The sequence below is a fragment of the Paenibacillus xylanexedens genome, from assembly GCF_017874615.1.
GTDB lineage: Bacteria > Bacillota > Bacilli > Paenibacillales > Paenibacillaceae > Paenibacillus > Paenibacillus xylanexedens.
In genome coordinates this window covers 230,686-288,356 of record NZ_JAGIKV010000001.1, presented here as the reverse complement: position 1 = coordinate 288,356, position 57,671 = coordinate 230,686, and the positions used below count along the sequence as shown (strand labels likewise).

General features: G+C 47.3%; 39 protein-coding genes (2 of these 39 only partly in view). 27 read left to right on the top strand and 12 right to left on the bottom strand.

What is annotated here, in order from left to right; translation table 11 throughout:
• Positions 1-69 carry the end of an RNA 2'-phosphotransferase gene (locus J2Z28_RS01285; protein ID WP_244988030.1) on the top strand. The gene continues 471 nt to the left of window position 1, outside the view, so the window shows 69 of its 540 coding nt (coding positions 472-540); its start codon lies beyond the left edge, outside the window; its stop codon occupies positions 67-69.
• A gap of 196 nt (positions 70-265) precedes the next feature.
• Here the strand turns inward: J2Z28_RS01285 and J2Z28_RS01280 are convergent, their stop codons facing one another.
• A complete protein-coding gene (locus J2Z28_RS01280) occupies positions 266-1,123 on the bottom strand; it encodes an SDR family oxidoreductase (protein WP_211080864.1) in 858 nt (285 codons plus the stop codon).
• A gap of 111 nt (positions 1,124-1,234) precedes the next feature.
• Positions 1,235-1,660: an Rrf2 family transcriptional regulator gene (locus J2Z28_RS01275; protein ID WP_047843833.1), complete on the bottom strand. Its 426-nt coding sequence runs from the start codon at positions 1,658-1,660 to the stop codon at positions 1,235-1,237.
• Positions 1,661-2,083: 423 nt separating this feature from the next.
• On the opposite strand from J2Z28_RS01275, the gene J2Z28_RS01270 reads away from it, so the two are divergent.
• The 16 genes from J2Z28_RS01270 (at position 2,084) to J2Z28_RS01195 (ending at position 36,368) form a co-directional block, all read left to right on the top strand.
• Entirely contained in the window at positions 2,084-2,560 is a 477-nt protein-coding gene (locus J2Z28_RS01270) for a DUF6790 family protein (protein ID WP_026080959.1), read from the top strand.
• A 63-nt stretch (positions 2,561-2,623) separates the two neighbouring features.
• Positions 2,624-19,417, top strand: coding sequence for a non-ribosomal peptide synthetase/type I polyketide synthase (locus J2Z28_RS01265; RefSeq protein ID WP_244988054.1), 16,794 nt, complete (start codon positions 2,624-2,626; stop codon positions 19,415-19,417).
• A complete protein-coding gene (locus J2Z28_RS01260; RefSeq protein WP_211080862.1) occupies positions 19,407-23,603 on the top strand; it encodes a beta-ketoacyl synthase N-terminal-like domain-containing protein in 4,197 nt (1,398 codons plus the stop codon). The genes J2Z28_RS01265 and J2Z28_RS01260 overlap by 11 nt, the downstream gene beginning before the upstream one ends.
• A complete protein-coding gene (locus J2Z28_RS01255; RefSeq protein WP_036668520.1) occupies positions 23,600-23,857 on the top strand; it encodes an acyl carrier protein in 258 nt (85 codons plus the stop codon). The genes J2Z28_RS01260 and J2Z28_RS01255 overlap by 4 nt, the downstream gene beginning before the upstream one ends.
• Positions 23,854-25,005, top strand: coding sequence for an acyl-CoA dehydrogenase family protein (locus tag J2Z28_RS01250; protein WP_211080861.1), 1,152 nt, complete (start codon positions 23,854-23,856; stop codon positions 25,003-25,005). The genes J2Z28_RS01255 and J2Z28_RS01250 overlap by 4 nt, the downstream gene beginning before the upstream one ends.
• On the top strand, positions 25,002-25,982 hold the full coding sequence (locus tag J2Z28_RS01245; protein ID WP_280530793.1) for an ACP S-malonyltransferase: 981 nt from the start codon (positions 25,002-25,004) through the stop codon (positions 25,980-25,982). Before J2Z28_RS01250 ends, J2Z28_RS01245 begins: the two co-directional genes overlap by 4 nt.
• Positions 25,979-27,298, top strand: a complete 1,320-nt coding sequence (locus tag J2Z28_RS01240) for an aspartate aminotransferase family protein (protein ID WP_211080859.1) — start codon at positions 25,979-25,981, stop codon at positions 27,296-27,298. The genes J2Z28_RS01245 and J2Z28_RS01240 overlap by 4 nt, the downstream gene beginning before the upstream one ends.
• A gap of 28 nt (positions 27,299-27,326) precedes the next feature.
• Positions 27,327-28,178, top strand: a complete 852-nt coding sequence (locus J2Z28_RS01235) for a 3-hydroxyacyl-CoA dehydrogenase family protein (protein WP_211080858.1) — start codon at positions 27,327-27,329, stop codon at positions 28,176-28,178.
• Positions 28,179-28,198: 20 nt separating this feature from the next.
• Positions 28,199-29,248 carry an HAD-IIIC family phosphatase gene (locus J2Z28_RS01230; RefSeq protein ID WP_211080857.1) on the top strand — a complete coding sequence of 350 codons (1,050 nt, stop codon included), beginning with the start codon at positions 28,199-28,201 and terminating at the stop codon, positions 29,246-29,248.
• A 15-nt stretch (positions 29,249-29,263) separates the two neighbouring features.
• Positions 29,264-29,527 (top strand): acyl carrier protein, encoded by a 264-nt coding sequence (locus J2Z28_RS01225; RefSeq protein WP_017687156.1) that lies wholly within the window; start codon positions 29,264-29,266, stop codon positions 29,525-29,527.
• Complete coding sequence (locus J2Z28_RS01220; protein WP_179086485.1) at positions 29,524-30,408, top strand: hypothetical protein; 885 nt, start codon at positions 29,524-29,526, stop codon at positions 30,406-30,408. The genes J2Z28_RS01225 and J2Z28_RS01220 overlap by 4 nt, the downstream gene beginning before the upstream one ends.
• Positions 30,409-30,433: 25 nt before the next feature.
• Complete coding sequence (locus J2Z28_RS01215) at positions 30,434-31,174, top strand: thioesterase II family protein (protein ID WP_211080856.1); 741 nt, start codon at positions 30,434-30,436, stop codon at positions 31,172-31,174.
• A gap of 35 nt (positions 31,175-31,209) precedes the next feature.
• The gene (locus J2Z28_RS01210; RefSeq protein WP_211080855.1) at positions 31,210-33,543 is read left to right on the top strand and encodes an ABC transporter permease; all 2,334 of its coding nucleotides are present in this window, start codon (positions 31,210-31,212) and stop codon (positions 33,541-33,543) included.
• A 12-nt stretch (positions 33,544-33,555) separates the two neighbouring features.
• The gene (locus J2Z28_RS01205) at positions 33,556-34,323 is read left to right on the top strand and encodes an ABC transporter ATP-binding protein (protein WP_047843824.1); all 768 of its coding nucleotides are present in this window, start codon (positions 33,556-33,558) and stop codon (positions 34,321-34,323) included.
• Between the two features lie 60 nt (positions 34,324-34,383).
• On the top strand, positions 34,384-35,019 hold the full coding sequence (locus J2Z28_RS01200; protein ID WP_076214243.1) for a TetR/AcrR family transcriptional regulator: 636 nt from the start codon (positions 34,384-34,386) through the stop codon (positions 35,017-35,019).
• 20 nt (positions 35,020-35,039) lie between these two features.
• Complete coding sequence (locus tag J2Z28_RS01195) at positions 35,040-36,368, top strand: MFS transporter (protein WP_036615192.1); 1,329 nt, start codon at positions 35,040-35,042, stop codon at positions 36,366-36,368.
• A 161-nt stretch (positions 36,369-36,529) separates the two neighbouring features.
• On the opposite strand, the gene J2Z28_RS01190 is transcribed toward J2Z28_RS01195, so the two are convergent.
• The 3 genes from J2Z28_RS01190 to J2Z28_RS01180 all read right to left on the bottom strand — a co-directional run bounded on the left by J2Z28_RS01190 (position 36,530) and on the right by J2Z28_RS01180 (position 39,633).
• On the bottom strand, positions 36,530-37,354 hold the full coding sequence (locus J2Z28_RS01190) for a carbohydrate ABC transporter permease (RefSeq protein ID WP_017687163.1): 825 nt from the start codon (positions 37,352-37,354) through the stop codon (positions 36,530-36,532).
• A 1-nt stretch (position 37,355) separates the two neighbouring features.
• Positions 37,356-38,228, bottom strand: a complete 873-nt coding sequence (locus J2Z28_RS01185; protein WP_017687164.1) for a carbohydrate ABC transporter permease — start codon at positions 38,226-38,228, stop codon at positions 37,356-37,358.
• Between the two features lie 100 nt (positions 38,229-38,328).
• Positions 38,329-39,633 (bottom strand): ABC transporter substrate-binding protein, encoded by a 1,305-nt coding sequence (locus J2Z28_RS01180; RefSeq protein WP_244988029.1) that lies wholly within the window; start codon positions 39,631-39,633, stop codon positions 38,329-38,331.
• A 177-nt stretch (positions 39,634-39,810) separates the two neighbouring features.
• Here J2Z28_RS01180 and J2Z28_RS01175 point away from each other — a divergent pair, with 177 nt between their 5' ends.
• Positions 39,811-41,688 carry a cache domain-containing sensor histidine kinase gene (locus J2Z28_RS01175; protein ID WP_211080854.1) on the top strand — a complete coding sequence of 626 codons (1,878 nt, stop codon included), beginning with the start codon at positions 39,811-39,813 and terminating at the stop codon, positions 41,686-41,688.
• A 4-nt stretch (positions 41,689-41,692) separates the two neighbouring features.
• Positions 41,693-42,502, top strand: a complete 810-nt coding sequence (locus J2Z28_RS01170) for a response regulator transcription factor (RefSeq protein WP_211080853.1) — start codon at positions 41,693-41,695, stop codon at positions 42,500-42,502.
• On the opposite strand, the gene J2Z28_RS01165 is transcribed toward J2Z28_RS01170, so the two are convergent.
• From J2Z28_RS01165 to nirB, 4 genes are all read right to left on the bottom strand, one after another.
• The gene (locus J2Z28_RS01165) at positions 42,503-43,132 is read right to left on the bottom strand and encodes a YfbR-like 5'-deoxynucleotidase (RefSeq protein ID WP_074095934.1); all 630 of its coding nucleotides are present in this window, start codon (positions 43,130-43,132) and stop codon (positions 42,503-42,505) included.
• 284 nt (positions 43,133-43,416) lie between these two features.
• Entirely contained in the window at positions 43,417-44,199 is a 783-nt protein-coding gene (locus tag J2Z28_RS01160) for a formate/nitrite transporter family protein (protein ID WP_076318837.1), read from the bottom strand.
• A 49-nt stretch (positions 44,200-44,248) separates the two neighbouring features.
• Positions 44,249-44,575 (bottom strand): nitrite reductase small subunit NirD, encoded by a 327-nt coding sequence (gene nirD, locus J2Z28_RS01155; protein ID WP_211080852.1) that lies wholly within the window; start codon positions 44,573-44,575, stop codon positions 44,249-44,251.
• A gap of 37 nt (positions 44,576-44,612) precedes the next feature.
• Positions 44,613-47,060 (bottom strand): nitrite reductase large subunit NirB, encoded by a 2,448-nt coding sequence (nirB, locus tag J2Z28_RS01150; RefSeq protein ID WP_211080851.1) that lies wholly within the window; start codon positions 47,058-47,060, stop codon positions 44,613-44,615.
• Between the two features lie 386 nt (positions 47,061-47,446).
• Here nirB and J2Z28_RS01145 point away from each other — a divergent pair, with 386 nt between their 5' ends.
• Positions 47,447-48,550 (top strand): acyltransferase family protein, encoded by a 1,104-nt coding sequence (locus J2Z28_RS01145; RefSeq protein WP_211080850.1) that lies wholly within the window; start codon positions 47,447-47,449, stop codon positions 48,548-48,550.
• Here J2Z28_RS01145 and J2Z28_RS01140 read toward each other — a convergent pair.
• A complete protein-coding gene (locus tag J2Z28_RS01140; RefSeq protein ID WP_211080849.1) occupies positions 48,522-49,421 on the bottom strand; it encodes a LysR family transcriptional regulator in 900 nt (299 codons plus the stop codon). The genes J2Z28_RS01145 and J2Z28_RS01140 overlap by 29 nt on opposite strands.
• A 191-nt stretch (positions 49,422-49,612) precedes the next feature.
• Between J2Z28_RS01140 and mdcA the strand changes: the two genes are divergently transcribed.
• The 7 genes from mdcA to J2Z28_RS01105 all read left to right on the top strand — a co-directional run bounded on the left by mdcA (position 49,613) and on the right by J2Z28_RS01105 (position 56,743).
• Complete coding sequence (mdcA, locus tag J2Z28_RS01135; protein WP_211080848.1) at positions 49,613-51,280, top strand: malonate decarboxylase subunit alpha; 1,668 nt, start codon at positions 49,613-49,615, stop codon at positions 51,278-51,280.
• Between the two features lie 47 nt (positions 51,281-51,327).
• Positions 51,328-52,224, top strand: coding sequence for a triphosphoribosyl-dephospho-CoA synthase (locus J2Z28_RS01130; protein ID WP_211080847.1), 897 nt, complete (start codon positions 51,328-51,330; stop codon positions 52,222-52,224).
• 28 nt (positions 52,225-52,252) lie between these two features.
• Entirely contained in the window at positions 52,253-52,552 is a 300-nt protein-coding gene (locus J2Z28_RS01125; RefSeq protein ID WP_211080846.1) for a malonate decarboxylase subunit delta, read from the top strand.
• Positions 52,542-54,266, top strand: a complete 1,725-nt coding sequence (locus tag J2Z28_RS01120) for a biotin-independent malonate decarboxylase subunit beta (protein WP_244988028.1) — start codon at positions 52,542-52,544, stop codon at positions 54,264-54,266. Before J2Z28_RS01125 ends, J2Z28_RS01120 begins: the two co-directional genes overlap by 11 nt.
• Complete coding sequence (locus J2Z28_RS01115; protein WP_211080845.1) at positions 54,254-54,925, top strand: malonate decarboxylase holo-ACP synthase; 672 nt, start codon at positions 54,254-54,256, stop codon at positions 54,923-54,925. Before J2Z28_RS01120 ends, J2Z28_RS01115 begins: the two co-directional genes overlap by 13 nt.
• 15 nt (positions 54,926-54,940) lie before the next feature.
• Positions 54,941-55,873, top strand: a complete 933-nt coding sequence (locus J2Z28_RS01110) for an ACP S-malonyltransferase (RefSeq protein WP_211080844.1) — start codon at positions 54,941-54,943, stop codon at positions 55,871-55,873.
• Positions 55,874-56,035: 162 nt separating this feature from the next.
• Positions 56,036-56,743, top strand: a complete 708-nt coding sequence (locus tag J2Z28_RS01105) for a metal-dependent hydrolase (RefSeq protein WP_211080843.1) — start codon at positions 56,036-56,038, stop codon at positions 56,741-56,743.
• 233 nt (positions 56,744-56,976) lie between these two features.
• On the opposite strand, the gene J2Z28_RS01100 is transcribed toward J2Z28_RS01105, so the two are convergent.
• Positions 56,977-57,300: a hypothetical protein gene (locus J2Z28_RS01100; protein ID WP_211080842.1), complete on the bottom strand. Its 324-nt coding sequence runs from the start codon at positions 57,298-57,300 to the stop codon at positions 56,977-56,979.
• Positions 57,301-57,481: 181 nt separating this feature from the next.
• Positions 57,482-57,671 carry the final stretch of a M42 family metallopeptidase gene (locus J2Z28_RS01095; protein ID WP_211080841.1) on the bottom strand. The gene runs 884 nt beyond the window's last position, so 190 of the gene's 1,074 nt are visible here — the last part of the coding sequence; the start codon falls outside the window, past its right edge; it ends in the stop codon at positions 57,482-57,484.

The window sequence follows — 57,671 nt, the reverse complement described above, 5'->3', positions numbered from 1 at the left end:
TTTTATCATGGAAACGAAAATATCTGGCTGGCCGATCATATTCCCGCACGTTATATTCTTGAGCAGTGAGCAGTGACTGGTGAGCAATGAGTGATGAACTGTTGTGGAAAACATAAATACCTATCTCGAATTGCAGCAGTCGCAATGAATGGATTGAATGTGCAGTCTTCCGTTCAAGTTGTATACCGTTGTATTGATCGTTAGCTACACCAAAAAAGGGACGCATCCAACATTTGTTGGTGTGTCCCTTTCTCATATCCAAAACTTACTTGCCTACAATTGCTTTAATACCTTCGCTAAGTGGCTGAGCCGGACGGCCAAGCAATTTCTCTAATGTATCACTCTCTACAGCCAATGCGCCTTCACGGATGGCACTTTGCATATCAACAAGCATCGATACGACAAAGTCCGGTAGACCTGCACCTTTCATGATGTCAGCGTAAGCGGCATCGTCCACGTTTTGCACGTTGATTTCCTGCCCAAGCACTTCACCAACAATGGCAGCCAGTTCAGCTTGCGTGCGTAGTTTGCCGGACAATTCATACACGGTATTCTCATGTCCTTCACCTGCAAGTACAGCTGCAGCAGCATGGGCGTAGTCACTGCGGGTAGCCCAGCCTACTTGGCTGTTGTTGGTGGCATGAACCCAAGGTGCACCTTGCGTAGCGGCTTGCACACTGCCTGCTTCATTTTCCAGGTACCAGTTGTTGCGCAGGAAGGAATACGGTATGCCGGATTCACGAATAGCTTTTTCTGTAGCGCGGTGAACTTCCGCCAGGGAAAGGGTGTTTTTCTCTGCATTCACAACGCTTGTATAAGCGATGAAACCCACGCCTGCGTTCTTGGCAGTGTCAATGGCAGCCTGATGTTGGCGAATACGCGTTTCATTGTCACCATCAGTCGAGATCAGCAACAGACGGTCTACACCAGCGAAAGCTTTCTCCAACGTCTCCGGTTGATCGAAATTACCGTGTCGCACGTCAACGCCTTGAGTGCGGAGTGCTTCCGCTTTCTCTGGATTACGTACACTTACTGCCACATCCTTGGCAGAATTGTTTTTTAACAATGCCTCTACAACCAGTGAACCCAATTGACCTGTTGCGCCAGTAACCAAAATTTTCATTTTCTTTTCCTCCTATAATATGTGTTGTTGGTTGCATATGGATGTAATCAAAGGTGTTATAACAGGTGTGATTACAACGAAAGGGTTAAAAAAAGCTCATAATGAGCTTTGTTATTCAGATACATGAATCTGATCCATCATCTGCTGTATGGTTACACGATTCAAGCGCTGTTCCATGGCTGTCTGAGCCTCAATGAGTTCGGCACGCAAGGTGTGTTCAATCATGTTGCCGACCGGACATTTCGGATTCGGATGTTTGTGAAAGTTAAACAATTCCCCATCCTCCACGACCTCAAGCGCTCGATATACATCAAGAAGGGTAATGTTGGCCGGATCTTTCAACAAGGAAGCACCGCCCACACCGGGTCTGACGTCAATCAGTCCAGCCTGTTTCAACTTGGACATAATCCGCCGAATAATCACGGGATTTGTATTCACACTCTGCGCGATCACATCTCCGGTGCATTCATTGGGCATAACAGCGATCAGGGACAGGGTATGAACCGCAATGGAAAAGCGACTGCTGATTTGTCTCATGGGATAATCACCACCGTTGTAACTATAATAGTTACAAAGCGATCGGATGTCAATTCCTTTATATTATATTTTAATGGATAGTTGCTGTTGTTCTGGAATCGTAGATGATCAAACAGATGATAATTGAACTATCAGCTATGTCAAATAAATGAGTTGTGGTTCTTTTGAAGCGTTAAAAAAGAAGTAGGTTTCAAACCTTTTAATGTAATAATAGGGCTAAATTCCTATTATTTTCAAGTTAAATGGAACTATATGGTTTTCTTGTTTGCGTACAGAAGAAGAAAAATGACAAAAGCTTCGACAAACTAGAAAATTATGTATTAATTGACAAATGTAAAAGCGATTATATAATGTGTTTAACTACAAGATTGTACATTTAGTTACAAATGATTCCAAATAACAAACGGCGGGAGTGGGACAGGCATGTGGTTTTTGGTTCTATGGTTGTTAGGTCTAATTTCAGGGGGAGTACACCTATATGTGTTAGGTTTTCCCGGGGAAATGAGCGAGATTAGCAGGGTGTTGCTGCTTCATCAGTTTGTGGTTACGTTTGGATTGGTTGGAGTGATTGGTTATGTTGTCAACATTGCCAGAGCGGATCAGACAGCCAAAATGTTAGGATGGCCTGGTGGACCATTTCAGGTTAAATACGGTTTTTCCCAGGTAGGGCTTGGAGTTATGGGGATTATGGCCATCTGGTTCCAGGGGAACTTTTGGGTTGGTGTATTGGTAACGATGTACATATACGGATTAAGTGGTCTTTGGTCACATACTTATGTCATGATTAAAAATCGCAAGGCAGATGGAGACAGTATCGGGAATCTCATTATGGATGTGGTGTATCAAACGTTTATCACGGTTCTCTCCGTATTGGCTGGTGGAATCTGGGTAATGCACTAAGCTGTAACTGATTTTTTGCCTTACACAGCTTGAATCTCAATTAAACGATGAGGTGTGGTCGTGATGGTACAAAAAACCGTTGAACTTTCCGAAACACAAAAGGGAATCTATTTTGATTGTCAGGTGAATGATCCCACTTCGTATAACATCTCAGCTTCAATGCAATTTGATCATCTTCAAATGGAGATATTTCGCCAATCCATCGAATTGCTTATGTATGAGCAAGTGGTGCTGCGTACTCGGATTGAGATTCAAAATGATGTACCCGTGTTATCCGTTCATGAAGATATGGATTATTCACTTGCCTTGTGGGACCTAAGTAGCGAGAATCAGGAGAATCCAAAGGAACAACAGTTAGAAGCACTGGTGGATGAATGCATCGGGACACCTTTTGAGCTGGAGAAAGGTCCTCTGTTCCGTATAATGATTGTTCAGATGGATAAAAGCCGATATATTCTGACCTTATGTATTCATCATTTAATATGTGATGGCATGTCGCTTGAACTGATGAAAAACAAACTTATTCAGTCATATACGTGTCTTCTTGAAGATCAGCCTGTGGATGTCAAGCTGGATGAAGGATTCATCTCTTATGTTGAGGCAGAGAACAAGAAACTGCACGAAAACAAGTACTCCAAAGAGCGGGAATATTGGTTAAACAAAATGAAGGGAGCGGAACCTCTTTCTCTAAAGCACGACTTTCCAGCAGGTTCTGTACAAGAAGGAATTGGTCATGAACTGCGATTTGATATTTCGGAATCGTTAATGGCTGATATTACACAGATGTCCAAAGATAATGAAGTAACCGTTTTTATGTTCTTTATGGGTGCCTTTGGCATTCTTATGAGTAAATATGTCGGTACAGACGATATCACCTTTGCCTCCCCATATTCTCATCGTCCCGGTATGGACTTGGAAGAAACGATTGGATGTTTTGTCCATATGTTGCCTATGCGATTCCATATTGACCTCGAATCAACTCTAAAACCTCTGCTGCAACAAGTAGCCACAACCTGGATGGATACGTACAGGAACATCGGATATCCCAATAACCTCATTGTCAGAGACAGCATGTTACAGGCTCAACCCGGATCACCATCGTTGTTTGATATCTCCTTTGTTTATGATTCCTATGAGGAAGATATGCTCGGAACTCGTATTCTGGATCAGGATAAGGTTACGTTCCCAGGAGATTTGATGGTGGTGTTGAGTCGTTTACCGCAAGGTGCTCAGTTGAAGCTGCAATATAAACCGAGCTTGTTCCGTGAAGATTCAATGGAGCGAATGGGCCAACGATTTCTATATTTGCTGAATCAACTAGTAACCAATTCTGAGCAAAAAATCAGGGAGTTCAGCCTCCTGATGCAGGATGAGAAAGAAAACCTACTGTACCGATTCAATCAAACTTCTTATTTTCCCTACACTCCACAACATATTATGGATATATTTCACGATAAAGTAGCACGTTTCCCGGAGCGGGTAGCTCTAATGGAAGGGAAGCAGCAGCAGACCTATGCGCAGGTCAACGCAAAAGCGAATCAATTGGCTAGGCAGATCGTTGCGAGTAAAAAAAGTGATAACGCAGCAGTTGGCGTGCAGATGCCACGTTCCTCGGATATGGTCATTGCCCTATTGGCTGTATTAAAAGCCGGATGTGCTTTTGTACCTGTAGACCCTTCCTATCCTTTGTCCAGAAAGGCCTATATTATATCGGATGCAGACATATCCGTAGTGCTGGCTATGCAGCCCGAAAAAGATGACGAGACTCTGGATGTCCAGTACATCTACGTTGAGGGCGATCAGGCCTATACGGGGGATGTCTCAAACCTCGAAGAGGCGCTGAATCCGCATAGCCTTGCCTATATCATGTACACGTCCGGATCAACAGGCAAGCCAAAAGGAGTCATGGTTGAAAATCATAGCGTAGTCAATACACTGCTTGATCTGGAGCGTCGTTTTCCAATGCAGGCGCAGGATGTTTACTTGCTGAAAACGGCATATACCTTTGATGTTTCGGCCACGGAACTTTTCGGCTGGTTCATGGGTGAAGGCGCACTAAGTATTCTTGAGTCTGGAGCAGAAAAAGACCCTGCTCGTATTGTGTCTACGGTGGCATCACATAAGGTTACGCACATCAACTTTGTTCCAACGCTATTCCGTCTTTTTCTGGAAACGATGGAGCTTCGCTCCGATCTGTCAGCATTGGACACGCTGAGATGGATGTTTGTTGGCGGAGAGGCAGTCACGCCAGACATCATTGAGAAATTTAACAGGTTAGGCATTAAAGCAAGTCTTGAAAATGTTTATGGTCCAACCGAATGCACCATATGGGTTTCTCATTATCGATTAAGCCATTACGAAGGCTTGGGCAATGTACCGATTGGCTACCCGCTCAATGAGTCCAGATGGTATGTCGTCGGAAATCATGATGAGCTTCAGCCGTTAGGTATTCCAGGGGAGCTTTGTCTTAGTGGTGTTGGGCTTGCACGTGGATATCTGAATCTGGAACAGATGACCCGAGAGAAGTTTGTCCCTAATCCTTTCTTTCAAGAAGGACAGGACGCAGAGCATTTCAGGTACATGTACCGCACAGGGGATCTGGTACGTTCACTCCCAAGCGGTACGATCGAATATCTGGGACGCATTGATTTCCAGGTTAAAATTCAGGGTGCCAGACTGGAGACAGGCGAAATTGAGAATACCCTGTCATCCTATCCGGGTGTCATCCAGACCGTGGTAGTCATGAAATCATTTGAAGGTAGGTCCGGCTTGCTGTATGCCTACTATCTGTCAGAGCAGGAGCTGCCTTCTGTCGAATTGAGAGAGCACCTGTCTCGTTTGTTACCGGCATATATGATACCATCCGTTTTTGTACATAAATCCGAATTTCCATTGAATAGCAGTGGGAAGATTGACCGGAAGGCACTCATGGCAGATATCACGCATGCTCACGCTTCCAGTACGTTCTATACCGCTCCGTCTTCTGAGCTTGAGAGGATTATAGCCGAAGTGTGGGCCGAAGTGCTCGGTGTTGAGAGAGTAGGGCGCGATGACCATTTCTTTGAATTGGGCGGAAATTCATTTTCTGTCATTCAGGCTCACAATAAACTAAAACATTATACCGATGTGGAGTTCCCTGTGCCTCGTTTTTTCGAATGCCCGACATTGCGTCAATTTGCAGCGCTGGGACCGAAAGATGAGGGAGTTCGGATACCGACTGAAAGGGAACAATTGTTTCAACGAAAAGACGGCATTATGCGTGAGGACATTGCAATTGTGGGCATGGCGGTGAATGTGCCGGGCGCGGAGGATATAAGGGAGTTCTGGAGTAACCTTGTTGAACGGCGGGAAAGCATTCACTTTTATAGTGATGATGAATTGAGGGAGCTTGGTGTGGAAGAAGCGATGCTGCGTTCATCTCGTTATGTCAAGGCAAAAGGACGTGCCAACGGCATCGATGAGTTTGACGCAGGGTTCTTTGACTATACTCCCGGTGAAGCCAAAATGATGTCTCCCCAATTCAGACTTTTGTATCAGGGAATATGGGAAGCGCTGGAGGATGCAGGCTGCAGACCGGATGAAGCGGGTAAGGTGGGTGTGTTCCTTGGCGGGTCCGATGACTTCGAATGGTACCGTCAAGTGCTTTTTAACGATGCTAACTATAGCAGTAAATACGAAGCATTTACCCTCAGCACCAATCATTTTCTCGCTACCCGAATGGCTTATAAGCTGAACTTAAAAGGGCCAGCCTATACCGCTCTGACGGGATGTTCTACTTCATTGGTTACACCTCATCTGGCATGTCAATCTTTGATCGTTGGAGAATGTGATGTGGCCGTGGCTGGTGGAATTACCGTGGAGTTGCCCAATGAAGGGGGTTACATATTTGAGGATGGCATGATGTTCTCCACAGATGGACACTGTCGTCCATTTGATGCGGCAGCCAGTGGAACCGTCTTCTCCAATGGTATGGGAATTGTGGTGCTGAAGCGGGTAACCGATGCTCTGCGGGATGGAGATCATATCTACGGGGTCATCAAAGGCTCAGCAATTAACAATGACGGACAAGAGAAACTCAGTTTTCTTGCTCCTAGCGTAAGCGGACAGGCTGAAGTCATTCAGGATGCTTATAAGGTAGCCGGAGTAGACCCGGAAACGGTGAGTTATATCGAAGCACATGGTACGGGAACGTTGCTTGGTGATCCAATTGAAGTAAACTCGTTAACTCGGGCCTTTGCTTCCGACCAAAAGCAATTTTGTTATCTGGGTTCGGTCAAAGGCAATGTGGGACATATGGATACTGCCGCAGGTGTGGTTGGTTTAATCAAGGTAGCGCTCAGTCTTGGACAAGGTTATATCCCTGGAACAGCGAATTATGAGCAGCCTAATCCCAAAATTGATTTTTTGAATACGCCTTTTAAAGTTAATGCACAAGGGGTGGACTGGAAACAGGGCAATGTTGGAGTCATGCGCGCAGGAATCAATTCATTTGGTGTGGGGGGCACGAATGCTCACATGGTATTGGAGGAGGCTCCCGAGATGGAGAAGTGCAGTCCGGATGATGACGTAAATATATTGCTTTTTTCCGCCAAAACGGAGTACTCGCTGAACCGCACCGCTGAACGGATTATGGAACATCTGACTCAGCAGCCGAATCAATCTGTATCGAACGCAGCGTGGACCTTGCAGTCAGGTAGATCTGTTTTTGCGTATCGTAAGGCACTCATTCTGGATAAGACATGGAAGGATAATCCGGACAAGCTGATACAGCAGCTGGGGAAAGCACGGGTATACCATTCGGCTCAAGGCACTCGTCCCGTATACTTTATGTTCCCCGGACAGGGCAGTCAGTATCAGGGAATGGGTGCAGAACTATACAGATCTACAGAACAAGCAGGCCTAGCTCCAATCTTCAGAAGTTATATTCAGGAAATATTGGACCTTCTGCCTGCGGAAGAACGAGAAGATATGCTGTCCGTTGTATACGGGGATCAGCAGCCTGAGCGAATAAACCAGACAGAGTACAGCCAATTCGCACTGTTCATGACAAGTTATGCGCTGGCCAAGTCGCTGCTGGATCTGGGCATCAAGCCAGATGGCATGATCGGGCACAGCATTGGTGAGTTGGCTGCCGCAGCTGTAGCGGGTGTATTCGAACTTGGAGATGCTGTCAAGTTAGTTCGACTTCGCGGACGTCTGATGCAACAACAACAACCCGGGGTTATGCTTGCCATTATGGCGGATGCACAGCAGGTGAAGTCACAACTGGAGGAAGACATGTGGCTTTCCCTGGTGAATACTACAGGTTCCAGCGTGGTTGGTGGGACAGCTGAAGCCATTTCAAGGATGGAAGCCAAGGCTGAAGGACTGGGCTGGAAGTGCATTCGTGTGAAGACTTCCCATGCATTCCATACGCCAATGATGAGTCAGGCCGCCGAGGAATTTAGACGTTATTTAGCAGAGCATTCACTTCATACGCCACAGATCCCATTACTGTCCAATACCAGTGGAACATGGGCGCTTGGCGATGAAATCACACAACCTGACTATTGGTCCCGTCATATTTTACAGCCGGTGTTGTTTGAATCAAACCTGGCTGAAGTGTTAAAGGATGAGCGGGCTGTATTAATTGAAGTAGGTGCAGGACGAACGCTAAGCTCCTTTGCCAGACAGCACAGTCTATCAAGAGATTCCCAGACGGTACTGAATATGCTACGTCACGTAAGGGAGACGGAGCAGGACAGTATCTATGTGAACCGCAGACTTGCGGAGTTATGGTGCGAAGGCATTGAACCGGACTGGAAGGTGCTCAAAGGGCTGGCGGTACGGCGCAAATGCTCTCTGCCTACTTATGTTTTCAACAAACAATCCTATCCTGTCAGTGTTTCTCTATCTGGTTCATCAGCAGTGGAAGGAATGGGTACCGGGGATGCTAGGCAGCATGCAGATCAGGGTAAGGGAAGTGGCTCTACTCTAGTAAAAGGGACAGTTTATACTGGTGGTTCAGACCAACTGAAACAGATTGTCCTGAACGCATATCGAACGATTTTTGGCATCGATGATCTAGATGAAGAGGTTAATTTCTTTGCGGTCGGAGGAGATTCTCTCAAAGCAGTCAGCTTGTCTGCATGGATCCGGTCTCATTTAGGAATTCAGCCTGAGGTAGCAGATGTTTTCAATCATTCAACGCCTATTCAACTGGCGGAGCATCTCTATGTCATGGCGAAACCAAAAGTAGACCAACAGACAATTCAATCTGCACCCACTATGGATGCGTATCCAATCTCTTCTGCACAGATGCGTATGTTCACACAAGCGATGCTTGATCCAGGCAATACGGCCTACAACCTGCCGTCTGCAACCATTATTGAAGGTGAATTGGACCCTATAAGAGTTGAGGTTGCTTTGCAGAAGTTGATGCAGCATCATGAGGCGCTCAGAACATGGTTTGAGATACGGGGCGTTAAGATCGTTCAGATTATCCAACCTTCAGTTCGCTTAAGTATGGTCTACGCAGAGCAGCATGTGGCAGATGATCAAGAGTTGCCTGCGATGATCGAGACATTAATTCGTCCTTTTGATCTGGGGAGTGCTCCGCTTATGCGGGTTGAACTGATTAAGATAGGCGAGCGCAAGCATCTGTTATTCTTTGATATTCACCATATTATCGCGGATGGTACATCTGTCGAAATCATCACTCGTGACTTCAATGATTTATATTTTGGCAAAGAGCATGCAGTCCGATTGCAGTACAAAGATTACGCGGTATGGCAGCAGCAGCGTCTCGCTTCAAATGAATACAATTCACATCAAACATACTGGCTGGACCATCTTGGTCCTTCTTTACCTGTGCTGGAGCTCCCACTTGACCATGAGCGTCCATCACAGCGATCCATGCAAGGGGGACGTCTCCATTTCACGTTGAGTCGTTCGTTAACACAACACTTGCACGAGCTGGCTTCCTCATCGGAAGCATCCATGTATATGGTAATGCTAAGTGTGTGGAATCTTCTTCTTGCACACCGCTCAGGTCAGCAGGACATTGTGGTAGGAACGCCTGTTGCAGGAAGGATGCAAGAGGAGTGGAAAGAGACGGTAGGCATGTTTGTCAATATGATTGCGATGCGGAATTTTCCAACGTTTGATCGTACGTACACTGATTTTTTAAGCGAACTCAAACAACATACACTGGATGCTTTTGCGTATCAGGAGTATCCGTTTAATGAGCTTGTGGCACAACTGGGCGTGACACGTGAGTTGAACCGAAATCCGGTATTTGATGTTTGTTTTGATTATCAGAACATGGATTTGCATGGACTTGAACTTCATGGTTTGCAATTCAGTTCTTTTCCGGTGGAGACGGGTACGTCTACTTATGATCTGTTAATGACCTGTCAAGAAAACAGGGAGAAACAGGTGATTGAAGGATATATCGAATACTCGATGGATCTGTTCCGCCGGGACACAGTTGAAGGTATGATGCAGGAGTTTATCGGACTCTGCCAAGAGGTTGTACAACAGCCCAATCTGTCTCTGAGCGAACTGTTTGAGAGAAACGAGCGTTCTCATGAGCACCCAGTCCATCTGCTTGCTGGTCCACGTCTGGATTACACTCCTGCGGTGGGTCTGCATCAGCTGTTCGAGCTGCAGGCAGAACACACACCGGACAAGAAAGCTCTCCTTGTATCATCCGGAGCCTCTTTTACCTACAGGGAGCTTAATGAAAAAGCTAATACGCTGGCTTGGAAGCTGATTGATCAAGGTGTGCGCCGGGATGAACCTGTAGGCATATTGTCCAGACGAGATGAATCGTTGATCATTATGCTATTGGCAGTGCTGAAAGCTGGGGCGGCTTATGTGCCTCTGGACCCTGCTTTTCCGCCGCAGCGCATCGTGAATATGATTGAAGACAGCCGAATGAACGTATTGCTGTGTACGCCTGATGAAGAAGGCACAGTGACTTTTAACGGAGAGCGATTCGTGTATGATCCAACTGCCCAGGATGTGCGCTCATCCGTTAACCCGGACATAAGCTTCCTGTCTTCGGACCTGTCCTGTGTGATTTTTACCTCAGGATCAACGGGGCGTCCCAAAGGGGTCATGATTACTCATGAGGCGATGGTCAATTTTGTTGAGGACATCAGGCACCGACATATTTTTGCACATGAGACAGATCGCATCATCAGTGTAACGACCATATCTTTTGATATTTTCGGATTTGAAGTGTGGACACCATTATGCACCGGATATTCGCTGTATCTGGCCAATGAGCAGGAGCAGCTTGACCCGGCTCTTGCTTCACGTCGAATACGTGAACATGGTATTACGCACATTCTTAGCACGGTCTCACGCATTAAGGCATTTGTCGAAAATCCGGAATTCGCTCAAGCGCTGGGCAATCTGCGGTGTGTTCTTACCGGAGGGGAAAATGTCCCTGTGGGACTCCTCACCGATCTGAAGCGGCTTACGCCCGCTAGAGTCTTTAACATGTATGGACCAACGGAAACTACGATCTGGTCAACGACCAAAGAATTGAATGACACAGCCGCGATTACCATTGGCAAGCCCATTACCAATACAGAGATTTATATTCTGAATGATGAAGGTGAAATACTGCCACCTGGAAGTTATGGAGAGCTGTGCATTGCAGGAAAAGGATTATCCCGCGGTTATCTGCACAATGCAGCTGAGACCGATGCCCGATTCATTGCAAACCCCAATGTTTTGGGAGGCCGTTTGTACCGAACTGGCGATCTGGCCCGTATACTGCCGGATGGGGATGTTGAGTTAATGGGACGGTTAGATCAGCAGGTGAAGATTCGGGGCTACCGGATTGAACTGAACGAGATTGAGCAGGCAGCGATGAATTATGAACGTGTAAGAGAAGCTGTCGTTAAGGTAGAAGGGGCCGAGCAACATTCATTGCAATTAATCCTTTTCTACAGTCTGAAGCCTGGGATTGGGCCTTCCGTTATGGGAGATGAAGACGTACAGCTTCGGACCTGGTTAAAGCAGCGGCTTCCACAGTACATGATGCCTTCTCGCTTGATTCGTCTGGAAAATCTGCCTGTGCTGCCTAATGGCAAGCTGAATCGCAATGCCCTTCGTCTGGCTGATTTTGAAACGGGAGAGAATGCTAATCCGGCTCTGGTTTATGGCTCATCGATTCAAGGAATGGAGCGGGCAAAAGTTGATCTGGAGCAGATGCTCATTGCAGCGTGGAAGGAAATATTGAATCTGGATACGGTTAATATCCATGATCACTTTTTTGACATCGGAGGCAACTCGCTGGGGCTTATTCTGATCAATAATCGGCTGAATGCCTATCTGGATAAAAGCGTTCCGCTGGTGCAACTGTTTGAGCATTCCTCCATTGCATCACTTGTTAATCATCTGGTGGCTGAGCAGATGCTGCCGACAGTTACACAACAGGTACAAGAGGAGAGCGGACATATCGCTTCGACTGGATATCCTGTTACGAACCCGGACCCGACAACAGCTCCAAAAGAGTATGTGAGGAGCACAGTTGAACACAGCAAAGTGGAACAGAGAAGACCAGATCAGGGCAGACCGGAACAGAGTATCCCGTTTGCTTCAGAACACAGTAGCAGAATTTCTTCTTCGTCGGATATCGCAGTCATTGGCATGGCAGGGCATTTTCCCGGCTCAAGAAATATTGAGGAGTTCTGGGATAACCTAATGGCAGGTAAGGACGGTATTACCCGTCTGAATGAGGAGGATCTAACCGCTGCGGGTGTACGACCGGAAGACTTCAAACATCCTGATTATGTACGGGCCAAAGGTGTACTGCAAGATACTGAGTATTTTGACTCCGGATTTTTCGAATATCCGCATCAGGAATCCAACATGATGGATCCGCAAATACGGCTGCTGCATCAGTGCTCATGGGAGGCGCTTGAGCATGCCGGGTGTGATCCTTACAGTTATGAGGGAGCTATAGGATTGTTTGCCGGAAGTGGACTGAGCTTACCATGGATGGTGCAATTTCTAGGTCGCTCCGGTAATTTGCTACAGGCTTTTGAAGCTATGACTTTAAATGAAAAGGACTATATTACAACTCGAGTATCTCACAAATTAAATCTGAGAGGGCCAAGTATGGCCGTACAGACCGCATGTTCGACTTCTTTGGTCGCAATCCACCAAGCTGCTGAATCGCTGATTCGGGGGGAGTGTGATGTGGCACTTGCGGGAGGTGTCTCTATCTCCTATCCGCTCAAAGAAGGTTATCACTGGCATGAAGGCATGATTTATTCAAAGGATGGTCATTGCAGAACGTTTGATGAGCAGGCATCTGGTACTGTGTCTGGTAATGGATGTGGAATGGTTGTGCTCAAGTCACTCCGCGACGCGCAGAGAGATGGAGATCATATCTATGCAGTCATTAAAGGTTCAGCGATTAATAATGATGGCATGGACAAAATTGGATATACGGCACCGAGTGTGGCCGGGCAGGTCAAGGTTATTCAATCTGCCCTGCATCGTTCGGGAGTGTCTCCAAAAGAGATTTCCTATCTGGAGGCGCATGGAACAGGAACCAAACTGGGGGACCCGATTGAAATCGAAGCGCTCAGGCAGTCATGGGGAACAGATCGTAGAAATTATTGTGCTCTAGGTTCTGTGAAAGCCAATATTGGGCATCTTGATGCGGCAGCAGGTGTCGCCGGTTTTATTAAAACCGTACTGACGCTTTATCACCGGGTGGTTCCGCCACAGATTCACATGAATCGGACGAATCCGATGTTGGAGCTGGAGCATAGTCCCTTCTATATCAACAGGGAGCCACAGCCATTAGAAGACGCGAAGCGCATCCTGCGAGCAGGTGTCAGTTCGTTTGGGATCGGGGGGACCAATGCTCACGTCATTCTGGAGCAGCCGCCCGTCCAAGAGAGCCAAGCCAATTATGAGTCTTTGCTTCTGCTGCCCTTCTCGGCCAAGAGTGAATCTGCGCTGGAACGCACGTACGATTCGGTTCTACAGGCGATCCATGCATTGCCGGAGCAGTTGCCCAATGCTGCGTGGACGCTACAGAAGGGAAGAAGCAGATTCATTCATCGTAAAGCACTAATCGTTGTAGACGGTTATATTCCGCCAAGCGAGCAATCTGTGGAGTTTGAGACACAGGCAAGTGTGATAAATGGGAAGCCTAAGGTCATGTTTTATCTCAGCGGAAATGCAAGTTGGGAAGCGCGCAAGATTCGGGAACTATATGCTTCTGTGTATCGCAGCCAGGTCTCAGAGATATTCAAACAGCACTTTGAAGAGATACTGAACCTCTTTGAGTCCAAGGAACAGTATGCCATCCGCCAAGGCATAGGGCGATCGTTAACCGATTCAAGGCTTGAGCGCATGCAGTGCTTTGTTGTGCAATATGCTCTTTATAAAACCGTGATGCAGCTTGGTGTCAAGCCAGATGCTGTCTGTGGACAAGGCGTTGGCGAACTCGTGGGGTTGGTTATTAGTGATGCACTTGATCCAGTACATGCCGTGGGGCTTCTATACAATCTGGAGCATTGGTCACTAGAAGAAGGAGCATTGTCAGATGCTTTGACAGGAAGGATGACAGATGCAACTGTAACAGACCTTGCGTCGAGTATTGCACCACTGTTATCTCCAAATTTCCTGTTTACGCTGCTAAATCGCAAGACGCTTTCTGAATCTGCTGGGCATACGCTGTGGATCGTTTCGAATCAGCTGCAGGATACAGAACAAATAGCCCCGGATTCATTTTCAGAGCCAAACATCATTGCTCTTACTGGAGATCGTCAGAGCTTGCTTGAGGCAGACGTGTATTTAATGAAAGTACTTGCTTTTTGCTGGTGCTCTGGCATGGAGCTGGATTGGGAACAGTTAAACGGAACGGGGCGTAGGCAAAAAATCTCCCTGCCGACGTATTCCTTTGACCCCATTGTTCATCAACATGATGTTGCGTTGTATCAGCTTGCAGGTATGTCGCAGGTTGCAGCGGGTTCTATCGCAGCATTAGACCAATCTCCATACGGGAAAGTCAGGGTTCAACGGACTGATGATGAGATAAGGCATGTATTATCGCAATTGTGGCAGGAGTTGCTTGGTAATGGAGCAGTCGGCCTTGAAGATGATTTCTTTGAGCTTGGAGGTCATTCATTAAAAGCGATTTCCTTGGCGTCGAGGATTAAAGAAATGTTTGGATTAAATTTGGGGCTGGAAGAGGTTTTTGATCATTCTGTATTTGAACACATGGTTCAATGGATTGCTGAACATCAGGCTACAAGTGACTCTGATTCAGTGGACCCAATCTTGCCTGTAACTAAGAAAGAGAAATACAAGACCACTTCTGCACAGCGAAGAATGTATGTGGTGCATGAGTGGATGAAAGGTGAGAGTACGGCATACAATCTCGCCAGCTCTTATAGGGTAAGGGGAAAACTTGACCCTACGCAATTCAGAGTAATAATGGATGCACTGGTAGAGAGACATGAAGCATTCCGTACCAGATTTGAAATGATTGACGGTGAGCTTTTCCAGGTTGTCGAGGATCAGGTTCCAAGCGTGGTGGAGTTGCTGGAATTAGAAACGGCAGGGTTAGAGCAGGTCATGGAATGGATCAAGCCTTTTGATCTGACCAGCGCACCATTGGTTCGTGTTAAGCTCATTCGCCTTTCTCAAGAGGAACACATCTTATTCATCGACATGCATCATATCATTTCGGATCAGAGTTCCATTGCGATCCTGATGCAGGATTTTGCACGCATGTACAGAGGAGAAACATTGCAATCTCTTGACATCCAGTATAAGGATTATGCGGAATGGCGTGATGAAGTTGCGTCACATGGACAATCTGTTGAAGACGCCGAGTTTTGGATACGGGAATTCGAGGACATGCCTGCCCCGGTTGAATTGCTAACAGACTTCCCGAGACATTGCGCGTCATCTTACAGCGGAGACAGATGTTCCATTGAACTTGGTGAGTCGTTAAGCACACAGGTCAATGACTTCTGTACTCAACAAGGGCTTACACCCTATATGTTGTTCATGGCAACTTTGAATCTATTAATCTGGAAGTATACGGGTCAAGACGACTTGGTCGTAGGTACAGCGGTTGCGGGGCGCGAGAAGCCAGAACTCAATAACGTTATGGGTATGTTCGTGAACATGCTTGCCATTCGCACCAGCATGGACAGAGAATGGTCCACAGAGACGTATTTGAATGAGATGCGTGGCAAGCTGTTATCCTGTTATGAGCATCAGCATTATCCTTATGAAGCACTAGTGGAACAACTTGGTCTATTCGGTGATTTAAGCCGCAACCCCCTATTTGATGTGGTGCTAAATTACATTAATATGGGAACCGATGATCCTGAAGCCGGGGAACTGATGCTTGAACCATGGGTCGAAGGTAAGGTGGATGCCAAATTTGATCTGACTTGGACACTGGTCGAGCATAAGCAATGTTACACGGTTGAACTTGACTATCGCTCAGATTTGTTTAAAGCGGAGTCCATGGAACTGATGCTGGATAAATTCCGGTATATCCTGTCTCAGATCGTAACAGGGGATAATGAACGAATTGGTCAGATTAAGCTCACTACACCGGAGGAAGAGGAATGGCTGCTGTACGGAGTCAACGATAATGCCGCCCAGTATCCGCGAGATGCGACCATTTCCCAATTGTTCGAGGAACAAGTTCATGTGCATGCACAGAAGACAGCATTGGTCTGGGAAGACGGTGAATGGAGCTATGCGGATCTGTATGAACGTGTTCAGTCGCTGGCGTTCAGATTGCTTGGACAAGGGGTGAAATCAGGCTCTAGTATTGCTCTGATTCTGGACCGTGGACCGATCCAGATGATCAGTATTCTTGCTACACTCCAAGTGGGCTGCAGTTATGTCCCGATCGACCCGGCTTCGCCGCCATCGAGAATTGAATTTATTTTGCAAGATTGCGATGCGGCTGTGTTATTGACTGAAACGGCTTATGCCTCCACATGGCAATCTGTAGTTCCTTGTATCGTGCCGGCAGATGAACTCGCAGCATTTGATTCAGGCGACATGCAGAAGCCCGTTGAACATATGAACAAGACTGCTCTTGACCCGGCTTATATCATTTATACATCAGGGTCAACAGGAACCCCGAAAGGGACCGTGATGAGTCATCGCAATGTGACCAAAGTCATGAAAAATAGTAATTTTGTCACCGTCGTGCCAGAGGATCGTATCCTGCAAATTTCTAACTATGCGTTTGACGGTTCCATTTTCGATATTTTTGCTTCATTAATAAATGGCGCTACTCTTGTATTAATCTCAAAAGAGACCATTTTGGATATGGCTCGTTTGGCGGATGTCATACAACAGCAACGGATTTCAGTATTTTATATTCCGACATCCTTGTTTAATATGCTGGTGGATTGGGATGCTGATTGCTTGAAGAATGTGCGTAGAGTGATGTTTGGTGGTGAAGCTGCATCGGTGAGTCATGCCAACAAAGCGCTTGCATGCGTGGGGCCGGGCAGGCTGTTAAATGGATATGGGCCAACGGAAGCAACCTTTTTTGCCTCCTACCACTTATTACAGCAAACAGAGCCTTATAATGGCTCACTGCCCATAGGTTACCCCCTGTCTAACACAGCCTTGTATGTTCTGGATGATGCGCTGAAGCCTGTGCCACCTAATGTTCCAGGTGAACTGTATATCAGTGGGGATGCGGTGGGTATTGGATATCTTAACCGTGAGGATCTTACCCGAAAACACTTTCTTGATGATCCCTTCCGCAAGGGAGAACGAATGTATCGGACAGGTGACATCGTTAAACGTCTGATTGACGGCAGTCTGATTTTTATTGAACGTTCGGATTTCCAGGTCAAAATTAGAGGTTTCCGCATTGAGTTATCGGAGATAGGCAATTGTATGGAGCGTCTTTCGGGAGTTCGTGATGCCTTTGTCATGACAGTTACAGAACCATCAGGAAGTCTATACATTGCCGCTTTTTATACAACCGATACTGGAGCAGATGCTGAGTATATTCGAAGAGAACTTCACCAGCAGCTGCCAGAGTACATGGTGCCTGCACGAATTATTCGAATGGATCATCTTCCGATTAATGCCAATGGCAAAGTGGACCGAAGGGCATTGTCCGAGCATTTGGTTGAAGAGCAGCAGCCGTCTCTGGAAGTGAGTTCACCTCGGACAAAAACGGAGCGTGTCATTCTTGCCGCCATGCGACAGATCTTGGGTAATCCGGGCATTGGTGTGGAAGATCACTTCTTTCAAAATGGGGGGCATTCGCTCAAAGCGATTGCATTCACTCAAATTTTGGCAAAAGAAGGAATTGCCATCAATGTGAACGAATTATTCCAATATCCGACAGTTAGAGGACTTGCCAAATTGGTAGATATTAATCCTCCGGCGTCAGTTTGGTCCGAAGATAGCCTGCATATTCAGTCCCCGATAGTCATACCACAGGACATAACACTTCATGAGAAACAACTGGACAGCCTGGTCCTGCATGTCTTAAACAGCTGCAATCAGGTTTCATCTTTTATGGCGGGCATGACCCCTATGGGTCAATTCCCACTATCTCCAATTCAACAAGCACATTCTTCTACGACTTCACGAGCAAGCGGATTTACAACAACGCTGGAAGGCGAATTGAATGAACAAGCTGTAAAACACCTGATTCTTGGGGTTATATCCCGGCATCAGTTGCTGCACAGCATGATATATGAGGAAGAACAATTGTATTGGCATCCATGTGATATGTCGTTAGCGGCGGACATGCTGCAACAGCTTATCCCATATCTTGATATTCGTCATTATGCTCCGGCTACGATTGAGCAGTTGGAGTACAAACTGGTTCAGTCTCTGTTACACAAAACGTATACGTTGAAGGAACTACCTTGGCGTCTGTGTATTTTGCGTACAGGAGCCACAGAGCATAAGTTGATTTGGAGTTTTGATCACCTTGCGTTTGATGGTATGAGTGCCCAGATCATCAAGCAGCAACTTGAGTCGAAGGCATTATATAGACCGCAAGGTATAGAGATCGAGAGTGATCTTCTGTACCAAGTACGAAATTATGAGGATTATGTAAATTTTCTGTCTCAAGGCCCCAAAGGGGTATCAGAAGATGAAATAGAGAAACAATTTTCACTTCAAGCATGGAATAGATGTAACACCATCGTCATGAACAAGTTGAAGGAAACAGAAACATTGTCGCCTTCAGCGATGACTGCCGAGTTGTCCCTTGCAGGGAAGGAGCCTGCAGATGTGTGGTGGACATGCTTTGAAACTTTTGCCAACATCATTGCGGCTTATCTGAACATAAGCCAATTGCCAATAGCCCTGGTGCATTACGGAAGGGAGTATGGCGAAGAATCCTACTATGATTATGTGGGAGAATTCCTAGATCTAATTCCAGTGCTGGTAGACAGTGAATTCACACAGGAAGATCTGTTGGAACGTCTGGAATTTACGAAGCAACACAGCATTAACTTTATGGCACTTACACATGATTCTTCCCTCTCGGCACAATATGATGGCATACAGGAACAATTGGGAACTGCCTACAGGCAAGCAGAACAGGAGCCGCGTCAGATGATTCTGTTTAATTATCAAGGCTTCATCTCCAGTAGCGAAGCGATCCCAATGTCGTCTCAGTCGTCGGATGACCAAGATTCGAATTCGGGACTCGCCCAATTCGAATGGGTTATTCGCTACGACGAAGAGTGTCTGTACGTACAACTGGCCTGTCAGGCTGGTCTGGACATCAAACGTATGAAACAGCTGATTGATGACAAGCTTGGTAGCGATGTGAGAGTGGTAGTTCACAATGAGGCAATGGAGGTGCAACATGTCCAGTAAATCCATACAGCGAGGACCCGAGCTGATTGTGCCAGAACATTATTCAACAGTGGCTGAGATGCTAATCTACATTGCAGATACTCATCCAGAAAAGGGAATGACCTATATCAGCTCTTCAGGTGACGAACAGTTTGAAGCATATCCTGAATTACTGATGCAGGCGCGCAAGTACCTGCAGTCTCTTCAGGAGCAAGGCATTCAACAAGGACAGGTCGTTATTTTGGAAGTTGACCAGTCACAGGAATTTTACCGTACATTTTGGGCTTGTATGCTGGGGGGCATTATTGTCGCCCCGGTTAGTCCTCCGGCTGCCTGGGAACCAGGCTCAGCCGGTCTGGAGAAATTCACGAAAGTGTGGGAGGTACTCGGGCGTCCAGTCGTTATCGTCGAGGAAGCCTACATGCCCAAGTATAAGCAGCTTGGGGAAAGTCCGGTATTCAAAGGTCTTATGTTGATTAGCGTGAACCAGCTTCAAGCAGGCCAGCAGATGGCTGATCTATGCCCAACCTCTCCTGATGACATTGTGTTCCTGCAATTCTCATCAGGAAGCACGGGAATTCCCAAAGGTGTGCAGTTAACCAATCACAATATTATCGCCAACAGTATTGCATGCAAGACTTTTCTTGGAGCTGAAGAAGGAGATAATGTGTTTACCTGGTTGCCGCATACGCATGATATGGGGATTTTTGGACAGCACCTGACACCCGTCCTGAGTGGAGCCAATATCATGGTGATGTCACCTTATACCTTCGTACGGTCGCCTTATCTGTTCTTGCGCAAGATTACGGAGCATCAGGGAAAATGGTTTTGCTGCACCAATTTCGGTTTCGAATGGATGGTTCAGAAGATCCCGGATTCCAAGCTCTCAACGCTGGATCTGTCTTCACTGCGTATGACCTTGAATGGTGCAGAGCCTATATCAACGTCTGTTATCGAGCGATTTGTCAAAAAATTCAGCTCTTGTGGCTATCGTCCCAATATGATGTTTCCTGCATATGGCATGGCAGAAGCGACAGTAGGTGTATGTACCTCCAGACTGGGGGAAGAGCCACGAATTGAACGTATTTCGCGTACACGGCTGGTGCAGGAAGGACTGGCTGTGCCAGTCCAGCTACCTAGCAGTGATAGCCATACTTCGGATGTGATCGAATTTGTCCATGAAGGATATCCCATGACAGGGATTCAGATCCGGATTGCGGATGAACAGGGTGAAGTGCTGGATGAGCGGGTTGTCGGCGAAATCCAGATTCGTGGGGAATCGGTAACCTCCGGATATTACAGTCTTCCGGAGATCAATCGTGAAATGTATGTGGATGGGTGGCTTCGCACTGGAGACTTGGGTTATATGGCTGATGGCTCCCTGGTTGTAAGCGGACGTATCAAGGACATTGTGTTTATTCGGGGACAGAACCATTATGCGCATGATCTTGAAGAAATTTTGTACCAGAATAGCAGCATTCCGAGAGGGAATCTGACGGTAGTCGGGCACTTTAACAGCATCAAACAAGTAGAGGAGCTGCTTGTATTTGTTAAATACAAATCGAGCGCTCCACAGTTTCTGGAGGTACGACAGGATCTGATCCAACGTATGAGGGCTGGATTGGGTATTGAGATCACCCATGTTCTCCCAATCAAGGTTATTCCCAAAACGACGAGTGGCAAGGTTCAGCGCTTCATGCTGAGAAACGAATATGAGCGTGGAGTATTTACCAAGGACATCGAGGCCATTGAAGAGCTGATTCGCGAAAACACGCAACAACAACACGAGACGGTTTCCGCATCGTCTTTGGAGTATATCGTACGTAAAGCCTGGGCCGAAATTCTTCAATTGCCCGCAGGAAAGATTGAGATGGATACTTCTTTTCTCGCACTTGGAGGCAATTCCATTCTCTCCTATCAATTACTTGACAAGCTGTCTGCACATATGGGACGTGAATTAGGACAAGAACTACTTGTTTTTTGCAGTACAGTACATGAGATGGTGGAATATCTGCAGGAACTTCCAGCAGAAAAGAAGGACTTTGAACAAGCTGAAACAACAGATAATCACCTGAATGTACATCGTGCTATTGCTATTACCGGACTGTCTCTGCGTCTGCCTGATGCCGACACCCAAGAGCAGTTCTGGAGCAATCTGGTTAACGGGTTAGATAGTGTTGACCGGGTTAGCTTAGAGCGTGCAACACGTTCCAAGCAACCCGGTTGGGATGACTGGATTGGGGAACTGAAGCAACCGGATACGTTTGATCATGAGTTCTTTGAAATCCCGTCTGAACAAGCTGCATTTATGGATCCGCAACATCGGAAGCTGCTGGAAGTTGCTCATGAGGCGCTGGAGGATGCAGGTATGCTCGTGGATCATGAGGATAAGCGTGATGTGGGTGTGTATGTAGGGATTAACCCAAGCACATACTTCGATCTGGTTATTGATTATATGAACCGGAGCCAGGGAAAGGCTGTTCATTCTCACGCTATGGTAGGCAATATGTCCAATATAGCAGCGGCCTCCATTTCACACATGTATAATTTTACAGGGCCGGCACTGTCCATAGACACAGCATGTTCTTCTTTTCTGGTAGCACTGACACAAGCTGTGGCGGCCATTCAGGACAAGCGTATCTCTGGGGCAGTTGTAGGTGGAGCGAACATTTTGGCTACACCGCATGTTCATCAACTATCACGCAATGCTGGAATCTGTTCTTCCACTCAACATACGAAGGTATTTGACCGGGAAGCAGATGGTTCAGTCTTGGGAGAAGGTGCTGTTGTTGTATATCTGGAGCCGCTAACAGAGGCAATTCGCAACAATAAGCATGTTTATGGTGTGATTCGCGGGACAGCGGTGAATAACGACGGATATTCCCTTGGAATTATGGCACCCAACCCTCAGGGGCAATATGAGGTACTCCGTGCCGCTTATCGCGACGCCAACCTAAACCCGAGCGAGATTTCTTATATTGAAGCACATGGATCGGGGACAAGAATTGGAGATCCAATTGAGGTGAATGCCTTGCTCCGGCTGTTCCGGGAAAAGGGATATACAAGCGACAATTCGATTGGATTAGGTTCAGTCAAAACCAATATTGGTCATTTATTTGCAGCCTCCAGTGGAGCCAGTCTTGCCAAGGTTCTGCTCAGTATGCAGCATAGGGAACTGGCACCAAGTCTGCATATGGATAATCCGAATCCGGCCCTCCGACTGGAGCAATCGCCGTTCCATATCGTTAGCGAGCATAAAACGTGGGATGTACCTGAAGGAAAAACACGGAAGGCAGGCATCAGTTCTTTTGGCCTGGGAGGTACGAATGCCCATATTGTGCTGGAAGAATGGAAAGCCCCTGTCCGTACAGCTGCCCCGGCACGCGGCCAGTTGTTAACGTTCTCTGCCAAATCAGAGCAGGCTTTAAAAAAGCTGATTGATAACACGGAGCAATATGTGAAGAAACATGCGGACCTGGCACTAGAGGATCTTTGTTTTACCCGGAACAGATATAGAAAACATTATCGGTATCGTGCAGCAGTAGCTGTCAGTTCAACCGGAGAGTGGAACATCGAAGAAATGGAATTTGGCTTCAAGCCTAGAAACCGAGCTGCTCGTGTCAATATTGTGGTTGGGGGGCATGAGATTCTCGGAGAAGATGAAGCTCAAGCTCGTAAGGTACTCAGGCCAGACGATTCTAATGAAGATACGGTATCAACCTTGAACTACTGGGTGACCTTGCTTGAGACACTTGTACGTCTGGTCCCTTCCATTCAAGAGATTCGAGGAATAGCTGCAGGAGAGGAACTTGTATCCAGTTTACATCTGGATGGCGAGGAACATCACAGCGCTCATGCAAGCCAATCCATTCCAGTGAACAACAGAGTGACGTTAGACAGTCTGCAAGACACACCTGGCAAGATGGCAAACGCCGACATTGTAATTATAATTGCTGCAGATCAGACAGAGCAGCAGCTTGAATACAGTGGCAAGGAGAGCTTCATCCGCCTGTCTGCCGAGCCGACACTTACCATGGAGGATCAGCTTGCTTTATTGCTGGGACAGCTTTATGTACGTGGTGCTGCGCTGGATTGGGAACAGTTACATCCGAATGGCTCTGGCCAGATTGTACATCTGCCAGCACACCCATTCGAGCCGTATGTACATTGGATAGATGTGAATCAGGGAACGGAGGTCATGATATGACAAAAGAAGAAATTGAGCTTTTTCTCAAAAGCGAGATTGCTGCAGCGTTGAATCAGGAGCCAGAGGACATCGATGAAGAGATGAATTTTTTGAAAATTGGTGTCTCATCTGTGCAGGCGCTCAAGATCATTAATCGTGCGCGTAAGCATCTTCAAGTTGACATCAGTCCGGTTGCGTTGTTTGAATACAAAACAATTGCCGAATTCGCCGCTTATCTCAATGAATCTCTTCTTCAAGAGGGGGTTGCCGAATGATTGAAGCGGATATTGAGCAAGAGATCATTCATGAAGCTGAATTGTTTGCTGCCCGTGAAATTCGTCCTTATGCTCAACAGATTCAAGAGCAGCAAGCCATTCCCAGAACATTGATCCGTGCCATGGCTAAAAAAGGTTACTTGGCTGCCTCGATCCCGGCTGAATATGGCGGCATGGGTCTCGGCCCTAAGTCGTACGGGCTGTTGACTGAAGTATTTGGCAAGGCTCTTCCAGCCGTTCGCAGCTTGTTAACGGTACATACTTCACTTGTAAGTGAAACTTTGGTACGTTTCGGAACGCCTGAGCAAAAATCGTCCTGGCTGCCCAAGTTGGTGAAGGGAGAATGGATTGCTGCCTTTGGCCTGACTGAACCGGAAGTTGGTTCGGATGCCAAAAGTGTAAAGACCGAGTGGAGAGAAGAATCGGACTGTTATGTTTTGAATGGAAAAAAGAAGTGGATCACGTTTGGACATCTGGCAGATGTATTTATCATTATTGCTTCGAATCAGGGACGAAGCACTGCTTTTTGGGTCGAACGCCAGTTTGAGGGTGTACAGACCAAACCTATTGAAGGTGTCATGGTTGCGGGAGAGACAGGTATAGCTGAGATTGATCTCCATGAGGTGCGTGTACCAAAGAATCACATTATTGGACGTCTGAATGAAGGTTTTGAGTACATCGTAACCGGGGCGCTGGACCAGGGCAGATATAGCATTGCCTGGGCAGGGCTGGCGATTGCGCAGGAAGCGCTGGATGCCATGGTGACTTACTCAAGGAAGCGGAAGCAATTTGATCAGAAGCTGAGTCATTTTCAGCTGATTCGCGGCATGATTGGAGATGCGGTGACAAAAGTCCATGCAGCACGAGCATTATGTTTACGTGCAGCCGAGCTGAGAGAAGCCAAGGACCCGCAGGCCGCCATGGAGACAACGATCGCCAAATATTTTACGTCCAAAGTTGCTGTTGAAGTTGCAAGTGATGCGCTACAGGTTCATGGTGCGAACGGAATTAGTAACCAATATCCTGTTGCCAGGCTGTATAAGGAAGCCAAAATTCTGGAGATTATTGAAGGTTCTTCTCAGATGCAGCAGGAGATGATCTCGCATTACGGATTAAAAGCCTATTACAAGCGTGGCGGTAGCGTATGACGTTCTGTGCGCTATTTCCCGGCCAGGGAAGCCAGTATATCGGAATGTGCAGCGAGTTGTTGGGCAGTGAGCCGGAGGCGAATCAGATCTTTGCAGAAGCGAGCGAGGTGATCGGATTTGATTTGAAGGCACTGGTTATGGAAGGGACCCTGGATCAATTGACGGTCTCTGAATATGCTCAGCCTGCTGTACTGACGGCAAGCTACGTTCTATTTGACTCATTTGTTCGCCGGACAGGAATGACTCCAGATTATGCAGTAGGTCACAGTTTGGGGGAGATTTCGGCTTTAGTAGCGGCGGGAGCATTGCGATTTGCTGATGGAATCCGTTTTACAGCTCAGCGTGGTGCGTTGATGCATCGCTCCATTCAGGAGCAAAAAGGAAGAGCGGGTATTGTCGTTGATGTAACCCAAGAAGCGCTTGAAGAATTAGTCGAGAATATTCGTCAGAACGAGTATGTGACGATCTCCGGTTATAATTCACCCGGACAGTTTGTCGTCGCAGGTACTGCGAAGGGTCTTCAACTGCTGGATGATCAGGTGGATGGCTACGGTGGGGAATTCATTCCTTTTCGCATGATGCCAATGAAGGCAGATGCACCTTATCATAGCGAGTTGATGCAGTTCATTCAGCCTGAACTTGAAGAGATGCTTGCAGGGATTTCCTTCTCTGCACCGGTGTTTCCCATCTGCTCTACAGTACATGGTGAGTTCATTCGCGGAGCCGAGGACATTCCTAAGCTGCTGAGCAGCCAGCTTTTGCAACCCATTCGCTGGAATCAGGCATTGGCACGTGTTCAAAATCTGGGAGCGACGGTATGGATCGATATCGGTCCAGGCCAGAGCGTAAGAAATATGCTGGCTGAGAATAAGACCTTGCCTGCAGCCTATTCGCTGGATGATCCGCAAGATCGGTCCAGGTTACTGGAGCGATATGAAGCAGTAAACCAGACAAGTGGGGGAGGAGATACGGGATGATCACGGAGATGATGCAGTACAACCAGCGGGTGAAACAATGGCTGCCTGGAGGTGTGCACTATAATTTTCACCTTCCTTGGGAAGAGACGCCGCTCCATTTCAAGCATGCTTCCCGCAGCAGAGTGACGGACATGAATGGCAACGAGTATTTGGATCTATATGCCCGCTTTGGTGCCCTCATTGTTGGCCACGGCAACGAGGAGTATAACGAGTGTCTGAAGGATACCATTGACCGTGTTCTTTCCGTAAGTCATTGCGATCTGGATGCAGAGGCTCTGGAACTGATCCATCAATATGTACCCTCAGCAGAGATGATTCGTTTTGGGTTATCAGGCACGGAGATTGTCCAGAATGCACTTCGTCTTGCCCGGGCGTGGACAGGTAAAAATCGCTTTGTACGTTTTGAAGGCCATTATCATGGTAATGCGGACAATATTATGGGTGGCAAGTCTGCACGTACAGGTTTGCCTATACCTTCAGACTATCCTGGTGACATGAAAGGAACAAAGGGGAGGGCAAGGGACGCCATGGAATCTCAATCCTACCTCTTGCCATGGAATGACGCACCCCGTCTGGAGGAACTATTTCGCCAGCATGGAGACGACATTGCAGCAGTAATCATGGAGCCGGTTTGTGTAAATGGAGGCGGAGTCATGCCTGCTCCGGGTTATCTGCAAAAAGTCAGACAGTTATGTGATCAGTACCAAGTCGTGCTCATTTTTGATGAGATTATAACAGGTTTCCGTATGGGACTCGGTGGTGCCCAACAGTTATTCGGTGTAACGCCCGATCTGACTACACTTGGGAAGGCAATCGCGGGTGGCGGAGTTCCGGTGTCAGCCTTGGTTGGCCGAGCGGATATCATGAAGTTGCTTGTAGACAAAAAAGTAATTCATGCGGGTACGTTTAATGGCTATCCATTAGGTACAGCTGCTGTAAAAGCTACGCTGGAAATGTTGGGCCGCAATGGAGGACAGGCGATGCACAGCATGAACCGCCACGCTGAGATGATGCATGACATACTCTGCCAGGAAGCAGTGAAGGTAGGTCTGCCTTTAATTGTTCAAGGGCCGTCTGGCTGTGCTTCTTATCACTGCTGCACGGAGCCGCTTACGGATACGGCTGATTATACGTTTGAATTGATGTCTTTTGATATTTTGTTAAATAGCAAGCTTGCTGAGCACGGTGTTCTGGTATCTACGCTCTCGCGGATGTATCCGAATATCCTGCTTGATATGCAAGATGTTGCCTGGTTCGGTGAGCGTGTCCCTGCAGCACTTGCAGAAATGAAAGAGATCTACGACGAGCTGATCTAATGGTAGCTCAATAAGGAGGTGATTAGGTATGCATAATCGACTCATTGCAATCATTGGCGCAGGGGTGATGGGATGCGCCACAGCACTGGATGTCGCGAGGGCTGGTTATCGTGTAATTTTGCAGGATATTTCGGCGTCGGTCATCGAACACGCCCCTGATGTTATACGTCGTGAATATCGTTCAGCTTGCTTTCTGAAGCAAGGGTACGGTCAGGTGCCCCTGGATCAGATCATGGAACGAATCTCGTTCCAGACACAAGATGAAGGGGTGGAAGAGGCAAGTATCATTATTGAAAATGTAACCGAAAACCTGGAGTTGAAAAAGGAAGTTTACGCACGACTATACCACAAGGTTCGTCCGGATGCTTTATTTGCGCTAAATACAAGCTGTATTTCCGTGACAAAGCTCGCTTCATTTTTGCCTGACCCAGGTCGAGTCATTGGGGTGCATCTGATGAATCCGGTTCCCGTTAAATCCATGGTGGAGGTGATCAAAGGACATCATACAACACAGGGTACGGAACATGAGATGGTAGCGTTTTTGGAAACTCTTGATAAAAGTCCAGTTGTCATAGAGGATCTGCCCGGGTTTGTCTCTAATCGCCTCTCGCACTTGTTAATGAATGAAGCGGCGTACATTGTACAGGATGGAATCGCTACACCCGAGCAGGTGGACGCCATTATGAAGAAGGGCTTCAATTATCAGATGGGGCCGCTGGAGACGGCGGATCTGATTGGTCTGGATACGGTCGTGCATTCATTGAAAGTATTGTACGACAGCTATCAGGACCCCAAATTCCGATGCTGTCCGATGTTGCAGAAAATGGTTGATGCAGGACAGTGGGGGCGGAAGACGGGTCAAGGATTCTATGCCTACTAATGATGAAGGGTGGCATGACCATGGAAAAGCTCAAGGATATCAAGTGTATCGTTTGGGATCTGGACCACACCATATGGGATGGAGTTTTGCTTGAATCTGCAGATGTGCAACTGAAGCCGGGCTTAAAGGAGGTGATTGAAAAACTGGACCAGCGAGGTATTTTGCATTCTGTTGCCAGTAAAAATGATGCAGAGTTGGCTTGGGCGAAACTAAACGAACTGGGCATCGCCGAATATTTTCTGTATCCCGAGATCCATTGGGATGCAAAATCCGTCTCTGTTCAGCGGATTCAGCAGAACATTAATATCGGCATGGATGCCATTCTGTTTGTGGATGATCAACCTTTTGAACTGGAAGAAGTGCAAAGTGTACATGCTGACATCCAGGTACTTCATGCGGATCAATATGAAGCCATGCTTGATGACCCAAGGCTGATGCCCCGATTCATTACAGCCGACTCTGCGTGCAGAAGGCAGATGTACCAGGCGGATACACTCCGTAAACAGGCTGAGGAACAGTATGAAGGACCTTCGGAACAATTTCTGGCTACGCTTGGCATGAAATTTTCCATCTACGAGGCTACTGAGGATGATCTTCAACGTGCAGAGGAACTTACCGTCCGCACCAATCAGCTAAATGCAACGGGAATTACCTACAGTTACGAGGAGCTGCATCAACTGATGACCTCGCAGGACCATATGTTATTGGTGTGTGAACTCGAAGACAAATACGGAACGTATGGCAAAATTGGGCTTGCACTTATTCACATGCAGCAGAAAGTATGGCGGCTAAACATGCTTCTGATGTCATGCAGAGTGATGTCCAGGGGAGCAGGGAGTGTACTGCTAACGTATATCATGCGTGAAGCTCAGAAGCAGGGCAAACAGATGCTTGCGGACTTCAGGGATACCGGAAGGAACCGAATGATGAATATCAGCTATCGCTTTGCCGGTTTCAAGCAGCAATCTGCAGATCAGGAAGGAAGAGTACTGTTTCATCATGATTTACAGCAGGCTGTAGAGTTTCCAGACTACATTGAGGTTTTAGTGCCCGAGGGGCAACATCAATAACAAGGGGGAAGGGCAGTGGATTATCGTCAGGAAATTCGGGAGTTTATCGGGAACAACCTCACCATGGATCATGAGGACACTCAAATTAATGATAATGACAATTATTTTGAGCAGCGGTTCGTCAATTCGCTCTTTGCGATGCGTTTGGTGGACTTTGTAGAGCGTAGATTCCAGATTGAGATAGCAAATGAAGATCTGGATTTGGCTAATTTCTGCACGATTAACCGTTTGCATGATCTTATTGAGAGAAAGTTGACTGAGAAGGAGGCGGCACTATGATTACAGCTAATCAGGCATCCATTCGTCCAGTCACAAGTCCGGCAACCAGCCCGTCCAACAAATATATGTATTTGTTTTTGGGAATTTCCTTTGGCACATGTTATGGAATCGCAAGTTTGTTCATGTTCTTTGCGGATTTTATTGTACCCATAACAGGTGAGTTAACCTTGATGCATCCACTTGCGATCGTTGCTCTGTATTCACCTTCCATTGCCGGATTAATTACATGTTATGTGATGGGCGGAACGGAAGCGTTAAAAGGAATGTTTATGAAGCTGGTTCCGCGCAGACAGGACCTGTTCTGGATACCGCTCATTATTGGAATTTCCATCATCTTTGCATCAACAATGCACTTTGGTTCCTTGTTATTCGGCATACCGGTCCCTGAACTGACATATAGTGTACCTGAAATGATCTGGTTGGGGATTGTGAATCTGATCAAGGAGACGGGGCTGATTGGTGGGCTGTTTGGCTGGATCGGATTTTTGCTTCCATTCTTGCAAGGGAAGTTAAAAAATAATATAACAAGTGGTCTGATTACCGGCCTGTTGTTCGGATTATGGGTGCTTCCGGGATACTTGATTTCCTCTTTTGGCACCTCAACCACTTACATATACTACGTTGTTCAGCTTATGGCATTTATCGTGTTCCAAAGTTATATTTTCAATGCAACCAAAGGTACACTTCTGTTTTATCTGCTTGCATTCTGGCTTGTAGCGACAGGAAGTCAAATTGATTTGTACTACTTTAATCCGCAAGTTCAAATTATGCAATTCTTCTTTTTTGCAATATCGGCTATTGTCATACATGTCATCTTCAAGCGTAAAAATGTGGATACTTCACTTCAGACATTCCCTGCATATGTTCTGGAAAGAAAGTAAGCCTGGTTATGGTGGTGGATAAGTGATGGAACCGATCTATTTGGAGCAACTACAAAAGGGGGCGGGAAACAGACAAATGGTCTGTTTTCCTTATCTCGGTGGCAACTCCAACAGTTTTCAGCCCCTAGTGCCGTACCTTCCTGACACGGAAATTTGGGCATTTACGCCCCCGGGTCATGGTCTGAACACCGAAACACCCCTGGAGCATATGCAGCAACTCGTAGAACTGTATACCAGCGAGCTGCTGGATGTTATACAGCCTGGCAGTCTGTTATTTGGACATAGTCTGGGAGGGATTACAGCCTACTTCGTTGCGCAACGCTTATGTCAGGAACGTCCAGATGTAGCTAAAACGCTACGGCTTGTGTTATCTGCCTGCAACACGCCTGACGAATGCGGGATGCAGAATTATGATCAGATGTCAGACGAAAATCTGATTGATCATCTGTTTTCCTATGAAGCTCTTCCGCAAGAACTGATACATGAAAAAGAATTATTGAATTATTTTCTGCCCGTCATCCGGGCGGATTTCAGGATGCTAGAATCTGCAGCAACGCTTGAATATGAGCCGCTCTCATTGCCGGTATTGTATCTGTGGGGAGAACGGGATCGTACCGTTACCCTTCAATCAGCGTTGAGATGGGGCCGATATTTTGGCACATCCATGAAGCTTCAAACCATCAAAGAGGGTGCTCATATGTTCATGATGCATCAACCTTCAACGGTGGCGCATTGTCTGACAAGCTTTATGACTCCAGATAAATAGGAACAACTTGTAGATGAGAGGAGCCATGTTCGTTTATGCTGCTACGAATGCTGAGAAATGATATAACGAGAAAAAAAGGGATTACGGCTGCGTTATTTATTTTTGTACTGCTGGCCGCCTTGCTGGTATCTTCGGGGTCACGAATGATTATGGAACTGACAAGTTCCATCCAATATCTGTTCTCTGAATCCAAAACACCACACTTTGTACAAATGCATGCCGGAGAAATCGATCAGGCCAAAGTAAACACGTGGGCTGAAGAAAATGCCATGGTCCAGCAACATCAGATTGTGGAAATGGTCAACATTGACGGCTCTAATCTGTTTCTCGGAGCAGAGTCCGAAAAGAACAGCGTTATGGATATTGACTTTGTTACACAGAATCAGGGTTTCGACTATTTGTTGAATCTGGACAGTGAGATTATTCAGGTGAACGATGGCGAGATCGCGGTTCCGGTATATTACATGCAGCAAAAAAAATTGAGCGTGGGCGACCAGGTTCGGATCGATAATGGTCAATTTGAGCGTTCTTACACCATCGTTGATTTTGTCCGTGATGCTCAGATGAATCCATCCGTTGTGCACTCCAAACGTTTTATTGTGAGTGCAGGGAATTTGCAGGAACTGAAGCAGAGCGTCGGAGAGATGGAGTATCTCATTGAATTCCGGTTGACGGATCCCGGACTGACGAGTGAATTTACCCAGGTTTACCAAAATGCCGGACTTCCCAACGCGGGTCCAGTTGTAACCTATGGGCTGTTCCAGGTATTGAATGCGATGACCGACGGAGTCATTGCAGCCGTTATTATTCTGGTCAGTCTTGTGCTGATTCTGATTGCGATGCTTTGCATCCGATTCACGATGCTTGCGACCATCGAAGAGGATTATCGTGAGATTAGTGTCATGAAAGCGATTGGAATCGCAGAGAAGGATATTAAGAGACTGTATCTGATGAAGTATGTATTTATGGCCGGATTTGCATCCGTGCTTGGTTACATTGCATCACTTGGCGTTAACAGACTATTTGTTTCCAACATCATGTTGTATATGGGAAAAGCACCTGCAACCCTGTTGCATTTCGCGATTCCGTTATTAGCCGCTGGAATAATATTTGCCATGGTTGTTCTGTTCTGTCGAACGGTACTGCGGCGTTTTCGTTCCATCTCCGCGGTGGATGCTCTCCGTACTGGGAGCCTGGGAGATACACAGATCATTCGAAACCGGCTTAGTTTGTCCCGCAATCGCTGGTCTTCCGTACCTGTCTTTCTTGGTCTGAAGGAAGTCATACAGCGAATCAAGATGTTCCGATTATTGTTATTTGTCTTTGTAGTCAGTTCATTTATCATGATTGTGCCGGTCAACTTCCTGAACACTTTGCAGGCGCCAAGTTTTATTTCTTATATGGGTGTTGGACAAAGTGATATTCGCATTGACTTGAGGCACACAGATGATGTGGAGCAGCGTTATGACAATCTGGTTGCCCAGATCCAAAATGATAAAGACATCAAAACGTATTCCCCATTGGTAACAAGCCAGTTCAAGATTAAAAATGCGGAAGGAAGTTACGACAATCTGAGTGTAGAAACTGGGGATTTCAGTATTTTCCCATTGTCTTATGTTAGCGGTAATGCGCCAACAACCGAGAATGAAATTGCTTTATCTGATGCAAACAGTAGCGAGCTGCGCCTGAAGACTGGTGAGCAACTTACCTTGCTGGTTAATGGCAAGGACCAGATGATGACGGTCAGCGGAATATACCAGGACGTTACGAATGGTGGCAAAACGGCGAAGGCCTTATTGCCCTACAACAAGGATAGTGTGTTGTGGTACGTGGTCAGTTTGGATCTGAATAATCGCGGGGACATGGCTACCAAAATTGCTGAATTTGAGGCGGCTTTCTCGCCAGCCAAAGTAACCGATCTTCAAGGTTATCTGGATCAGACGTTAGGCGGAACCATCCAACAATTGAAAATGGTGACGATGCTGGCCTTGGTCATCGGTGTCTTCATATCTATTTTAATTACAGCACTGTTCCTTCAGATGTTAGTAGCCAAGGACAACAACGACATTGCTGTACTAAGAAGCCTTGGGTTTGCCTTGTCTAAAATCAAGTTCAAGTATGTCGTGATGTCACTTGTCATATTAATCTTAGGGGTTGTTACTGGAACGATATTGTCCAATACGTTGGGTCCGTTGCTGGTTAGTGCCATTATGTCGACGTTTGGTGCTTCCAATATTGTCTTTGTTGTTAACCCGTTACAGGCATATATTTTGTGTCCATTGTTACTTGCAGGCACGATTGTACTGACAGCATGGATTAGTATCCAATCGATCAAGGAAACGAGCATATCCAAAATGATTGTCGAATAGGGAGGATCAACGATGACAACTATACTTGAGGCTAAAGACGTGAATAAATCCGTAGCGATCGGCGAGAATGAAGAACATAACATCTTGAAAGATATCAACCTTCAATTAAAAAAGGGAGAATTTGTTTCCATCATGGGGCCATCTGGCTCAGGCAAGTCTACCTTACTGTACAACATAAGTGGTATGGATCAGATTAGTGCTGGAAGTGTCTATTTTAATGGCAAAAAAATATCGGCATTTGAGGAGAGGGATCTGGCAAGTCTACGTTTGACCAAGATGGGATTCATCTTTCAAAATATTCATCTGCTCAAGAATCTGAATCTATTAGACAATATCGTACTTTCCGCGTATCTGGCCAAGAATAGCAGCAGAGAAACGATTAATACACGGGCAATGTCATTAATGAAAAAAATGGGGATTGATGAGCTTGCTGGGCATAACATCACCCAAGCCTCAGGCGGACAGCTTCAACGGATTGCCATCTGCCGTGCGCTGATCAATAATCCAGATATTTTATTCGGCGATGAACCAACGGGGGCGCTGAATTCCAAATCAACGTATGAAATCATGGATATTCTGGGCGATATTAATGCAACGGGTACAACCATTCTGCTGGTGACCCATGATGTGAAAGTCGCTGCCAGATCGGAACGTGTACTGTTTATGATGGACGGTAAGCTGGTTGCAGACAGAAATATTGGAAAATATGCAAGAGAGCGTCAGGATCTGAAAACAAGGGAAAGCCATTTGGCGCAATGGTTGACTGAAATGGGGTTCTAAAAAAAGAACTCCATGACTACAATAGACCGACAGTCGGTCGAACGTATCGGAGGCCAAGATATGAGACTGATAAAAAACCCGGAAGAACGCAGGAATGAGATTTTGGATGCGGCCGAGATTCTGTTTGTAACAAAGGGATATACCAAAGCTACGGTTATGGATATCCTTCAGGCGTGCAACATTGCCAAGGGTACATTTTATTATTATTTTCAGTCCAAGGAAGAGGTTATGAACGCCATCGTCATGCGTTTTATTCTGAGCGGGGAGGCATCGGCCAGGCACGTGGTGTCCGACCCCAAACTGAACGCCCATGACAAAATTTTTCGCATCATGATGGCGCAGAATCAGCCTGACGGAAGAAAACATGATCTCATCGAGCAATTGCACAGTGTTCATAATGTGGAGATGCACCAAAAGAGTCTTGTAGAGACGGTAATTCGATTAAGTCCCATCTTGGCCGAGGTGGTAGAGCAGGGCATTCAGGAGGGGGTATTTCATACACCTAACCCAAAGGAATCCATCGAATTCTTGCTCGTATCGTCACAATTTTTGCTGGATCGAGGCATCTTTCAATGGGAGGAGGAAGAACTCCAAAAAAAGGTTGAAGCATTCACACATATTATGGAACGTGTGCTGGGAGCAGAACAAGGAAGCTTCGCCTACGTCACTCGTCTCTATTTTCCGAATCAAGGTTAGCCGAGAAAGGAGTATCATCCATGGAACATACCGTTCAAAAATCATTTAAAAAGTTTCTGGTCGTATGGTTTGGTCAGCTCATCTCCATGATTGGGATTGGACTTACAGCCTTCTCCCTGGGGGTGTATGCCTTCGAAAAAACGAATACAGCAACAAGTGTTGCATTGATTACCTTATTCACGTTTCTGCCGAATATCCTGCTTCGACCTATTGGAGGTGTACTGGCAGACCGATTCGACCGTCGAACGATGATGATTATCGGCGACCTGGGGTCGGCAGCCGGTTTGATTTTCATTCTGTCCATTATGCTCACAGGTGATATCCAATTATGGCATATCTATGTGGGAGTGGCCTTTAGTTCCGTGTTTTCCGCGTTGCAGAGCCCGGCATATAAGGCCTCTGCTACGGACCTGCTGGATAAGGATCAATTCTCAAAAGGCAGCGGTCTTGTACAACTGGCTGAATCCTCGAAGTTTCTGTTTTCACCCATCATTGCGGGCATTCTGCTTAGTATAACAACCATTGAAGTCATTCTGGTCATTAATATTCTGACATTCCTGGTTGCCATTCTGGCTGTGCTGGTTATTCGGAAGAGCATGAAGGTGGAGCGAGAGGATCGAGAAGGAAAAAACTGGATCACCGATATTCAAGAGGGCTGGAGAGAAGTTGTAACCAACAAGGGAGTACTGTTGCTGGTGGTGATTATTTCACTTGTCACCTTTTATCTGGGATTCCTGGAGACACTCATTGGTCCGATGCTTCTGTCATTCACGGATGCAAAGACACTTGGAACGTTTCAGTCTGTTAGTGCCATCGGCATGCTGATTAGCAGCTTGTGCATCGGCATATTTACAATAACAAAGAGATACGCAAGTGTGCTTGTGATGGGTCTGATTTTGTGCGGTTTGTCCTTTTCACTTCTGGGCATATCCACCAACATTTATTTTATTATCTTCGCAGGTTTTCTGTTCCTGTCATCACTGCCGTTTGTCAATATGAGCGCAGATGTACTGGTGCGAAACAATATCGCCAACGATAAGCAGGGCAGGGTATGGGGAATCATTGGTATTCTGTCACAACTCGGGTTTATTATCGCGTACAGTTTGGCTGGTTTTCTGGCCGACCATGTGTTTAATCCGTTACTGATGGAGGGGGGAGCACTGGCTTCGTCTGTTGGTCAAATTATTGGAACTGGGCCAGGCAGAGGTATTGCCTTTCTGTTTATCATCGCGGGTCTGTTTGTTATTCTGATCGCAATAATCACATCCCGGTTGAAAATGATCAAATCTCTGGAGCAGAGCCCAGATATAGCGGCTCCATCCGATGTTGGCGGGTTGGCGCACGATTAATTCGAATCCAACAGCGTAAGCCCTTGTCCGCAGCAGCGTGTGATACTTCTTCTGTACGAAGAAGTTATTCACACGATGAGCAGACAAGGGCTTTTTTGTGCTGAGGAGTCAGAAGATGTACTTAGACAAGAGTGTTTGTGTATTTGGATTGTCGGTGGAGCTTACCCTTTAACCGCCCCTGAAGTTAGTCCTCCTACAATATACTTTTGCCCAATGAGGAACACAATCAACACAGGCAATGACGTGAGCACGATATCGGCACTGACCAGATTCCACTGGGCACTGAATTGTCCAAAGAAGTTATATACAGCCAGCGTCATCGGCCACATCTCCACTGTATTCAGCATATAGAGTGGGGCAGTAAACTCATTCCAGACACTCAGGAAATTAAGAACAAATACCGTTACCAGCACCGAGGTTAACAAAGGTACAATGATTCGCAGGAACAGCTTGATCCCATTACATCCGTCCATGATCGCGGCTTCATCCAGCTCCTTCGGGATGTTAGACACAAACGCATACGTAATGAACAGCGATATCGGAATCCCCATGGCGGTGTAGAGCAAAATCATGCCGACATGTGAATTGATCATACCCATGGACTTCATCACTTCCATCAGCGGAATGTAGTTGAGCGGCAGTGTGATACCAAGAATCAGGAAAAAGTACAGAAACTTGCTGAGCTTCGAATGGTTGCGGGATAACGTGAAGGCCGAGAAGGCTACAACAAACACCAGTAGCAGAGAAGAAGCCCCGGAATGCAGCAGACTGTTGAAAAAAGAACCTCCTAAATGTCCCTGTTCATAGACAATTTTGTAATTTTCGAAAATAAACTTCTCGGGCAACGTCAGTTTAAGCACTTTGGCCTCGGCGTCCGACTTGAATGAATTCAGTACAATGACGACAAAAGGAATCAGGACCACCAGGCTAAGCAGCCAGGCGAGTACATTTAACCCGATCGAAGCCAATCTTTTTCTCAATCGCATGTCAGTATTCCACCTTTCGGTTCATCAAACGAATGATGAAAAAGGAGATGATTGCCATGATGACAAACAGGATGGTGGATAGTGCACTTCCGAGTCCCCAATATCCTTTGGCAAAAGAGGAATAGACCGCCGTGTTAATGACATCTGTTGCGTTACCGGGGCCACCATTGGTTAACACGTATACGGCATCGAATACTCTCAGCCCATACGTAATATTAAGCACCGTGGCGATGGTAATGGTAGGCATCAGCATGGGAATGGTGATCCGGAACAGCTTCTGCCCAAAGCCGGCGCCATCAATGGATGCTGCTTCGTAATAATCGCGGGGTATGGCGAGCAGTCCGGCGATGAACAGCACCATGATGTACCCCATGCCTTTCCACGTGTCCACTGCCATGATGGATGGCATGGCCCAAGTCAGGGAGCCCAGCCAGTTCTGGGCGAGAACGTCTAGTCCCATAGAACGTAGGGTTACGTTAACGAACCCGTTGTTGGGGTCGAGCAGACTTTTGAACACAAGTCCAACAATCAGGAATGATAGCACCTGTGGGGAGAAGATGATCATTCGGTGCAGATTCGCGGCTTTTACACCGCTGACCAGGAGTAGAGCGAGAAATAAGCCCAGAACCGTCTTGGCGATGGATGTAACCAGGGTGAAGAGGACTGTGTTTTTGATAAAAAGCAGATAGGTCGGATCACCCGCCAGAATAGTGCGGAAATGCTCCAGACCGATAAAGTTCTTCTCCGAACTATAACTGTTCCAGTCAGTGAAGGAATAATAGATGCCCAGCAGGGCGGGAGCAACGATGAACAGCAGATATAACACAATTGCTCCAGATGAGAAATACCAGGGATAGATTTTGTTTGCATTCATAATCCGTAACACCTTTCCTTCCTGCCAAAATACACAAGCGGGCAAATGCCCGCTGCATGTAACGCTGTTCAGCGTTTATGTTTATCTGTGATTTGCGCTGTTACTGCCACTTCTCATCTTTCAGCACTTTGGCTTGTTCAGCACGACGTTTATCAATATTTTGCAGAATCTGATCCGGTGTCATGGCTCCGGCGAACATACCTGATAAGTCCTTGCCAATATCCATCCATTGTGGATCAATGTATTTCACAGCGGCCTGCATAACCGTACCTTTTTCATGATCTTTCTCATAGTCGATGTAGTCCTGTGTCAGCTTTGGTTCGATTTCCGGCCAGCAGATCGTCAGGTTGCCTTCACCTTCATCGAACACACGTTGCAGATGATCATGCTCGGTAATCCAGCGGAAGAATTTCAGCACTTCTTCGGGATGTTTACTGTTTTTGTTACCAAACATAGCAGCCGATCCGCCCGGGTTCACTCCAATCGTCTGATTGTCACCCCATGGCATGACGAAGAATCCCATATTGTCTTCCATTTCCGGATACGCTTCGGACACTTCCTTTTCCGTACCTGGCACCCGCAGCAGCATAGCCGCTTTCTCCTGACCAAACGCTTCAATTCCCGCTTCTACCGTATTAGACAAGAAGTCTTTGCCGAAATAACCGAGATCCGCAAATTCCTTCAATTGTTCAATGACCGTCTTGAGTTGCGTCATATCTGCGACTTTCATCTCATTGTTGTTTAATTTCTCGTAGGTTCCCGCTGTTGTTTGCTCATAGTTAGGCCCTGTTTCGAACAAAGGCAGAACCTGATACCACCCGCTGGCAGGTGCTTGATAGAACGGAATGATGTCTTTATCCTTAATTTTCTGGCTGATCGCCTTGAATTCGGCATAGGATGTAGGAGGCTCTATGCCGAGCTCTTGGAAGATACGTTTGTTATAGTACACATACCAGATTTTCGTTGGCGCAAAAGAAACCCCGTACACCTTGTCATTGTGACTGACGGTTGGCAAAATCTCTTCAGACATCCGACCTGTGAATTCCTCATTGGTCAGATCAATGGCATTTTCCTCCGGTCTTACGTTAGCCGGCATGCTCAGTGGGTCCACATCGACATTGAAAATGTCAGGTGCTTCGCCAGAGGCCAATTTCACCTTGATCAGGTCCCGCCACTGTGCGTCAGGGACGACCTGGAAGTCAATTTTGACACCCGTCTCCTGCTCATATTCCTTGGCCATCGTCTGCATGATGCCTGTACGCGGAATACCGGATTGACTTGTTCCAAACGTGAGAGTCACCTTACCCGAACCTTCCGTACTTTTACCTGAGTTGCACCCGGCAAGCAGCAGAGTGGAGAGCAGGAGCACACTTGCAAGCGAAAATAGAAATCGTTTTCTCATCATTGAACCTCCCGGAATATAAAGAAAATTGTCACTTGCTGAAACGCTTAATGTAAGCGTATTCTTATGTGGATAACTTTACTGTGAACAAGGGATGTGCTCAATAGACAAAAGCGTTCTGTTGGGTGGACATTTTCGAATGGTGTGACAGATATCATCATAGGACGAGGTGTGTGAGGATTGCGATATCGATTTGGAACGCTTCAGCAAAGTCTGTTTGCCTATTACTCTGCGGTATTTATTATCTTTTCGCTGATTGTGGCGGGGCTTCTGTATGTTTTTCTCGCAAGTGACATTCGTCAGCGAAGTGAAGAACAGCAGAGACAACTGGGGGTATCAATCGTCGGTAACCTGGATCAGGAAGTGGTGAAAATGAACAACTTTTCCATGAATATCGTGTACTCCAATCTGGTCAAAGAACACTTCAGTCACTACTTGGCACCAGCGGAAGACAGTGAGCAGACAATGACAAGTGATCCGGCATTGTATAAGGATACAACCACACTAATTGACGTCATTCTCGCGATCATCAGCAGCTCCAATACAGCCAAACAGGCCAATATCTATGATGTGAATGGCAAGATGTTGGGAGCGGGTGCATTCAACGGTCAACTGTCGGTAGACCTGACTCAGCGACCGTGGTACAAGGAAACCTGGGAGCGGAGTGGCTGGCGAGTGATCCAATTGTTAGAGGGCGGAGCTTTGCCCATGCCGACCGGCGAGGGGAAATCGGATCAACCTTACATTTCGCTTACCCGTGTATACAAAGATGGCAACTATGTCAGCCAGGGCGTCGTTGAGATTTTGCAGGATGCCGGAACCCTGTTTCAGCATTTGAATGAATTGCAGACAAATAACGACGATCTTCGGATCTATGTAGTGGATGAACAAAATACAAGGTTGTTTCCACTTTCTTCGGATGCCGATGCTTCTCAAGTAGGCCATTTTGATGATGTGGACTTGATTCAAAATCTTTCATTTCCGCCTGATACGATGCAGGAGATTACCGATCCTTTGAGTCAGTCTAAACAAATGATGACGTACATGACGTCACAGGAGACGGGATGGACCGTTATTGTCATGCAGTCCAAACAGTCCCTTTTCGCGAGTCTCAACCGGATGGCTGTGATGTTTATCGGTGCCACGTTAGCTACTCTCATGCTGATTCTGGTTCTCTCGTATCTGATCTCCAAACGGGTTACATTGCCGCTACATCGCTTGCAGCGCATTATCCAGAAGACGGGTGAGAACGATCTGATATCAGGTCAGGATTCGGCGCATTTGTTCAAGCTGGAGCATCCCGGTTCTATCCGGGAGATGGATGAGCTGAATGATACGTTTATCCGGCTGAATCAACAGCTTGTGCAATCTTTTCAGGACAGGCTGGCGATGAAATCTCAGGAGACAGAAGCGAGGTTACTGGCGCTGCAATCCCAGATGAACCCGCATTTTCTCTATAACAACATCACAAATATTAGCATCATGGCGGAAGAAGGCATGAATGAGCAGATTGTCGCGTTCTGTGGTCATATTGCGTCCATGCTCCGTTATATCTCTACTCCGGGAAAGAATGGGGTTCCCCTGTCTCAAGAACTGGATTATTGTGAGCGGTATCTGGAGTGTATGAAGATTAGGTTTGAGGATGATCTGCACTACGAGTTTCATATTCCGGAAGAGATGAAGTATATCCAGGTTCCGATGCTGATGGTACAACCACTACTCGAAAATGCCATGAAATATGGACTGGGTGATACCCCTCCATGGAAACTGAATATTACTGGAGATATGGATGCGGTACAGCAGACCTGGCAGATCCACGTGGAAGACAACGGACCTGGCATGGAACCCGAGGCACTTGCCAAGATCATGCATTACATCGAACAGTCACAGGAGTGGGAGCGTATGCCTGACCTCGAAATCAACGGCATGGGACTCAAGAATATATGGGTCCGATTGAAATTATGGTATGGCACGGCAGCCCACATGCAGATTACGAACAAGCCTTCCGGCGGTGTCCAGATTACCATAGGTGGTTCCATTCGAAAGGAGCATGACTGAACCCATGACAATCAAATATAGAACGATTATTGTGGAAGATGAAGCCCTGATTCGCCGTAATGTCTCACGCAAATTCAGGGAACTGGGCACCCGGTTCGAGGTGATCGGTGAGGCGAGGAACGGTCAGGAAGCGTTACAGCTGATCGAACATTCCGTACCTGATCTGGTTGTAACTGATATACAGATGCCGGTAATGAATGGATTGGAACTCGCCAAACATCTGTACTTTGCCTATCCGCATGTGAAAATTGTCATTCTGAGTGGTTATCATGAATTCGAATATGCACGGCAGGCGATCAGTTACAAGGTGGAGGATTATCTGCTCAAACCATTATCGGAAGAACAGCTTCGTACATTGCTGGATGCAATGGAATTGAAGCTTGGGAGTGCAGTGGATTCGCTTGCCCATGTCAGTGCCGTGCTGGATGAGCAGGTGAAGCCGGAGGATATCGCAGAGGCCGTTAAGTTGTATTTGAAGCAGAATTACATGCATGAGATTACACTCCAGGACATGGCGGGACAGATGCATTTTAGTGTGGACTATCTGGGGAAGTGTTTTAAGAAAGTAACGGGTGAGACTCCGCTAAAATATATGACAGGTCTGCGGATTAATGAAGCAAAACGCATGCTCGTCACGCACGAGAATATGGATATCAAGACCATTGGTGGAGCGGTAGGGTATAGTGATTCCCACTATTTCAGCCGGATCTTCAAAAACAAAACGGGCATGTACCCTAGCGAGTACCGACTGCAATTGCAGGAACGAAAAAAAGCCCTGTCCATGGATGATGAGAACCATGTTGACTTGAGCTGATTACTGGGCCAGAGCTTCTTCGGTTATTTTGCGAATATCAAACGGGGAGCGGATACCTTCTTCGATCATGTCGGGGAGAATCTGTTCCAGGAAATACTGCACACAGTGGAGGTCGATATTTTTGATTTTGACCAACGCATAACGGTACATAACGATAAATTCTTTCTCCGTATTGCCACGTTGGAGCTCAGCAAAGGCTTCATATACCTGATCCATCTTGTCTGCGACTTCGAGAATCAGTCCTTCAACCGATTGGTCTTTGCCCTCACGCAGCTGTCTGCGGAAAATAGGCTGGAACTCTTCAGGAATATTTTCATTAATAAAATGTTCAACCATGCCTTCTTCCACCTTTTGTAGCATCGAACGCAGCTCCAGTGAATAATGTTTGACGGGTGTTTTGATATCACCGATGAAGATTTCGCCATAATCATGACTGCTCGTAATTTCGTATAACTTCTTCCAATCGATGGTGGTTCCATGTTGCTCCTCAATATCTGCGAGCGTTTTGGCGTACTGTACGACTTTCCAGGAATGGGCGGATACGCTGTGTTCTTCGAATTTGAATTTGCCAGGTGTACGAATAATACGTTCAAGATCGTTTAGTGACCTGAAGTACGTGTGAATTCCCATATAAGCGTTCATCCTTTGCTGGTTGAGTATAAATGTGAGTATCCATCGACTATACGCCAGTTATGTCAACTGTGGATTAACGCGGATAGCGACGAAGGTAAAATGAAGTTTTAATTCTCTATAGAAGGACGAGAGGATGAAAGGGAAACGTACAAGAGAGTAGCAACTTATCGACAAACAATAAAAAGCCACGATGTGTGACTGAACGTGAGTTCGGCATCCATCGTGGCTTCAGTGTGTAGATGTTGTGCTCTAGCGCTACATAAGTGCAGTTGAATCAAGAATTATGCTTTTTTACGTACCGGAGAAGTATACCAATACGCCATTCCAACAAAGAGGGCACCGCCGATAATATTACCAAGCGTTACCGGAATCATGTTATGGAACCAGCCTGCCATCGTGATTGTATCCGGGTGGTTTGGCAGCAGCCAGGATAGAGACAGTAAAGTCATATTGGCAACACTGTGCTCATAACCACTTGCGATAAATGCGTACAGACACCACCAGATAAGAACAAGTTTGGCGATATCTTCTTTAGAGCGAGCTGCCATCCAGATCGCCAGACAGACGAGCCAGTTACAGAGAATGCCTCGGAAGAACAACTCAGACACAGGCGCCGCCATCTTTTTGGCAGAGACAACGAATAACAGATGTTCCGGCGTAGCCGTTTTGAACAGGCCGCTACCGACTATAAGTAGACTTAATAGAATTGCGCCGAGCAGGTTACCAACAAAGACGAGCCCCCAGTTCTTCAGCGTTTCGTTCACTGTGGTTCGGCCTGCCAGTGTACTCATGGTAAAGAACATATTGTTACCTGTAAACAGTTCTGATCCGGCAAAGATGACCAGCGTGAGAGCGAGTCCGAAGGACATGCCCATCAACATGGTTTGCAGTGGTGACTGTGCCGCAAGGAGCGGAGCACCAATACTGAAGATCAGAACGATGCCAAGCCCTACATAGGCACCAGCCATCAAGGCAGCAACCATATATCGTGACAGGCTTGCGTTCATTTGATCCCGTTTTTTAACCGCAGCTTCAATAATTCCCTCAACACTTGGTGTATACATCACGGTTTCCCCCATTATTTTGCATCAATCTTTGAACGTTTCAATGGAGCTATATTTCAATCCAGACCTGGCCGTTCTCTACCTTCACCGGATACATCTGTACTTGACCGTTGTCCGGTGCTTGCACAAGACCGGTAGTCAGGTCGATTTTCCAATCATACAGCGGATCGTACAGATAATGCCCGGACACGATGCCTTCAGCCAGCGGCCCACCCTTAGGGTGGGGGGTGTGATTATCCGCAGCGAAGATGGTACCATCCGATGCACGAAAGACAGCAAGCTGATGATCATTAATCTCAACTACTCTTCCGATTCGTGGCAGGAATTCTTCAACTACTCCGGCGGGGAAGTAGATGCCTGATTGTTTTGTCGTCATCTTAAACCACTCCTTATCTATTTAACATTCTCCAGTATTAATCCTGCAAGCTTGCATATGGACGAGCCGATACTTCGATTCCATGGAACATTTTGCTTTGGCCTTCCTCATTGCGAATCGCTTTTTGCCAAGGTTCTTCAACATGCTCAAGTGCAAATTCAATCCGCTGCATCAACGCTTTACGTTCCTCCAGGTTATCCACGACAACCGAACGAATATGCTCCAGACCCATGCGTTCCACCCACTCGGAAGTCCGTTCCAGATAGTTCCCTGTCTCGCGGTAATATTGCATGATGGCTCCGCACAGTTCAATCAACTCTTCATCTGTTTTCACTTTGCATAAGGAATCAGCCAGTCTAGCTTTAATACCGCCGTTACCACCTATGAAGATTTCCCAGCCTCCGTCGTTACCAACGATACCGATATCTTTGGTACATGCCTCTGCACAGTTTCGTGGACAGCCGTTGACGGCATATTTAAACTTGGCTGGCAGATCCAGACGTTCGAATTTACGTTCGATGCGAGCGCCCATGGCCATGGAATCCTGTGTACCGAATCGGCAGAATTGGGAGCCGACACATGTTTTGACCGTACGCAACGATTTGGCGTATGCATAACCTGAAGGCATATCCAGTTCTGCCCAGACTTTAGTCAGATCTTCTTTTTTGACACCAATCAAGTCGAGACGCTGACCGCCAGTCACTTTGACTGCTTTCACATCATATTTGACCGAAACGTCAGCGATGCGTTTGAGGTCTGCCGGTGTAGTTACACCGCCATACATCCGAGGTACAACCGTATACGTTCCGTCTTTTTGAATATTCGCGTTCATACGTTCGTTAACAAAACGGGATTCTTTCTCATCTTCGTGTGTGTCTGGTGCAATCATGCCAAGGTAATAGTTGATCGCCGGACGACATTTGGAACAACCTTCTGGCTGACTCCAACCCAGTACATTCATGACCTCTTTGGTCGTTTGTAATCCTTTTTCGCGAATCTCGGCTACGATTTCATCTCGACCCATGGAAGTACATCCGCAGATGCCCTGTTTGGTTCCAGTACTGAAACTGTCTCCAAGTACATATTGCAGAATCTGTTCCACAACCGGTTTACACCCACCGCAAGAGCGTGTTGCACCGGTACAGGCTTTGATTTCATCAACAGTGGTAAGGCCCTGGTTTGTAATTACATCAACAATGGCTCCTTTGGTTACCCCGTTACATCCACAGACGATTTCGTCCTCGGGCATCGTTTCAACAGAGGTTGCTTTCTTATGACCGCCGCAGCCTGTACCCATGAGTGAACCGTACAATTCCTCGGTCATTTCGGTTTGATTTTTAATCAGTTTCTGCAATTCGGCAGAATCCGTAATGTCACCGAAGAGAACAGCGCCGACCATTTTATTATCACGAAGCAGAATTTTTTTGTAGGTCCGTTTCCAGTCATCTTTGTGCGAAATGACGGTGTGCTCTGGGCTGTCGATGAATTCACCAGTTGAAAAGACATCTACACCTGAAATTTTCAATTTCGTGGATACTACAGAACCTTCATACGGAGCCGTTTCGACACCGCAGATATGTTTCGCCAGAATCATACCTTGTTCAAACAATGGGGCAACGAGGCCGTAACATACCCCGCGGTGCTCTGTACATTCCCCGACCGAGTACACATTCTCAAGTGAAGTCTGCATATAGTCATTCACGACAATACCCCGGTTCACTTCCATACCGCTTTCGCGGGCTACAGCCGTATTGGGTTTAATGCCTACAGCCATGACCACAAAATCAACATTCAGAACCGTATCATCTGCAAAACGTATCCCTTCAACGCGTTCGCCGCCCAGCAGTTCGGAAGTCTGCGCACCCATCTTGAACCGGATACCCTGACGTTCGAGTTCTGCCTTCAACATGGCTGAAGCTTGTGGATCAAGCTGACGCTCCATCAGATCTTCCATCAGATGCACTACAGTAACTTCCATGCCAAGTTGTACCAATCCTTTGGCAGCTTCAAGGCCTAGCAGTCCGCCCCCGATAACGGCTGCTCTTTTATACTGTTTGGCAGCATCCAACATGACATTGCAATCGGCGATATCGCGGAAACCGACAACACCCTCTTTGTCATGTCCCGGGACGGGGAGAATGAAGGAGTTGGAGCCAGTCGCAATGATAATTTTGTCATAAGGAACGCGAGTTCCATCTTCAGTCACAACTTCGTGTGTCTCGGCATCGATTCGTGTAACCGTTGTGCCTGTGTGCAGCGTAATGCCGTAATCTTCATACCAGTGAAGGTCGTTCAGCACGATATCGTCCAGTGTTTTGCTTCCTTCCAGTACATAAGACAACATAATGCGGTTGTAGTTAGGATAGGGCTCTGTGCCAAAAACGGTAATATCAAATCGCGTAGTTAATTTTAAAATTTGCTCAACGGTACTGATTCCTGCCATTCCGTTACCAATGATAATGAGGTTCTCTTTTTTTCCGTTCATGTGTGTATGCCTCCTTGAATAGACGCTGTACATTACTCAAAATTTTAGTGGTTTATATTTGAAATTATACAAGTAGTTGACGACAGTTTATGTGATTTAATTCACTAATAAAGATAGAAGAGTCAACTATTCGTTGGTGTGATCCCGGTCACAGATTTTTATATATATTTCCAGAGCGACATATATACATATCCAAATGGATATTATACAGGCTGATTAATCAAGGCATATACTACGAGGCATAACGACGCGTCGATATGATCTTTTCAAAATTTGGTATTTTTTTTGCTAATACGAAACACACTACTAGGGCTTAATGAAGTTTCAGAAGTGAAGATGGGGACGTAAATTCTCATTGTGTTGACATGGCTGAAAGGAGATCACCTATGGGTGTAAAAAGAATGGACGATACCTCACCGGCTGCAACCCAGCCGGAGATTATTAAAGCGGTTGCAGTAACTGCTGTGATGATGCAGCTGATCCTGTCGGTTCTCTTAAAGCAGTTTCCCGATGTATCTCACAGAATAGAGATTGGCATGTTGTACAATCTGGCGAAGTTCTCGGCACCTGCCTTTATTTTTGCCATTTTGTATGATGTGGCACAGCTGCGAGACGTAAAGTATGGACACTATGTATGGCATAAAGCTAAAGAGATCATCGGGCCTTATCTCTTCTGGACTACCGTATATATATTAACGGTTAATGCAGGCGGATATGAGCAGGTGGGGGATGTTGTACAAGCCTTTCTGCTGGGAACGGCCGCCCCGCATTTGTGGTATACGGTCATGATGTTCCAATATCATTTGCTCATTCCGCTGGTGACTGCACTGGCTCTGCTCATGATTCGGAATCGAAAAAAAGCAGCTGTGGCATGGGTGGTATCCATCATCGTGTATGCCATTCTGATTTTGCTCTATGACCGATATGTTCTGCTGGATCTTCTGCATCCCGATCTGGTGTACACGGATCGAATCTTTGCCATGTATGGACTATTTGCATTGCTGGGAATGGGTACATCCATATATAAGGAAGCTTGCCTTGTCTGGTTGGACAAAATGAAGTGGGCGCTGCTGCCCATCGGTGTGCTGTTGTTTATTTGGGTGAACCGGGAACTATTTGCTTATGGATTTGAGGATATGAATTTGTTGAAGTCTTCGTATCTGAAACCGTCGATGGTGCTGTTTAACATGGCGCTCATCTTGCTCCTGTACGCTGGTGCAACGGGACTGATTCGTATGAATGTCCGATTTCTGCCTGCTTTTCGCTGGATTGCCAAATACGCCTTTCGGGCATATCTCGCCAGTTATTTTGCACTGAATCTGACGATCTGGATGATGGGCAGTTATGTGAAGGAGATGCCGCTCGCCATCAGCATCGTGTTTTTGCTGATCTGTACTGCGATTCTAGCATTCACGATGGTGTATTACATTGAAAAATTGTGCAAGGCAGTGATGCGACTTCTCAGACCGAGGAATCACCAGGGGCATTAGCCAGCGCCAGCTCATGGAAATAAGCGACCGTAAACTCGCGAAAAATCAGACAAGCTTTGGACAGGTAATGATCTTCCAACCAGGAAATCCCAATCGTTCGTTCGCATACAGGCTGTTCAATCCGAATCAATCGTACATGTTCACCCACAGATCCATCCCAGGACACCGCAGGAACGAGTGCAATACCAAGGCCAGCGCGAATGAGTCCGCGAACGGTTGCCGGATCATCACTTTCGAAAATACGCTTTGGATTGAACCCGGCAATTCGGCAAAGGCTGTCGGTTCGTTCACGAAGGTCGTTTCCTGTACGTAGCGTGACAAAGTGTTCCTCGGATGCATCTTCCAATCGGATGGATGTTCTCCCAGCCAGTTTGTGGTCAGCGGGTACAGCCAGGAACAGTTCCTCTGTAAGAAGAGGCAAGCTCTCCACTCGTGGAATCTGCAAGGGCAGCGAAGAGATGCAGAGATCAAATCGGGGAGGATCAGAAGGACCAAAATGCTGGATTAACGTAAATGTGATATCCGGGTATTGTTGTCTGAATCGGGATAACAGGGCGGGCACCACGTGAGAGCCTACAGGGAATGCAAGACGGATATCGCCTGCCTGACCAGATGACATATCCGCAAGTTCCCGTTTTCCATTTTCGAGTGCTTCAAGAGATTGCTCGGCATATTTCAGAAATACACGACCATAGTTGTTCAGCCGGATGAACTTTCCTGTTCGATCAAATAATTCGGTTCCCAATTCCTGTTCAAGCAGTTTCAACGTTTTGCTCAAGGCGGGCTGAGAGACATGCAGTTCTTCTGCCGCTCGTGTGATGTGCTCCAGCCTTGCGATTTTGCAGAAATAACGAAGTTGCAGTAAATCCATGCCAATCACCATCCATATCCATTTGGTTATGTATATATGTATAATTATATATTATACATTATTAATGTGAGGAGTAAAATAAAACCTGTAACGCATGTGAATGAACGAATTTCAGATTGAATTAGAGAACATGATAATGAAACCAAATGGCAGATGAACATTAAATCATAGTTAAGGGAGGCTGGTCAGAGATGAGTACGACCAAACAGCAGCAACAGCCCTTGGGCCCATCAAGCTGGACGACCAGAAGAGATGAGAAACATAGCAGAATGCAAAAGGTAGAGTCTTTACTCAAGGGAAAGGTACTGCCGACAGAGCAAATTGTAAATGCACTTGAGTTGCTCATCCGACCGGGCGATCGTGTTGTACTGGAAGGAAATAATCAGAAACAGGCCAGTTTTTTGTCTGCTGCACTGGTTCAGGTCGATCCGGAGAAGGTCAATCAATTACACATGATTATGTCGAGTATTTCACGTCCGGATCATCTGGACATCTTTGAAAAAAAGATCGCTTCGAAGCTTGATTTTTCCTATTCGGGTTCACAAAGTCTTCGGATGTCGCAGATGATTGAGGATAACAGTATCGAGATTGGCTCGATTCATACTTATCTGGAGTTGTATGGTCGATTATTCATTGATTTGATTCCAAATGTTGTGCTGGTGGCGGCGGATAAAGCAGACCGTCAGGGGAACCTGTACACCGGAGCCAATACGGAGGAAACACCAACCATTATCGAAGCAGCAGCCTTCCGTAACGGAATCGTTATTGTACAAGTGAATGAACTGGTGGATGAGGTTCCACGCATAGATATTCCTGGCGCATGGGTGGATCTGGTTGTTGAATCGGATCGGCCGTATCAGTTGGAAGCTCTGTTTACACGGGACCCGCGTCAAATCAAAGAGACTCATATTCTCATGGGCATGATGGCGATCAAAGGTATATATGCCAAACATAACGTTCAATCGCTGAATCACGGCATTGGGTTTAATACGGCGGCAATTGAATTATTGCTTCCGACTTACGGGGAGTCACTTGGATTGCGTGGAAAAATATGCAAACACTGGGCGTTGAATCCCCATCCCACATTAATTCCGGCAATTGAGAGTGGCTGGATTGAAAGTATCCATTCTTTTGGCGGCGAGGTAGGGATGGAGAAGTACACTGCGGCTCGTCCGGACGTATTTTTCACAGGACCTGATGGCTCCATGCGTTCTAACCGTGCGCTCTGTCAAGTGGCAGGTCAGTATGCAGTGGATATGTTTATTGGTTCCACATTACAAATCGATCCAGAAGGCAACTCATCAACGGTGACCTCCGGTCGTCTCAGCGGATTCGGCGGCGCGCCCAATATGGGACATGATCCACATGGACGCAGACATGATACCGAAGCCTGGCTGAACATGATGAATGGAGATGGGCCGCTGGTTCGGGGTAAAAAATTGGTCGTACAGATGGTGGAAACATTCCAGAACGGAGAGAGGCCAACCTTTGTAGATTCCCTGGATGCCATCCATGTCGGTCAGGAAGCTCATCTGCCCATTGCTCCTGTCATGATCTATGGTGAGGATGTGACACATGTGGTGACGGAAGAGGGGATTGCCTATCTGTACAAAGCACAGAACATCGAAGAACGCAAACTCGCGCTCGCGGCGGTTGCCGGTGTTACTCCGCTCGGACAGGCTCATGATGCAAGCTTGAATGAACGTCTGATCAGTGACGGACTGATTGCGTTCCCGGAACAGTTGGACATTCGCCGCACGGATGCCAGACGGTCGCTTCTGGCAGCTAAAAGTGTCGAGGAGCTGGTGGAATGGTCCAGTGGACTGTACAATCCACCTTCCAAGTTCCGCAGTTGGTAAGTTCTAAGAGGAATACACCTGGCTCTATGTGGCAGGACTTGAAGCCGATGAAGCTGGCTTTGGCCAGTTCGGCAGCACAGAGATGCGGCGTGCTGCTTGGTGAACTGGCCGTGCAGGCGTTGATTGATGAGGCGGAGTTGACGCCAAAGCCGGGTCTTGTTGATCTGCGTGACAATGGCGCGCATACAGATCTGAACGTGGAGCTGATGCGCCGCTCGGCACGGGCGCTGCGGCCTGCCTTTACAGCGATGGGTGAGGCAGGATGGGCACAGGCTGCGGATCAATCGCTGCGTGAACGCCTGGCTGCGATTGGGCGTGACGGTGAAGCCAGTATGCTCGCAGCCACAGGCGGGACCAACACACATCGCGGAGCTGTGTGGGCACTTGGGTTGCTCACCGGCGCTGCCGCGGTGAGTGGGCCCGGCCATGGCGCGGCTGAGATTGCAGCCGTCGCCGGGGCGCTTGCCCGGCTGCCCGACCGGCATGCGCCGCAGCAGCGGGCGTCGAACGGGCAGCGTGTGCAGCGCCGCTACGGCGCACGCGGCGCGCGGGAAGAAGCCGAAGCAGGCTTCCCGCACGTCGTGGACATTGGGCTGCCAGCGCTACGCGCAGCCCGGAGTGCAGGGCGCACAGAAACGCAGGCGCGTCTGGATGCGCTCCTGGCCATCATGGCAAGTCTCGAAGATACTTGCCTGCTGCACCGCGGCGGGCACGATGCCCTCGCCGCCGCAAGAAGCGGTGCCGCCACTGTGCTGTCGCGGGGTGGCAGCGGCACCGCGGAAGGCATGGCTGCCCTGGAGCAACTTGGCAGCCGCCTTGTCGGCATCGGCGCTTCCCCTGGCGGAAGCGCGGACTTGCTGGCTGCGGTCTTATTTCTCGACCGCATAGATCAGAGTGCGTCAACCGAGCTTGGTGCATGTCCGCTCGCAACGAGTCAGTTATAACAGAAACAATTTGGAGGTGCAGGACACCATGGAAACCATGACTTTTAATTATAAAACATCACGTAAGCTGGAAGGTAAAGCCCATGTCGGGGTGGCTGGTTCAGGAGATCTGGAGCTGTTGATGGAACCGTCTGCGGACGGGCAGGCACATGTCGAGATCCGAACAACGGCCAAAGGATTTGGCGATATATGGCGGGCAGGATTGGACCGGTTTTTTCAAAAGCACGACGTGGCGGTATCGATCCAAATCAATGATTTTGGCGCAACGCCAGGTGTTGTGAATCTGCGTTTGGCCCAAGCGATGGAGGTGCTGACCCATGAACAATAAGGCAGAATGGATGGCGGTAAAAGAGAGCTTCATTGAGCTGCGTGCGCGTGATCGTGCCAAGTCGGTATTGGACGAAGGTACATTCCGCGAATTGATTGATCCGTTTCAGCGTGTGGAATCCCCCCATCTTCCGCTTCAGGGCATCGTCCCGCAAAGTGATGACGGTGTGGTCACCGCCCGGGGAACCATTGATGGACAACCTGCTGTTGTTATTGCGCTAGAGGGGGCATTCCAGGGGGGCGGCATCGGCGAGGTATGTGGTGCCAAAATCGCCGGGGCTTTGGAGCTGGCGTTGCAGAACCATGAACAGGGTGTACCGACACGTCCGGTGTTATTGCTTGAAACTGGCGGGGTACGTCTGCAAGAGGGTAATTACGGTCTGCTGGCTATTGCCGAGATAGGTGCAGCAATTGTAGCTTTACGTCCTCATACACCTGTTGTCAGTGTGATCTCAGGGATGATTGGCTGTTACGGCGGGATGTCGATCTGTGCAGCAGGTTTGTCCAGTCATCTGATCATGACACGTCAGGGCCGAATGCAGTTGAACGGGTCCGAGGTTATTGAACAGGAGGCAGGGATCGCCGAACTTGATTCGGGTGACAAACAAAAGATCTGGTCCATGGTGGGTGGCAAACAGCGTGTCGAAGCCGGATTTGCAGATCAGTTGGTTGAAGATGATATTGGCCAGATTAAACAAGCCATTCGGGATTCATTCCAGCAAGGTGTCAAAAAAATAAACCGGAGCGCACAAGTGAAGCTCTATCAGCATCTGCTTGCCGAGATTGGCAGTGCAGAGAATCTCAAGCCGGAAGATGTGCGCGAATTATGGAAGAATCGCAAGGACGAAACGGGCGCAGAGAAGCTGGAGCAACTTCGTCAAGGATGGGCCTCCAGTTCCAATTCGTCAGGAACACGGGGAGAAATGTGGTTCCACTTGCTGGCGGATCATGGGGATATCAGACAAGGGCAAGCACCTTCTGTTCTGTGTGCAGATGGTCGAATCGGGGAGGAAAACGTCAGATTCATCTCGGTTGTTCCTGATCCCAATGCCAGATTTGTTCGTGCCCGCAACGGCGAAGTGGGACTGGACGAGGGCTGGAGTATTGCAGCTTATGTGCGTGAAGCCATGGAAGCAGATCAAGATGGTCAGCGCCGTACAATTGTAGCAATCGTTGATGTACCAAGTCAGGCCTATGGTTATCGTGAGGAACTGCTAGGAATACATCTGGCTTGCGCAGCGGCAGCAGATGCATATGCATCTGCTCGATTAGCAGGCCATCCGGTGATCGCCCTGATCGTGGGCAACGCGATCTCCGGTGCTTTCCTGGCACACGGGATGCAGTCCAATCGCCTTATCGCCTTTAATGATCCAGAGGTTACGGTTCAGGTCATGTCCAAACAATCTGCCGCGCGCATCACTCGTCGCAGTATTGAAGAGCTTAATGAAGCAGCGACCAAAGTGCCAGGGGCCGCATATGATGTGCAGTCTTTTGCCAAATTGGGTGCCCTCCACCAACTGGTTGATGGGATTAACGCATCCTCACCCGATCCGTCTGATGTAGAGAAGGTTCAGCATATTCTTACGGATACCATACAGGAAATACGTCAGTCCCCGGTGGACCTCCGTTCCCGTCTGACCTCCGAGGCGGCTCAGTCTGGTCGTGCAGCTTCTGTTCATGTGCGCAAGCTGCTGAAGGAACAGTGGGACCAATAGCCAGACCTTTTCAAGTGCATGACCTGTTAAAGATTCACGGGAATGCTGTGCTGAGGGGAGAACAGCCGGTTCCAGCGTGGGTCATCACCACAATGAGCAAGAATCCTTGGGTTGTTGTTCGCAGGGCAGAGCAAACCGCGGAGAACATTCCAGTTGGCGTCCGAGGGTCAGAGCGGCATTTACGCTGGGCCGCCTCCGTCTCCGCAGACGATGTAATTGCTAGGGTAAGCCCAGAGCAGTTGGTGGCAGATCAAGCATGGTATAACCTCCCGGAGGAACGTTGGCATATCCCTGCGATCGCTATGCTGCAGCAGGTTGCTGAATTCTGGAGCAGGACGGAACGGATCTGGGGTCCGGGAGGCAGTGTTGGATTTGAGCTGGCTACAGGGCAAGAGGTCACACGTCCGGAAAGCGATTTGGATCTGATTCTTCGTTTACCCGAACGACTTTCACCTGAGCTGGCAACAGAACTGCTGGAAAAGCTAACTACACATTTGAGCATCTCCGGTAAATGGAGCGGAGTTCGGCTGGATGTACAGGCAGAAACTGCGGCAGGATCGTTCTCGCTGGCGGAGTGGGCCAGAGGGGGCTCGAAGGTGATGTTAAAAACATGCTCAGGTCCTATACTTACGAATGATCCATGGGAGATTTCGAAATAAGGGAGGAGAAATAGAATGAGTCTAGTCTTCTTATTCCCTGGTCAGGGAGCCCAGCGTCCAGGCATGCTCCATGAATTACCCTCTCATCCGGCAATTCAGGCGACACTGCATGAGGCCAGTGAGATTCTGAACATGGACGTGCTGGCACTTGATACTCAGGCATCACTGCAGACAACCGACCACGTACAACTGGCATTGTGCATCAGCGGCGTTGCTGTGGCTCGGGCCCTTCAGAAGGAAGGTGTGAAGCCAGCCTATGTGGCGGGGCATTCCGCAGGAGCTTTTGCAGCAGCGGTTATATCGGGCGCAATAACGCTCAAGGACACGTTGCCGCTGGTCCGGTTACGAGGTGAAGGCATGATGACAGCTTACCCGGAAGGTTATGGCATGGGCGTTGTGACAGGACTTCTTCGGCGTGAGGTAGAGGTTGTAGTGAATCAGATTCATACTGAAGAGAATCCGGTGTACATCTCAAATCTGAATGCACCTACCCAGATTTCGATCGCAGGCAAACTGGAGGCCATCGACAAGGTGCTCGCTACATGTCTTAAGAATGGAGCCCGCAAAGCCATACGGCTGAACATGAACGTGCCTTCCCACTGCAAGCTGCTGGACCCCGTTTCTTTGAAGTTAAAGGAAGCCATCGGTCATATTCAAATGAAAGAACCTCTTATTCCTTACGCGGGCAATGTCAGAGGACGTGTACTGCGGACGGCCAATGACATCGGACAGGATCTTGCCACCAACATTGCGCATCCCGTCCGCTGGGATGAGGTGTCCACGCTGATCTATGAATTGGGAGGAAGGCTTTTTCTGGAGATGCCCCCGGGACAGGTTTTGTCAGATTTGTCGAGAGAGGCTTTTGCTGAGGCACGTACTGCTGCATTACAAATGACCAGTCTTGAATCTGCCGTTGTGTTGTCTGAAAGATACAGCGATGGCGTGTGAAGCCATAGGGTATGAAAGGATAGCGATTTCCGCATCGTGTTGTTGAAAAATCGACCGTCAATAAAATAAGAAATGCGAACTATTGTTCTTATTTTGTTTTCGTTGTAAAATCGGAACTGGGCCGTATTGTTCCCGATTTCTTCGAAAGGACGTTTTTGCATCATGATGGGAAGATCCCACCTTATTATCGGGACAGGCGTGTCGCTTTCTGTTCTGCAGTTGGCCGGTATGCCGGTGACTGCGCCGGCAGTTACGGTTGCTCTGATTGGTTCGTTATTGCCTGACATCGATGAGCCGAATTCGCTGCTGGTATCCAGAGCCTTGCCTAACAGTTTGATCAGGTTGTTACAGACGATTCTGTTGCCCACAGCTGTATTTGTGTACTTCTATGTTCATGCCAAACCATGGAACCTGTTGCTTGCGATCCTCATTGCGCTCGTGTCATTCCTGCCTTCGCGTTCGCTTCGCAAAGTGTTGATGTTTGCGATTGGACTGGGGCTAGTCTTCTATGGTCACGCATTTGCCCCGTGGAATCTGATTGCAGGCAGCCTGCTTATGCTGTGCACCACGCTAACTCATAGGGGATTAACACATACCTTATATGGAACTGCGGTATGGGCTGGTTTACTCTACAGCACGACCCAGCAGCAGGGACCGGAGATCTGGGTAGCGGGAGGCACGGCATATGCGATGCATCTGTTGGCCGATTCACTAACCAATCGGGGTATTCGTCCGTTACCTCCGCTCAAGTGGCGCATACGGGTGAATCTGATGAGTACAGGGACCAAGCGTGGGGCCGTTGTAGAGAATGTCTGCATTGTGCTTACCCTTATTTTGGCCTGGATTGCATTCTCGCCGCTATTTCTATAGCCATACCTATAAACGCCAGCCTGCATATTGTAGGCTGGCGTTTATAGGTATGCATTTCATAATGAATGGATCGTAATAACCTAGCCAATTCAGGATTAAGATGGTGAATCAGTAAGGTCGTCAATATCGGAAGAACCAAATACAAATAAAACAACAAGAATGACAATGATCAGTAGCTCAGCGAACCCATTTCCGTCAAAGTCAGACATCACTTCAACCTCATTTCTTGGCGTTTAAGAATTAATTCTCTGTTGAAATGCCTGTATAACACCATTAAGCGTCATATCGCCGCCAGTTTCATCCAGGAATTGTACCAGTTTGTCTGAATTGGAGGGTGTGACCTTTTGAAGTGTTTTATATTGACCAACTAATTCTACAACCAATGTAGCCTCACGAAACAACGTGACTGCATCCACTCTCAACTTTCCGCTCACCAATAGCGCTGCTACAATCAGTTCGAGATTTTTCCCTTTGAGGCTTCCATTAAGGAGGGTGTTAGCAGCGTTTGGTTTTTTGTTAGAACCTTTATTTGATTTTCCGTTCCTTCCCACTGCCATAACAGGTCCCCCACTGGTTGGTGTTTGGTTATTGATCTTCCATTATCGTATATCTTATGTGGCATTCTCCATAATGTTCAACCTATTAAACTAGTTGATTAAACCAAAAAAAGAGACATCCCGGTCTGACGGGACATCTCGTTCAGGTACATCATATTTAAGGACTTTTCTTTTAACCGAACTACGCGTTATTAATAATGGTATTCATTGTTGTCCGATCCAGACCTTTGACCAGTTTCACAATCAGTTCTTTGGCCGCATCGTAGTCATCCGTATGAATGATGGAAGAAGACGTGTGGATATAACGTGCGCAGATACCAATAACTGTTGATGGTACACCAATGCCACTTAAGTGAACTTGACCTGCATCG

Coding starts and splice junctions, on each gene's coding strand:
- J2Z28_RS01280 (WP_211080864.1), bottom strand. CDS start 1,123: ATGAAAATTTTGGTTACTGGCGCAACAGGTCAATTGGGTTCACTGGTT.
- J2Z28_RS01275 (WP_047843833.1), bottom strand. CDS start 1,660: ATGAGACAAATCAGCAGTCGCTTTTCCATTGCGGTTCATACCCTGTCC.
- J2Z28_RS01270 (WP_026080959.1), top strand. CDS start 2,084: ATGTGGTTTTTGGTTCTATGGTTGTTAGGTCTAATTTCAGGGGGAGTA.
- J2Z28_RS01265 (WP_244988054.1), top strand. CDS start 2,624: ATGGTACAAAAAACCGTTGAACTTTCCGAAACACAAAAGGGAATCTAT.
- J2Z28_RS01260 (WP_211080862.1), top strand. CDS start 19,407: ATGTCCAGTAAATCCATACAGCGAGGACCCGAGCTGATTGTGCCAGAA.
- J2Z28_RS01255 (WP_036668520.1), top strand. CDS start 23,600: ATGACAAAAGAAGAAATTGAGCTTTTTCTCAAAAGCGAGATTGCTGCA.
- J2Z28_RS01250 (WP_211080861.1), top strand. CDS start 23,854: ATGATTGAAGCGGATATTGAGCAAGAGATCATTCATGAAGCTGAATTG.
- J2Z28_RS01245 (WP_280530793.1), top strand. CDS start 25,002: ATGACGTTCTGTGCGCTATTTCCCGGCCAGGGAAGCCAGTATATCGGA.
- J2Z28_RS01240 (WP_211080859.1), top strand. CDS start 25,979: ATGATCACGGAGATGATGCAGTACAACCAGCGGGTGAAACAATGGCTG.
- J2Z28_RS01235 (WP_211080858.1), top strand. CDS start 27,327: ATGCATAATCGACTCATTGCAATCATTGGCGCAGGGGTGATGGGATGC.
- J2Z28_RS01230 (WP_211080857.1), top strand. CDS start 28,199: ATGGAAAAGCTCAAGGATATCAAGTGTATCGTTTGGGATCTGGACCAC.
- J2Z28_RS01220 (WP_179086485.1), top strand. CDS start 29,524: ATGATTACAGCTAATCAGGCATCCATTCGTCCAGTCACAAGTCCGGCA.
- J2Z28_RS01215 (WP_211080856.1), top strand. CDS start 30,434: ATGGAACCGATCTATTTGGAGCAACTACAAAAGGGGGCGGGAAACAGA.
- J2Z28_RS01210 (WP_211080855.1), top strand. CDS start 31,210: ATGCTGCTACGAATGCTGAGAAATGATATAACGAGAAAAAAAGGGATT.
- J2Z28_RS01205 (WP_047843824.1), top strand. CDS start 33,556: ATGACAACTATACTTGAGGCTAAAGACGTGAATAAATCCGTAGCGATC.
- J2Z28_RS01200 (WP_076214243.1), top strand. CDS start 34,384: ATGAGACTGATAAAAAACCCGGAAGAACGCAGGAATGAGATTTTGGAT.
- J2Z28_RS01195 (WP_036615192.1), top strand. CDS start 35,040: ATGGAACATACCGTTCAAAAATCATTTAAAAAGTTTCTGGTCGTATGG.
- J2Z28_RS01190 (WP_017687163.1), bottom strand. CDS start 37,354: ATGCGATTGAGAAAAAGATTGGCTTCGATCGGGTTAAATGTACTCGCC.
- J2Z28_RS01185 (WP_017687164.1), bottom strand. CDS start 38,228: ATGAATGCAAACAAAATCTATCCCTGGTATTTCTCATCTGGAGCAATT.
- J2Z28_RS01180 (WP_244988029.1), bottom strand. CDS start 39,633: ATGATGAGAAAACGATTTCTATTTTCGCTTGCAAGTGTGCTCCTGCTC.
- J2Z28_RS01170 (WP_211080853.1), top strand. CDS start 41,693: ATGACAATCAAATATAGAACGATTATTGTGGAAGATGAAGCCCTGATT.
- J2Z28_RS01165 (WP_074095934.1), bottom strand. CDS start 43,132: ATGGGAATTCACACGTACTTCAGGTCACTAAACGATCTTGAACGTATT.
- J2Z28_RS01160 (WP_076318837.1), bottom strand. CDS start 44,199: ATGTATACACCAAGTGTTGAGGGAATTATTGAAGCTGCGGTTAAAAAA.
- nirD (WP_211080852.1), bottom strand. CDS start 44,575: ATGACGACAAAACAATCAGGCATCTACTTCCCCGCCGGAGTAGTTGAA.
- nirB (WP_211080851.1), bottom strand. CDS start 47,060: ATGAACGGAAAAAAAGAGAACCTCATTATCATTGGTAACGGAATGGCA.
- J2Z28_RS01145 (WP_211080850.1), top strand. CDS start 47,447: ATGGGTGTAAAAAGAATGGACGATACCTCACCGGCTGCAACCCAGCCG.
- J2Z28_RS01140 (WP_211080849.1), bottom strand. CDS start 49,421: ATGGATTTACTGCAACTTCGTTATTTCTGCAAAATCGCAAGGCTGGAG.
- mdcA (WP_211080848.1), top strand. CDS start 49,613: ATGAGTACGACCAAACAGCAGCAACAGCCCTTGGGCCCATCAAGCTGG.
- J2Z28_RS01130 (WP_211080847.1), top strand. CDS start 51,328: ATGAAGCTGGCTTTGGCCAGTTCGGCAGCACAGAGATGCGGCGTGCTG.
- J2Z28_RS01125 (WP_211080846.1), top strand. CDS start 52,253: ATGGAAACCATGACTTTTAATTATAAAACATCACGTAAGCTGGAAGGT.
- J2Z28_RS01120 (WP_244988028.1), top strand. CDS start 52,542: ATGAACAATAAGGCAGAATGGATGGCGGTAAAAGAGAGCTTCATTGAG.
- J2Z28_RS01110 (WP_211080844.1), top strand. CDS start 54,941: ATGAGTCTAGTCTTCTTATTCCCTGGTCAGGGAGCCCAGCGTCCAGGC.
- J2Z28_RS01105 (WP_211080843.1), top strand. CDS start 56,036: ATGATGGGAAGATCCCACCTTATTATCGGGACAGGCGTGTCGCTTTCT.
- J2Z28_RS01100 (WP_211080842.1), bottom strand. CDS start 57,300: ATGGCAGTGGGAAGGAACGGAAAATCAAATAAAGGTTCTAACAAAAAA.